This window comes from Streptomyces sp. NPDC004838 (assembly GCF_053600955.1).
In genome coordinates this window covers 1-57,671 of sequence record NZ_JBSGAW010000035.1, presented here as the reverse complement: position 1 = coordinate 57,671, position 57,671 = coordinate 1, and the positions used below count along the sequence as shown (strand labels likewise).

The 57,671-nt window shown below is 70.3% G+C and carries 44 protein-coding genes, 3 tRNA genes and 1 pseudogene (1 of these 48 running past the window's edge); 20 read left to right on the top strand and 28 right to left on the bottom strand.

All coding sequences use genetic code 11. The features are described from left to right. Nucleotides 1-502, top strand: partial view of a sensor histidine kinase gene (locus ACWEFL_RS31140; RefSeq protein ID WP_451719004.1) — the 3' portion only. It extends 1,268 nt beyond the left edge of the window; 502 of the gene's 1,770 nt are visible here — the last part of the coding sequence; its start codon lies off the left edge, out of view; its stop codon occupies nt 500-502. A gap of 472 nt (nt 503-974) precedes the next feature. Further along, nucleotides 975-1,934 (top strand): M23 family metallopeptidase, encoded by a 960-nt coding sequence (locus ACWEFL_RS31135; RefSeq protein WP_451719001.1) that lies wholly within the window; start codon nt 975-977, stop codon nt 1,932-1,934. Between the two features lie 3 nt (nt 1,935-1,937). Here the strand turns inward: ACWEFL_RS31135 and ACWEFL_RS31130 are convergent, their stop codons facing one another. The 7 genes from ACWEFL_RS31130 to ACWEFL_RS31100 all read right to left on the bottom strand — a co-directional run bounded on the left by ACWEFL_RS31130 (nt 1,938) and on the right by ACWEFL_RS31100 (nt 10,562). Next, on the bottom strand, nt 1,938-2,792 hold the full coding sequence (locus ACWEFL_RS31130) for a Cof-type HAD-IIB family hydrolase (protein WP_451718998.1): 855 nt from the start codon (nt 2,790-2,792) through the stop codon (nt 1,938-1,940). A 423-nt stretch (nt 2,793-3,215) separates the two neighbouring features. Beyond that, a complete protein-coding gene (locus ACWEFL_RS31125; protein WP_451718995.1) occupies nt 3,216-3,776 on the bottom strand; it encodes a hypothetical protein in 561 nt (186 codons plus the stop codon). Nucleotides 3,777-4,542: 766 nt separating this feature from the next. After that, entirely contained in the window at nt 4,543-5,298 is a 756-nt protein-coding gene (locus ACWEFL_RS31120; RefSeq protein ID WP_451718993.1) for a Crp/Fnr family transcriptional regulator, read from the bottom strand. Between the two features lie 194 nt (nt 5,299-5,492). Further along, complete coding sequence (locus ACWEFL_RS31115; RefSeq protein ID WP_451718990.1) at nt 5,493-6,389, bottom strand: LLM class flavin-dependent oxidoreductase; 897 nt, start codon at nt 6,387-6,389, stop codon at nt 5,493-5,495. A gap of 611 nt (nt 6,390-7,000) precedes the next feature. Further along, entirely contained in the window at nt 7,001-7,552 is a 552-nt protein-coding gene (locus tag ACWEFL_RS31110; protein ID WP_451718988.1) for an RNA 2'-phosphotransferase, read from the bottom strand. A 125-nt stretch (nt 7,553-7,677) separates the two neighbouring features. Continuing rightward, the gene (locus ACWEFL_RS31105; RefSeq protein ID WP_451718985.1) at nt 7,678-8,619 is read right to left on the bottom strand and encodes a MerR family transcriptional regulator; all 942 of its coding nucleotides are present in this window, start codon (nt 8,617-8,619) and stop codon (nt 7,678-7,680) included. Between the two features lie 122 nt (nt 8,620-8,741). Continuing rightward, nucleotides 8,742-10,562 carry an SDR family oxidoreductase gene (locus tag ACWEFL_RS31100; protein ID WP_451718982.1) on the bottom strand — a complete coding sequence of 607 codons (1,821 nt, stop codon included), beginning with the start codon at nt 10,560-10,562 and terminating at the stop codon, nt 8,742-8,744. Between the two features lie 443 nt (nt 10,563-11,005). Between ACWEFL_RS31100 and ACWEFL_RS31095 the strand changes: the two genes are divergently transcribed. From ACWEFL_RS31095 to ACWEFL_RS31080, 4 genes are read left to right on the top strand one after another with little or no spacing between them, the layout of a single operon-like run. After that, the gene (locus ACWEFL_RS31095) at nt 11,006-12,016 is read left to right on the top strand and encodes an ABC transporter ATP-binding protein (RefSeq protein ID WP_451719077.1); all 1,011 of its coding nucleotides are present in this window, start codon (nt 11,006-11,008) and stop codon (nt 12,014-12,016) included. After that, entirely contained in the window at nt 12,013-12,915 is a 903-nt protein-coding gene (locus ACWEFL_RS31090) for an ABC transporter permease (RefSeq protein ID WP_451718980.1), read from the top strand. The genes ACWEFL_RS31095 and ACWEFL_RS31090 overlap by 4 nt, the downstream gene beginning before the upstream one ends. Nucleotides 12,916-12,964: 49 nt before the next feature. After that, nucleotides 12,965-13,876, top strand: coding sequence for an ABC transporter ATP-binding protein (locus ACWEFL_RS31085; RefSeq protein ID WP_451718977.1), 912 nt, complete (start codon nt 12,965-12,967; stop codon nt 13,874-13,876). Nucleotides 13,877-13,892: 16 nt separating this feature from the next. Beyond that, nucleotides 13,893-14,612: an ABC transporter permease gene (locus ACWEFL_RS31080; protein WP_451718975.1), complete on the top strand. Its 720-nt coding sequence runs from the start codon at nt 13,893-13,895 to the stop codon at nt 14,610-14,612. Between the two features lie 506 nt (nt 14,613-15,118). Here ACWEFL_RS31080 and ACWEFL_RS31075 read toward each other — a convergent pair. From ACWEFL_RS31075 to ACWEFL_RS31035, 9 genes are all read right to left on the bottom strand, one after another. After that, a complete protein-coding gene (locus tag ACWEFL_RS31075; RefSeq protein ID WP_451718972.1) occupies nt 15,119-15,958 on the bottom strand; it encodes an HAD family hydrolase in 840 nt (279 codons plus the stop codon). Continuing rightward, complete coding sequence (gene serS, locus ACWEFL_RS31070) at nt 15,955-17,232, bottom strand: serine--tRNA ligase (protein ID WP_451718969.1); 1,278 nt, start codon at nt 17,230-17,232, stop codon at nt 15,955-15,957. Before serS ends, ACWEFL_RS31075 begins: the two co-directional genes overlap by 4 nt. A 571-nt stretch (nt 17,233-17,803) precedes the next feature. Then, nucleotides 17,804-18,739: a prephenate dehydratase gene (gene pheA / locus ACWEFL_RS31065; protein WP_451718967.1), complete on the bottom strand. Its 936-nt coding sequence runs from the start codon at nt 18,737-18,739 to the stop codon at nt 17,804-17,806. Nucleotides 18,740-19,037: 298 nt separating this feature from the next. After that, nucleotides 19,038-20,270, bottom strand: a complete 1,233-nt coding sequence (gene efeB / locus ACWEFL_RS31060; RefSeq protein WP_451718965.1) for an iron uptake transporter deferrochelatase/peroxidase subunit — start codon at nt 20,268-20,270, stop codon at nt 19,038-19,040. Nucleotides 20,271-20,304: 34 nt separating this feature from the next. Then, the gene (locus ACWEFL_RS31055; RefSeq protein WP_451718963.1) at nt 20,305-22,566 is read right to left on the bottom strand and encodes a copper resistance CopC/CopD family protein; all 2,262 of its coding nucleotides are present in this window, start codon (nt 22,564-22,566) and stop codon (nt 20,305-20,307) included. A gap of 32 nt (nt 22,567-22,598) precedes the next feature. Then, a complete protein-coding gene (locus tag ACWEFL_RS31050; protein ID WP_451719074.1) occupies nt 22,599-23,036 on the bottom strand; it encodes a copper chaperone PCu(A)C in 438 nt (145 codons plus the stop codon). Nucleotides 23,037-23,200: 164 nt separating this feature from the next. After that, nucleotides 23,201-23,860, bottom strand: coding sequence for an SCO family protein (locus ACWEFL_RS31045; RefSeq protein ID WP_451718961.1), 660 nt, complete (start codon nt 23,858-23,860; stop codon nt 23,201-23,203). A 36-nt stretch (nt 23,861-23,896) separates the two neighbouring features. Beyond that, a complete protein-coding gene (locus ACWEFL_RS31040) occupies nt 23,897-24,691 on the bottom strand; it encodes a YcnI family copper-binding membrane protein (RefSeq protein WP_451719072.1) in 795 nt (264 codons plus the stop codon). A 120-nt stretch (nt 24,692-24,811) separates the two neighbouring features. After that, nucleotides 24,812-25,627, bottom strand: a complete 816-nt coding sequence (locus ACWEFL_RS31035) for a hypothetical protein (protein WP_451718959.1) — start codon at nt 25,625-25,627, stop codon at nt 24,812-24,814. 284 nt (nt 25,628-25,911) lie between these two features. Between ACWEFL_RS31035 and ACWEFL_RS31030 the strand changes: the two genes are divergently transcribed. After that, a complete protein-coding gene (locus ACWEFL_RS31030) occupies nt 25,912-26,385 on the top strand; it encodes an ATP-binding protein (protein ID WP_451718957.1) in 474 nt (157 codons plus the stop codon). A 252-nt stretch (nt 26,386-26,637) separates the two neighbouring features. On the opposite strand, the gene ACWEFL_RS31025 is transcribed toward ACWEFL_RS31030, so the two are convergent. Continuing rightward, complete coding sequence (locus tag ACWEFL_RS31025) at nt 26,638-28,098, bottom strand: aminopeptidase P family protein (protein ID WP_451718955.1); 1,461 nt, start codon at nt 28,096-28,098, stop codon at nt 26,638-26,640. A 468-nt stretch (nt 28,099-28,566) separates the two neighbouring features. After that, nucleotides 28,567-30,258, bottom strand: coding sequence for a PP2C family protein-serine/threonine phosphatase (locus ACWEFL_RS31020; RefSeq protein WP_451718953.1), 1,692 nt, complete (start codon nt 30,256-30,258; stop codon nt 28,567-28,569). 722 nt (nt 30,259-30,980) lie between these two features. Here ACWEFL_RS31020 and ACWEFL_RS31015 point away from each other — a divergent pair. Then, a complete protein-coding gene (locus ACWEFL_RS31015) occupies nt 30,981-31,667 on the top strand; it encodes a bifunctional DNA primase/polymerase (protein ID WP_451718951.1) in 687 nt (228 codons plus the stop codon). A gap of 447 nt (nt 31,668-32,114) precedes the next feature. Then, nucleotides 32,115-32,864: a hypothetical protein gene (locus ACWEFL_RS31010; protein WP_451718949.1), complete on the top strand. Its 750-nt coding sequence runs from the start codon at nt 32,115-32,117 to the stop codon at nt 32,862-32,864. Nucleotides 32,865-33,359: 495 nt separating this feature from the next. On the opposite strand, the gene ACWEFL_RS31005 is transcribed toward ACWEFL_RS31010, so the two are convergent. From ACWEFL_RS31005 to ACWEFL_RS30995, 3 genes are all read right to left on the bottom strand, one after another. Next, the gene (locus ACWEFL_RS31005) at nt 33,360-34,355 is read right to left on the bottom strand and encodes a DUF5926 family protein (protein WP_451718947.1); all 996 of its coding nucleotides are present in this window, start codon (nt 34,353-34,355) and stop codon (nt 33,360-33,362) included. Nucleotides 34,356-34,778: 423 nt separating this feature from the next. Further along, nucleotides 34,779-35,381 carry an ATP-binding protein gene (locus ACWEFL_RS31000; RefSeq protein WP_451718944.1) on the bottom strand — a complete coding sequence of 201 codons (603 nt, stop codon included), beginning with the start codon at nt 35,379-35,381 and terminating at the stop codon, nt 34,779-34,781. Nucleotides 35,382-35,768: 387 nt separating this feature from the next. Next, nucleotides 35,769-36,578, bottom strand: coding sequence for a glycerophosphodiester phosphodiesterase (locus tag ACWEFL_RS30995; RefSeq protein WP_451718942.1), 810 nt, complete (start codon nt 36,576-36,578; stop codon nt 35,769-35,771). Nucleotides 36,579-36,817: 239 nt separating this feature from the next. Between ACWEFL_RS30995 and ACWEFL_RS30990 the strand changes: the two genes are divergently transcribed. Beyond that, nucleotides 36,818-38,434: a S1C family serine protease gene (locus ACWEFL_RS30990; RefSeq protein WP_451718940.1), complete on the top strand. Its 1,617-nt coding sequence runs from the start codon at nt 36,818-36,820 to the stop codon at nt 38,432-38,434. A 96-nt stretch (nt 38,435-38,530) separates the two neighbouring features. After that, nucleotides 38,531-38,615 (top strand) — tRNA-Ser (locus ACWEFL_RS30985). A gap of 235 nt (nt 38,616-38,850) precedes the next feature. Here ACWEFL_RS30985 and ACWEFL_RS30980 read toward each other — a convergent pair. Beyond that, nucleotides 38,851-39,747, bottom strand: coding sequence for a bifunctional DNA primase/polymerase (locus ACWEFL_RS30980; RefSeq protein WP_451718938.1), 897 nt, complete (start codon nt 39,745-39,747; stop codon nt 38,851-38,853). 323 nt (nt 39,748-40,070) lie between these two features. Here ACWEFL_RS30980 and ACWEFL_RS30975 point away from each other — a divergent pair, with 323 nt between their 5' ends. The 3 genes from ACWEFL_RS30975 (at nt 40,071) to ACWEFL_RS30965 (ending at nt 43,502) form a co-directional block, all read left to right on the top strand. Beyond that, nucleotides 40,071-40,382 (top strand): hypothetical protein, encoded by a 312-nt coding sequence (locus tag ACWEFL_RS30975; RefSeq protein WP_451718936.1) that lies wholly within the window; start codon nt 40,071-40,073, stop codon nt 40,380-40,382. A 495-nt stretch (nt 40,383-40,877) separates the two neighbouring features. Then, entirely contained in the window at nt 40,878-41,462 is a 585-nt protein-coding gene (locus ACWEFL_RS30970) for a SigE family RNA polymerase sigma factor (RefSeq protein ID WP_451718934.1), read from the top strand. A gap of 393 nt (nt 41,463-41,855) precedes the next feature. Beyond that, nucleotides 41,856-43,502 (top strand): long-chain fatty acid--CoA ligase, encoded by a 1,647-nt coding sequence (locus ACWEFL_RS30965; RefSeq protein WP_451718932.1) that lies wholly within the window; start codon nt 41,856-41,858, stop codon nt 43,500-43,502. 255 nt (nt 43,503-43,757) lie between these two features. Here ACWEFL_RS30965 and ACWEFL_RS30960 read toward each other — a convergent pair whose 3' ends face one another. Both ACWEFL_RS30960 and ACWEFL_RS30955 read right to left on the bottom strand, forming a co-directional pair. After that, nucleotides 43,758-48,080: a PAS domain-containing protein gene (locus ACWEFL_RS30960; RefSeq protein WP_451718930.1), complete on the bottom strand. Its 4,323-nt coding sequence runs from the start codon at nt 48,078-48,080 to the stop codon at nt 43,758-43,760. A 180-nt stretch (nt 48,081-48,260) separates the two neighbouring features. After that, nucleotides 48,261-48,719, bottom strand: coding sequence for an SSI family serine proteinase inhibitor (locus ACWEFL_RS30955; RefSeq protein ID WP_451718928.1), 459 nt, complete (start codon nt 48,717-48,719; stop codon nt 48,261-48,263). 295 nt (nt 48,720-49,014) lie between these two features. On the opposite strand from ACWEFL_RS30955, the gene ACWEFL_RS30950 reads away from it, so the two are divergent. Both ACWEFL_RS30950 and ACWEFL_RS30945 read left to right on the top strand, forming a co-directional pair. Further along, nucleotides 49,015-49,108: transfer RNA gene (locus ACWEFL_RS30950), tRNA-Ser, on the top strand. A gap of 315 nt (nt 49,109-49,423) precedes the next feature. Further along, nucleotides 49,424-49,496: transfer RNA gene (locus ACWEFL_RS30945), tRNA-Arg, on the top strand. A 406-nt stretch (nt 49,497-49,902) separates the two neighbouring features. On the opposite strand, the pseudogene ACWEFL_RS30940 reads toward ACWEFL_RS30945, so the two are convergent. Then, nucleotides 49,903-50,022, bottom strand: a pseudogene (locus ACWEFL_RS30940) (protein-L-isoaspartate(D-aspartate) O-methyltransferase); the annotation flags it as partial. Between the two features lie 126 nt (nt 50,023-50,148). Here ACWEFL_RS30940 and ACWEFL_RS30935 point away from each other — a divergent pair. Then, nucleotides 50,149-50,625: an SAM-dependent methyltransferase gene (locus tag ACWEFL_RS30935; RefSeq protein WP_451718926.1), complete on the top strand. Its 477-nt coding sequence runs from the start codon at nt 50,149-50,151 to the stop codon at nt 50,623-50,625. A gap of 95 nt (nt 50,626-50,720) precedes the next feature. Here ACWEFL_RS30935 and ACWEFL_RS30930 read toward each other — a convergent pair whose 3' ends face one another. The 3 genes from ACWEFL_RS30930 to ACWEFL_RS30920 form a co-directional block, all read right to left on the bottom strand. After that, nucleotides 50,721-51,851 (bottom strand): catalase family protein, encoded by a 1,131-nt coding sequence (locus tag ACWEFL_RS30930; protein ID WP_451718924.1) that lies wholly within the window; start codon nt 51,849-51,851, stop codon nt 50,721-50,723. Nucleotides 51,852-51,891: 40 nt separating this feature from the next. Beyond that, on the bottom strand, nt 51,892-53,244 hold the full coding sequence (locus tag ACWEFL_RS30925; RefSeq protein ID WP_451718921.1) for a Dyp-type peroxidase: 1,353 nt from the start codon (nt 53,242-53,244) through the stop codon (nt 51,892-51,894). A 125-nt stretch (nt 53,245-53,369) separates the two neighbouring features. Next, a complete protein-coding gene (locus ACWEFL_RS30920) occupies nt 53,370-53,897 on the bottom strand; it encodes a hypothetical protein (protein ID WP_451718918.1) in 528 nt (175 codons plus the stop codon). 519 nt (nt 53,898-54,416) lie between these two features. Here ACWEFL_RS30920 and ACWEFL_RS30915 point away from each other — a divergent pair. From ACWEFL_RS30915 to ACWEFL_RS30905, 3 genes are all read left to right on the top strand, one after another. After that, a complete protein-coding gene (locus ACWEFL_RS30915) occupies nt 54,417-55,094 on the top strand; it encodes a GAP family protein (RefSeq protein WP_451718915.1) in 678 nt (225 codons plus the stop codon). Between the two features lie 153 nt (nt 55,095-55,247). Then, on the top strand, nt 55,248-56,435 hold the full coding sequence (locus ACWEFL_RS30910; protein ID WP_451718912.1) for a DUF1152 domain-containing protein: 1,188 nt from the start codon (nt 55,248-55,250) through the stop codon (nt 56,433-56,435). 269 nt (nt 56,436-56,704) lie between these two features. Further along, nucleotides 56,705-57,580 (top strand): DUF2797 domain-containing protein, encoded by an 876-nt coding sequence (locus ACWEFL_RS30905; protein ID WP_451718909.1) that lies wholly within the window; start codon nt 56,705-56,707, stop codon nt 57,578-57,580. Nucleotides 57,581-57,671: the final 91 nt, after the last annotated feature.

Here is a 57,671-nt window from a genome sequence, read left to right as displayed (position 1 = left end):
GGACGGCGTCGGCAAGGCGGTCGATGAACTGGACGTCACGATCCAGGAGATCCGCACCGCCATCTTCGCGCTCCAGCAGGGTCCCGCGGAGGCTCCGTCCGGGCTGCGGACCCGCGTACTCCGCGAAATCAACATGGCGGCCGTGCCGCTCGGCTTCAAGCCGGGCCACCGCTTCATCGGCGCGGTCGACGCCACCGTCGGCGACCTCACCGGGAAGAACCTGATCGCGGCGCTGCGGGAGGCGCTGTCCAATGCCTTCCGGCACGCCGAGGCCGCTCATATCGAGGTCGTGGTGGACTCCACAGTCACGCTGCCCGACGGTTCCGACGGCGTACGGCTGACGGTCGCGGACGACGGGATCGGCATCCCGGAGGGCGGCCGGCGCAGCGGGTTGCGCAACCTCGCGCGGCGGGCGGAGTCGCTGGGCGGTTCGAGCGGGTGCGGGCCGGGCATCGGGGAGAACGGGCAGGGGACGACCGTGTCCTGGGAGGCCCCGCTGTAGCCGGGGGCACGGGTGCGGTGAAGGGGCTCCGGCCGCGCGGTCCCGCGCCGTGTGCGAGGGCCCTGCACGGCGCTCTCGCCCGAGGGCTGTGCCTACGGCCCGGAGCATGGCCGCACTGCTGCGACCTGCGGATTTTCCTGGGCCAGGTGGCCCCACGACACCCTGTGGGTCCCCGGATTCGAGCCCGGATCGGGTCACGATCCCGGCTATGCGCCTGAGACACCGCGACAGGACGCCGCTGCTCGCTGCGGTGTTGCTGTGCGCACTTCTGATGACTCCGCCGGCGGCGGCGTACGGGCATGTGGACGGCCCTGCTTCCGCCCTTTCCCCCACCTCGCCCGGACCGTCTGCCGCTTTCCCGCTCAGCGCGTCGCCCGGCGCGTCACACGGCGCGTCACACGGTCGGTCGTCCAGCGTGCCCGGCTTGTCACCCGGCTCGTCGCTCGGCCCGGCACACGCTCCCGACCTGGGCATGAGCGCGGAGGTGGCCCGGTTGTACGAAGAAACCGCCAAGGTCACCGCGGAGTACGAGAAGAACAGACGCGCGGCCGACACCCAGCGCACCGCGGCCGGCCGGCTCCAGAGGCGGCTCGACGGCCAGCGGCGGCAACTCACCACGATTCACGACGCCGTGGGCGCGGTCGCCCGCGCCCAGTACCGCTCCGGCGGACCGCTGGCGTTGACCGCCCGGCTGCTCCTGTCGAGGGACCCCGACGAGCTGATGCGCGGGCGGCGGTTCGCCTGGCAGGCCGAGATGACGGTGAACCAGCTGCTGGGCAGGGCCAGGTCCGCCGAGCGCCAGTTCTGGGTGGCCGAAAGACGGGCCAGGGTCGCCTGGCACGATTTCGACGCGCGCAGAGCGAAGCTCGCGGCCGTCAAGCTGAGCATCCACACCCGGCTGGAGGCCGCGCAGTGGACGCTGCAGAGGCAGGCCAACAATAGCGTCGCGGCGGGCAAGTGCGCCGGCGCCGTACGCCTCGACCAGAGCCGGCACACCGTTCCGCCGGGCGTCTCCTGGGTGACTCCGGTGGAGCGGTACCGGCTCTCCGCGGGCTTCGGCAGCGGCGGCAACCGCTGGGCCCGTCGGCACACCGGTCAGGACTTCGCGGTGGGCATCGGCGCCCCGGTGCGGTCGGTCGGCGCGGGCCGGGTGCTGTCGGTCTCCTGCGGAGGAGGCTTCGGGATCGAGATCGTCGTACAGCATCACGGCGGGTACTACACGCAGTACGCCCATCTGGCGTCGGTCGCCGTCGACCAGGGCGAGCGCGTGTCCACCGGCCGGGTGATCGGGCTGGCGGGCACGACGGGCAACTCCACGGGGCCGCACCTGCACTTCGAGGTGCGGCTCACACCGTATCTGGGGTCGGGAGTGGATCCGGCGCAGTGGCTTCGGGAGCGGGGTGTCAGGTTCGTGGAAGAACCCGCGGCCTGAAACTCACGGCAGATCCCGCAGGATCCGCTCGATGACGACCGCGACACCGTCCTCGTTGTTGGCGACCGTCCGGCCGGAGGCCGCGGCGATCACGTCCGGATGCGCGTTGCCCATCGCGTACGAGGTACCGGCCCAGCTCAGCATGTCCACATCGTTGGGCATGTCGCCGAAGGCGACGACCTCGTCCGCCGAGATGCCGCGTTCGGCGCAGCACAGCGCCAGGGTGCTGGCCTTGCTCACACCCGGACCGCTGATCTCCAGCAGGGCGCTCGCGCTGGATCGGGTGATGGAGACACGCGCGCCCACGGCGGTACGGGCCAGGGCGAGGAAGCCATCGGGCTCCAGCCCGCGGTGCTGGGCGAGCAGCTTGAGCACCGGAGCGCCGCTTCCGGCCTCCTCCTCCTGAAGGAGCTTTTCGGCGAGGGCGACGATGGTGCCCGGATCGTAGTTGAACAGCGCCGGATAGTCGGGCTCGTGCTGGAATCCCGCGGTCGTCTCCACCGCGAAGGAGGTGCCGGGGACGATGTCGCGCAGGGTGCTCACGACGTCGAGGGCGGTGGCCCGCTCCAGAGCGCGGACCTCCAGAAGCGTCCCGCCCGAGTGCAGATCCACGACGGCGGCGCCGTTGGCGCAGATGGCCAGGCCATGGCCGTGCACATGTTCACTGACCACGTCCATCCAGCGGGCGGGACGCCCGGTGACGAAGAAGACCTCGATCCCGGCCTCCTCGGCGGCGGCCAGTGCCGCCACGGTCCGGTCGGAGACGGATTTGTCGTCGCGCAGCAGGGTGCCGTCCAGGTCGGTGGCGATCAGCCGGGGTGCCGGGGACTGGATACGGGAGTTGGTTGCTGAGGTCACGCATCCATTCTTCCGTATGTATCGCACGGGCGTGCGGGGGCCCGCACATATGAGTGGACTGCTGGGTGCAGGGGAGCGTAACGCGGCGGCCGGACAGGTCGAGAGGGGCGCAGGGGGCGCGTGTCGGCAGCGCTGGGGGCGCAGCAGATCCGTGGTGCGCTGCGCCTCGGCCGCCGGGGGTACGGATATGGCTCAGGGTGCCCGGATGCGCGCGGGGACAGTCGGCTCGGCCGGTCTGCCGGGTGCACCCGATCCGTCGTGCGCCGAGTGACCTCGTCGCCAGGGAGGCCGCTGCCTCTCGGAGCCCTGCCTCTCGGAGCCCTGTCACTCGGGTCCTGTCACTCGGGTCCTGTCACTCGGGTCCTGTTACCTGGGCCCTGCTACCCGGACCCTGTCACCCGGGCCCTGCTACTCGGGGTCCCGTCACTCTGGCGGTTCCGGTGGATCGTGCGGACCGACCTCCCGCACCCGCTCCGCGAGCCGGAGGAGATCCTTGCGGTCCTTCTCCCTGCCGAGGTGAACCTTCCATGCGACGGTATCGGCCAGTGAGAGAAAGCGCAGATCACCGAAGGTCTCCGCCCTCGCGAACAGCTGCTCCACGCTGCCGAACAGACTTGCGTACCACTCATTGGTGACCTCGATCCGCCCGTCCAGCAGCCGGATGGAGAGCGCTCCCTCGAAGGGCGCCCTCAGCGCGCTTCCGAGCGTCAACGCCCGCTGCCAGGCCGCTCCACGGGCGACCACGTCGAGATCGGTGATCCGGTCCCGCAGCCCGCGTATATAGAGCGGAGCGCTACCGCAGATCATCAGATCCCCGGTCGGCAGTCCCAGTTCCCGTAGTTGACGGAACGGTTCCGTCAGCAGCCGCTCGGGCAGCAGGGGCACGCGCGACAGGTCGAGATCCTCGGCCCCGACGGCGGCGGCCCGGAGGGCGGCACTTCCCTTCCGCCCGCGCCCCGGTCCCGCGTCGGACCTGCCGTACATAACGTGCCCCTGCCGCATCGCCGTTATGCGCCGACCGCGTCTTGCGCCGCGCCCGCCGCAGGTGTCACAGGTGTCGCGGGCGTTGCGGGCGTCGCGATGACCGGTCGCCGTACGTCGACCCCGCCGGCCGGGGCGGCGACGACCGTCCCTCCGGTGCCCAAGGCCGTCCCGCTCATCGTGAACAGCCCGAACGCGACCGGCTCCAGAGCGGGCGGCACCACTGCCGCGCCGACCGCCACCACCCGCATGTCCCCTTGTCCATACCGTCTCCTTGGCATCATGAGTCGAGTTGCCGAGCCCTGCTCCGTATCCGGATCCCTGATCCGGACCCGGCCGCAAACGCCTTGGTAGGAGGCGTGGTTGAAGACCGCGGCCGGACACCTCACACGGTACGGCCGGGTGATCGGGCGATCCAGCCCCTGGGGAAGCCTCCGGCTCCGGCGAGAGACCGGCAGGAAAGTCGTGCAGATCCCATCTTTTGACGAGGTTCCGTCGATGGCGGGACGACTACGCTGGTAGCGCCGTTGCTGGGATCACTTGCCGAGCCCGCTCCGGCCATCGAAGCAGAAGGAGTTGTGGGGGTGGTAGCCCATAACTCCTGTCTGCTCTGTCCAGTTGGCGCTCGGCTTTCCGGCGTACAGGTTCTACGACGCGCGCGTACGCGCCACCCGCCCCCCCGTACGAACCGCCCCGACGCTGCCCCCGATGACCCTGCGTGGCCTTTAGCGTTGCCCCTGCCCTGGCTCAGGATTCTCAGGAGGCGCCGTCAGCCCTCGGCGATCCGGGTGAGACCCGGCAGATCGGTGATCACCAGACTTCGGTAGCCGGTGTTGATGACCCCGTCGTCCCGCAACGTCCTCAGAGCCCGATGCAGACTCACCGGGGACGATCCGATCAGGGACGCCAGATCGTCGTTGCTGAGCGGGACGCCGATCCGCACCCCTTTCTCCTGCGCTACGCCGTACGTTCCCGCCAGGGAGACGAGTGTTCTCGCCAGCCGGACCTTCAGCGAGTAGCCTCCGAGGTCGATCCGCGCCTGAGTCGCCGCTCTCAGCCTGTTGGTGACGATCCGCATCAGCACCAGCGACACCTGGGGCTCGCGTCGGCACACTTCCTTGAAGGCTTGACCGGCGATGACGGTCACCACGACATTCCTGACGGCGAAGACGGTGGCCGATCGGGGTCGGTTGTCGAGCGCCCCCAGCTCTCCGACGATGTCCCCCAGGGTGCGAATCGCCAGCAGGGTCGTGTGACCGTTCTCCGCGCTTGAGACGATCTTCACCAGGCCCTGCCGGATCACCATCACGTGGGTGGAGTCGTCGCCCTGGGTGAGCAGCCTCTCCCCGGCGGCGAACTGCCGGACGGTACCAGCCTGGAAGAGGGCTTCGCGCGCGTCGGTGGAAAGCTGCGCGACGAAGGACCCCTCCGGCCAGGGGGAGCCGCCCGGTCGGCGCGACGAGGACGCCGCCGTCGTCGATTCGGGACCGGCGGTGCCGTCGGACGTCGGCGCGTCAGCGTTCATCCGGCACCTCCCTGGCGAGGATCACGCGTCACGATCGTTCCAGATGGCCGAGCCTCTCGCAGCCTGTCGCCAGGACCCGCCTCGCGCAAGACCGCCGGGGAGCGGGCCGGAGCCGGAGGGACAGGCGCGGTGCGGGACGGGAGCGGTGTGTGGGTCGACGGCGGACGGTGGACGGTGGACGGCGGGGGCCGAGGTCAGCTCAGCTGGGCCGGCGCTTCGGTCGCGATCTTCTCGAAGACCGCCTGGTCGGCCGCGAAATCGGAGTCGGGGATGGGCGCGTGGATCACGATCTCGTCGATGCCGAGGGCGAAGTGCCTGCCCGCGAAGTCCACGAACGCGTCCAGCGACTCCAGGGGTTGCCCGCGGTCGGGAGTGAAGCCGGTGAGAAGGATCTTGTCCAGCTCGGCAGCGTCCCGCCCGATCTCGGAGCACGCACTCCCGAGCCGCTCGATCTGCCCGCGGATGGCCGCACGTGACTGCTCCGGCGTACCAGTCTCGAAGATCTTCGGGTCGCCGGTGGTCACCCAGCCCTGTCCGTGCTCCGCGGCCAGCTTCATTCCACGCGGGCCGTTGGCGGCCACCGCGAAGGGGAGGCGGGGCCGCTGCACACAGCCGGGAATGCCGCGGGCCTCATCGGCGGAGTAGTGGGTGCCCTCGTGCGTGACGGACTCCTCGGTGAGCAGCCGGTCGAGCAGCGGTACGAACTCGGCGAAACGATCCGCCCGCTCACGCGGCGTCCATGCCTCCTGGCCGAGCGCGGTGGCGTCGAAGCCGTTGCCGCCCGCGCCGATGCCGAGGGTGAACCGGCCCTCGGAGACGTCGTCCAGTGACATCAGTTCCTTCGCGAGGGTCACGGGGTGCCGGAAGTTGGGCGAGGTGACCAGGGTGCCCAGACGCAGTCGCTGGGTGGCCGTGGCGGCGGCGGTCAGGGTGGGTATCGCGCCGAACCACGGCCCGTCCCGGAAGGTGCGCCAGGTCAGGTGGTCATAGGTGTACGCGGTGTGGAAGCCCAGTTCCTCGGCGCGAGTCCACTCCTCCTCGCCTCCTTGGTGCCAGGGCCGGACGGGAAGGATCACGGTGCTCAGACGCATGATCCCGACGATACGTGGGCTTCTCACTGCCGCGGTATGCCGAGGGAGCAGATTCGGTAAGCCGCGTCGACGTCGCCATAGGAGCCGCCCGGTCGCCGCTCACCGGAGACCGCCGACGAGGTGCTCCGAAAGCTCCTGCGCAACCCCGGATCCGCCTGGAGCGAGCACGGTGAGATGCTACTCCGCCGAAGCAAGCTCTGGCACTACGAGAACGAACCCCGTCCGGGCGCCTCCGTCATTGGCGACCGCCTCAGCAGGTTCGTCGCCGACCGCCAGTAGTCGCTGCGGAGCAGCGGCGACTTAGTAGGTCATGTACTACACATGGCGAAGCTCTGCGACAACCGGGTGCGGCTCATCGCGATCTGAGTCAGGACGGTACGTGGGGCCCTCTCAGCGCCCGTTCCCGCAGATCAGGCTGCGATAGGCGAACAAGGCTCGACCGAGGTGACGAGCGTTCCCCGGCGCATTCGCCCGGTTGCCGTCGCGGCGGCGGTCAGCGTCGGCAGGGTGCCGCCGTCATCCCCGGGAGCCGTGCCGGGGTCAGGGGACGGCATCGATATCGGTATCGGTCACGGACCTCGGGGAGAGGCGGGCCGGGAACCGGCCGGTGGCTACCGCTCGGGGAAGCGCAGAAACTCCGGCGGTACGACCTCCGCGAGCCAGACGCCGTTCGCGCTCACCCGGAAGACATGGCCCGCCTGGTGCATCGCGCCGGAGTCCACGGACAGGACGACCGGGCGTCCCCGGCGTGCGCCGACGCGGGTCGCCGTCTCGCGGTCGGGCGAGAGATGCACATGGTGGCGGGCCATCGGGCGCAGGCCGTCCGTACGGATCGAGGCCAGATTGCGGGCGACCGTGCCGTGATAGAGGTACGCCGGGGGGTCGGCCGGGGGAAGTCCCAGGTCCACCTCGACGGTGTGACCCTGGTTGGCACGGATACGGCTGCCATCGATGGTGAAGCGGCGCTTGTCGTTGGCCGCGACGACATGATCCAGCTCAGCGCGGGTGAAGGGGAAGTGGTGGGCGCCGGCCGCCCGTATCAGATCGGCGATCTCCACCCAGCCGTTCTCGTCGAGGGCGATGCCGATCCGGTCGGGTTGATGCCGCAGATGTTTCGAGAGGTACTTCGACACCGTCACGGTGCGTCGTTCGTCAGGGTCCATGGAGCCAGGGTGACCGGAAGCCATCTCGGCCGCCACCGAGAAATTTTCGTCCACAGGTTTGATCCACAGCCAACTAGAGTTATCCACAGGCTAATTGGCGATTCTGTGGACAACTATCCGTCGGATCAACCTTCTTGATCAAGTTCCGCCGAACCTCCGGCTCTTGCGGTGAGGGCATCCAAAGTTCTTGCCTGTACCTCCCGTTCGGTGGCGGCGGCGATGAACGCTGCCGTGTTCTTTGGACCAACGAGGCTCTGAACGGCCCGGATTGTCTCCTGTGGCAGTGTGACGGAACGTGGCTCGGGGGCTTGTGGCGGCGAGCCCTCCGCTGTGAGGTGCTGCCGCAGACGGCGGGTGGCGAACATCCGCATGGCCCTGGCCAGTTCGGCGTCTACCGTCTGCTGTGCGAGCGGGCGAAGTCGGCGGACCATCGACGCCGCTTCGGCCGCGTCCGCGTCCGTCGGCGGCCGATGGCCGAGATAGCGGGCGAACACATGCTCGGTGGTGAACTCCAGGAAACGGGAGGCGATGTGCTCGACCTGATCGCGAAGCTCCCTGAGATGGCCGGAGATTGCCGGCAGGGCTATCCCTGCCGCGTGCAACTCGACCGCTACCGCTAGCTCTTGTGGGCTGGGTACGAGAAACTCGTCGGCCCGTCCCGCCAGGGGCTCCAGAATTCCCAGCTCCACCGCCTCCGCGACGGCCTTCTCGTTCGGCTCGCCGCCGAACTTCTCCTCCAGTTCGGCACGGGTGATCCGGATGGCCTCCTCGTCGGTCCATGGGCCCTGTACCTCCGCTACCAGACCGAGCACCCCGCCGAGCCCCCGACCCGCGTCCCACGCCTCCAGCAGTTCCTTGATCGAGGCCAGGGTGTAGCCGCGGTCGAGCAGGTCGGCGATCTGCCGCAGCCGGGCCAGATGGGCGGAGCCGTACACATTGGACCGTCCGCGCCGCTCCGGCTTCGGCAGCAGACCTCGGTCCTGATAGGCGCGGATCGTACGGACCGTGGCACCGCTGAGGTGCGCCAGGTCCTCGATCCGGTACTCGGTGACTGACTGCTCGGACAAGCCCGCTCCCTCGATGACCGACCGCCTCCCGTGATCACTGACATGCGACGGCCTCACGAGCACGGAAGAAAGCCGCTGATTCGCTCGAAGGAGGCGTCCCCCGCCGTGGATGCGTCCCCCGCTCACAGCCGTGGCTCCAGCCGGGCGATCGCCCGCGAAGTCCTGGGCGCGAAACGGGACATGAGCAGCATCACTCGTGCCTCGGGCGTGACCGGGACCACCGCCTCATTCCGTACGACCGCGCGCAGGATCGCGTCGGCCACCTTCTCCGGTGGGTAGTTGCGCAGTCCGTAGAGCCGGGCGGACCGCTTCTGCCGACGCTTCTCCTCGGCCTCGTCGACCCCGGTGAAACGCGCGGTGGAAGGGATGTTCGTGTTGACGAAGCCCGGACATATCGCGGAGACCCCGATGCCCTGGGCCGCCAGTTCCGCGCGCAGGCACTGGCTCAGCATCAGAACCGCGGCCTTGGAGGTGCTGTACGCGGGCAGCGCCATCGACGGCTGATAGGCCGCCGCGGAGGCGACGTTGACGATATGGCCGCCCTGGCCGCGCTCGGCCATCTGCCGGCCGAAGAGCCGGCAGCCGTGGATGACGCCCCACAGATTGACGTCGAGGACCTCCTTCCACTCCTGGGGGCCGGTTCGGAGGAAGGGGCCGGCGAGCCCGATGCCGGCGTTGTTGACCAGGACGTTCACCACGCCGTACTCGGCGGCGACCTTCCCTGCCAGCTTCTCCATCGCTTCCTCGTCGCTCACTTCCGCCGCTTCGCCCCAGGCGTCGGGCGCGCCGATGAGCAGCGACTGCTCGGCGGTCCTGGCCGCTCCTTCGGCGTCCCGGTCCACGGCCACGATCCGCGCCCCGGCCTCGGCGAACGCGAGAGCCGTGGCCCGCCCGATGCCGCTGGCCGCGCCCGTGACCAGGACGAGTTGTCCGCCGAAGCGCTCGGCATACGGTCTTCTGGTCCTGGCTGCCCGTGCCGTCTCCGCGATGCCCGCCGGGCCGGCGGTCCTATCTGGCTCCGCCGTTTCCGCCGCTCCCACAGGACCGTTGTCATGGGCGAGGACGAAGTCTCCGATCCAGACGGCCAGTTGATCGGGCCGGGTGCGCGGAACCCAGTGCTTCGCGGGCAGGGTCCGGCGGGTCAACTGCGGAACCCACTCGTCCAGTTCGTCATTGAGCCGTTCCGACAGAAAGGCGTCCCCGGTCGGTGTGATCAGCTGGACGGGGGCGTGGGCATACGCGTCCGGGCGCGGGCGGCGCAGCCGGGCGCGGATGTTGTCACGGTAGAGCCAGGCACCGCGCGCCGCGTCGTCCGGCAGCGAGGACGTCGGGTAGCTGCCGGTCAGCGGCTTCTCCATCCGCCGGAGGATCTTCGGCCACTGTCTGCCCAGCGGCCCGCGCCAGGCCAGCTCCGGCAGCACCGGCGTATGCAGCGCGTACACATACCAGGACTTGACGCCCTGGCCGAGAAGCTGGCCGACGCGCCGGGGCGTGGGCCGGGTCATCCGTTTCTTGATCCAGTGCCCGAAGTGGTCGAGGGACGGCCCGGACATAGAGGTGAAGGAGGCGATACGGCCCTCCGTGCGACCGACGGTGACGAACTCCCAGGACTGCACCGACCCCCAGTCGTGGCCGACGAGGTGCACCGGCCGGTCCGGGCTCACCGCGTCCGCGACCGCGAGGAAGTCGTCTGTCAGCTTCTCCAGGGTGAAACCGCCGCGCAGGGGCTTCGGCGCGGCGGAGCGGCCATGCCCCCGTACGTCGTACAACACCACATGAAAACGGTCGGCCAGTCGTCCGGCGACCTCGGACCACACCTCCTTGCTGTCCGGGTAACCGTGGACGAGTACGACCGTGGGCTGTGAGACATCGCCCAACTCGGCTACGCACAGGTCGATTCCACCCGAGCGGACCCAGCGCTCCCGCGCATCCTCGATACCCACGCCGACTCCCTCGCTCCTGCTGCCCAGTGCCGCACATGCGGCGGTTCGTCGTCCGGCCGGAACGCTCTCCGCTCCGGGCCCCTGCGGTCGGCGCCCCCGCCGAAGCCACCCGCCCCGCCCCTCCCCGCCCGCCCCTCGTCGCGCTACGCATCCGTAAGGTGACACTGACGAATGTGACAATGCTCGGCGGCTACGTCAAGTGCCGGGCGTCGCCCTGTGGAAAACTCCCGCCCGGCCCGGTCACGCCCGGACTCCGGCCCGGTCGTCACGCCCGGACTCCCGCCCGCCGCGACTCCGGCCCGGTCGCGCCCGGACTTTCGTCACCGCCCCCCGTCCACTTTGGTATCACCCCCTACGGGTACGTCCCTCTGGAGTCGGACATCGATCCAGCCGCCCAGGCTGACGCTCTCTGTGGCGTGCGCCACTATGTTCGGAACGTGACTGTGATCGTGACCGAAAGCCTGAGCAAGCGGTTCCCCAGGGTGACCGCGCTTGACCGGCTCTCCATGGACATCGGCCCCGGTGTGACCGGACTGGTGGGCGCCAATGGAGCCGGCAAGTCGACCTTGATCAAGATCCTGCTGGGTCTGTCCCCCGCCACGGAAGGCCGGGCCTCGGTGCTCGGTCTCGATGTCGCCACCCATGGCAGCGCCATCCGGGAACAGGTGGGCTACATGCCCGAGCACGACTGCCTGCCGCCCGATGTCTCGGCCACCGAACTGGTCGTCCACATGGCGCGCATGTCCGGACTCCCGCCCACGGCCGCCCGCGAACGCACCGCGGACACCCTGCGGCACGTCGGCCTCTACGAGGAGCGGTACCGCCCCATCGGCGGCTACTCCACCGGCATGAAGCAGCGGGTGAAACTCGCGCAGGCCCTTGTCCACGACCCCAAACTGGTCCTTCTGGACGAGCCGACCAACGGCCTCGACCCGGTGGGACGGGACGAGATGCTCGGCCTGATCCGCCGTGTCCACACCGACTTCGGGATCTCGGTCCTGGTCACCTCGCACCTCCTCGGTGAACTCGAACGCACCTGTGACCATGTCGTCGTCATCGACGGCGGATCGCTGCTGCGCTCCAGCTCCACCAGCGACTTCACCCAGCAGACCGCGACCCTCGCGGTCGAGGTCACCGACAGCGACGAGCACCCCGACGGCACCGCCGTACTGCGCGAACGGCTCGCCGCCGCCGGAATCACCCTCCACGCGGGCCTGGAGGAGGGGCTGCCGGGCGCGGGCCACATCCTGCTGGTCGAGGCGACCGGCGAGGAGACGTACGACGTCGTGCGCGACACCGTCGCCGGGCTCGGCCTCGGTCTCGTACGGATGGAACAGCGGCGCCACCACATCGCCGAGGTCTTCCACACGGACGCGTCGGACCGGGCGACGAGCGAGAACCGCGGCCTGGAGACGGATCAGGCGGACCAGGCGATGGAGGTGCAGTCCCGATGAGCACACAGACCCCCGGGGCGGTCCCCGAGACCGCCCGTATCCACAACATCGGCTACCGCAACTACGAGGGCGAACGGCTCGGCCGCGCCTATGCCCGACGCTCGCTGTACTCGCAGTCCCTGCGCGGTTCGTTCGGCCTCGGCCGCTCGGCCAAGTCCAAGGTGCTGCCGATGATTCTCTTCGCGGTGATGGCCCTGCCCGCGGCGATCATGGTCGCGGTCGCCGTCGCCACCAAGGCGGAGAAGCTCCCCTTGGAGTACACGTCCTACGCGATCGTCACCCAGGGCATCATCGGACTCTTCCTGGCCGCCCAGGCCCCGCAGTCCGTCTCCCGTGATCTGCGCTTCAAGACGGTGCCGCTGTACTTCTCCCGCCCGATCGAGCGGATCGACTACGTACTCGCCAAATTCGGCGCGATGGCCACGGCCATGTTCATCCTCACGGCCTCGCCGCTGCTGGTCCTCTACATCGGTTCGATGCTCGCCAAGATGGACTTCGCCGACCAGTCGAAGTGGTTCGGGCAGGGCCTGGTCTCCGTCGCGATCCTCTCCGTGCTCTACGGAGGGCTCGGCCTGGTGATGGCGGCCCTCACCCCGCGCCGCGGTTTCGGCGTCGCGGCCATCATCGGCACGCTGACCATCACCTACGGCGCCGTCTCCACCGTGCAGGCCATCGCCGTCGAGACGGACTCGGTCGCGGCGGTCAAGTGGTTCGGTCTCTTCTCACCGGCCACACTCGTCGACGGTGTGCAGACCGCGTTCCTCGGCGCCACGTCCAACTTCCCGGGGGAGGTCGGACCGGGCACCGGCGCCGGCGTGGTCTATCTGCTGGTCGTTCTCGCGCTCATCGCCGGCTCGTACGGCGTCCTGATGCGCCGCTACCGAAAGGTCGGGCTGTGACCGCCCACCCGTCGCCTACCACCGTCCTTCTAAAGAATGGGCCGCGCCCATGAGCACCCTTCACATCGAGCACGCCTCCCGGTGGTTCGGGAACGTCGTGGCCGTCAACGACGTCACCATGGCCGTCGGCCCCGGCGTCACCGGTCTCCTCGGCCCCAACGGCGCGGGCAAGTCCACACTCATCAACATGATGGGCGGATTCCTCGCCCCCTCGACGGGCAGCGTCACGCTCGACGGCCGGCAGATCTGGCGGAACGAGTCCGCCTACCGGGAGATCGGCGTCGTACCGGAGCGGGAAGCGATGTACGACTTCCTCACCGGTCGCGAGTTCGTCGTCGCCAACGCCGAATTGCACGGCCTGGGCGGGAAGGAGGCCCAGAACGCGCTCGCCACGGTCGAGATGGAGTACGCGCAGGACCGCAAGATCGCGACATACAGCAAGGGCATGCGGCAGCGCGTGAAGATGGCCTCCGCCCTTGTCCACGACCCGGCCGTACTCCTGCTGGACGAGCCCTTCAACGGCATGGACCCGCGGCAGCGGATGCAGCTCATGGAGCTTCTACGGCGTATGGGCGCCACGGGCAGGACGGTGCTCTTCTCCTCCCATATTCTGGAGGAAGTCGAGCAACTCGCCTCGCACATCGAGGTGATCGTCGCCGGACGGCACGCGGCGTCCGGCGACTTCCGCAGGATCCGCAGGCTGATGACGGACCGCCCCCACCGCTATCTCGTGCGCTCCAGCGACGACCGCGCGCTCGCCGCCGCGCTGATCGCCGATCCGTCGACGGCGGGCATCGAGGTGGATGTCACCGAGGGCGCGCTGCGCATTCAGGCGGTCGACTTCGGCAGGTTCACCGAACTGCTGCCGAGGGTCGCCCGCGACCACTCCATCCGTCTGCTCACGGTCTCGCCCTCGGACGAGTCCCTCGAATCGGTCTTCTCCTACCTCGTAGCGGCCTGAAAGGAGCTGTGACGTCATGTACAACCCCACAGTCGCCCGGCTCACCTATCGGGCCGTGCTCGGCAGGCGCAGGGCGGCGATCCTGTTCATCCTGCCCGCGCTGCTCCTGGTCATCGCGGGTGCGATCCGCGCGTTGAACGGCGCGGACGACCAGATCGCCGCCGAAGTGCTCGGTGGATTCGCCCTGGCCACCATGGTGCCGCTGATCGGGGTGATCGCGGGCACCGGCGCGATCGCGCCCGAGATCGACGACGGCTCGATCGTCTATCTGCTGGCCAAACCGGTGAAGCGGCCCACGATCATCCTCACCAAGCTGATCGTCGCGATCGGCGTGACCATGCTCTTCTCCGCGCTCCCCACGCTGATCGCGGGCTACATCCTCAACGGCAACGGGCAGCAGATCGCCGCCGCGTACACCGTGGCCGCGCTGGTGGCCTCGATCGCCTACAGCGCGCTGTTCCTGCTGCTCGGGACGGTCAGCAGGCACGCGGTCGTGATCGGGCTCGTCTACGCCATCGTCTGGGAGTCCCTGTTCGGCAGCATGGTGCCCGGCGCGCGCACTCTCAGCGTTCAGCAGTGGGCGCTCTCCCTCGCCGAGAAGATCGGAGGGGAGGGCATGATCGGCTCCGATGTGGGACTGCCGCTGGCGGTGGTGCTGCTCGCCGGTGTCACCGCGGTGGCGACCTGGTACGCGGGGCAGCGGCTGCGGGTGCTGAAGCTCGCGGGTGAGGAGTGACGGGGGAAGGCTGACCCGGCAATCCGGCAGGAGTGACCGAGCGAGAGGGACCGGGGCCGGGGTGCCCGAGTGGGGACCATGGCTCCGGTTGCCGGTTGCCGGTTGCCGGTTGCCGGTCGCCGTGTGCTGGTGGGCCGGCCCCGTCCGAGCGCCAGTGCGCGTTTTCTCGGGTGGGGCCGGCCCTCGTACGTCTTCGTCTGCCGGTGGCTCCCCCTACGGGTGGAGGAAAACCAGTGGCGCCGAACGGCCGGGCCGGGGAGAGTGGTTGGGCCGGGCGCACATCAGTGCGACCGGTGCCACCTGCCGGGAGAGGAGCGCGACGATGACCGAGTGTCCGTCCCGCTCCCCGCAGGGCATCGCCGGGCAGGCCGAGGAGTAGCCACCGAACTCCGCGAGCCGCGCGAGCCGTTGCCCGGGGAGGCGGCCGCTTCGAGCGCGCGAAAGCGCGGGCCGCCTCCTTCCCGGAGGTGGGTGCCCGGCCCGATTCCTCCGTCGTTACGCGGGGCTCAGTCCCTGGTCGACCGGGACGGACCGTGGTTCCCCAGCAGGGACTCCAGCTTGACCGCGATGCCGTCGTCCGCGTTCGAGGACGTCGACTCCGTGGCCACGGCCTTCAGATCCGGGTGGGCGTTGGCCATCGCCACGCCGTGGGCTGCCCAGGCGAACATGGGTATGTCGTTCGGCATATCGCCGAAGGCGATCGTGTCGGCGGCCCGCAGGCCCAGGCGGCGGGCGGCCAGCGAGAGGCCCGTGGCCTTGGAGAGGCCGAGGGGCAGGATCTCCACTATGCCGGGCCCGGCCATGACCACGTCCACCAGGCCGCCGATCGTCTCCTTCGCGACCTTGACCAGAGCGTCGTCGTCCAGCCGGGAGTGCTGGATGTAGACCTTGTTCAACGGGGCGGCCCACAGATCGGCCACGTCGTTGAGGGGCAGGAACGGCAGCGGGCCGTCCTGCACCTCGTAGTCCGCGCTGACCAGGACCTCGCCGTCGAGCCCGTCACGGCTCGCCGCCAGGGCCAGGGGGCCGACCTCGGCCTCAAGCTTGGCGAGAGCGATCGCCGCGATCTTGCGGTCGAGGGTGAGCGAGGTCAGCAGACGGTGCTCGCCCGCGTGGTAGACCTGTGCGCCCTGGCCGCAGACGGCGAGGCCCTCGTAGCCGAGGTCGTCGAGTATGTGCCGGGTCCACGGCACGGCACGCCCGGTGACGACGATATGCGCGGCACCCGCTTCGGTGGCCGCCGCGAGCGCCGCGCGCGTGCGAGAGGAGATCGTCTCGTCGGGGCGCAGCAGTGTGCCGTCGAGATCGGTGGCGATGAGGCGGTACGGGAACGGGGCCGGGCTCACTTCGCGATCGGCTCCAGGATCTCCCGGCCGCCGAGGTAGGGACGCAGCACTTCGGGGACCCGGACCGAACCGTCGGCCAGCTGGTGGTTCTCCAGGATCGCCACGATCGTGCGCGGCACGGCGCAGAGCGTGCCGTTCAGCGTCGACAGCGGCTGGACCTTCTTGCCGTCCCGCATGCGGATGGCGAGACGGCGGGCCTGGAAGCCGTCGCAGTTCGACGCGGAGGTCAGCTCGCGGTACTTGCCCTGCGTGGGGATCCACGCCTCGCAGTCGTACTTCCGCGCGGCGGACGAGCCGAGGTCACCCGAGGCGACATCGATGACCTGGAACGGCAGGTCGAGCGCGGTCAGCCACTGCTTCTCCCACTCCAGCAGCCGCTTGTGCTCGGCCTCCGCGTCCTGTGGAGCGACGTACGAGAACATCTCGACCTTGTCGAACTGGTGCACCCGGAAGATGCCACGGGTGTCCTTGCCGTAGGTGCCGGCCTCACGGCGGAAGCACGGCGAGAAACCCGCGTACCGCAGCGGCAGACGGTCGGCGTCGATGATCTCGTCCATGTGGTACGCGGCGAGGGGGACCTCGGAGGTGCCGACGAGGTAGTAGTCGTCCTTCTCCAGGTGGTACACGTTCTCCGCGGCCTGGCCGAGGAAACCGGTGCCCTCCATGGCGCGCGGGCGGACCAGCGCGGGGGTCAGCATCGGGATGAAGCCCGCCTCGGTGGCCTGCGCGATGGCCGCGTTGACCAGGGCCAGCTCCAGCAGGGCGCCGACGCCCGTGAGGTAGTAGAAGCGCGAGCCGGACACCTTGGCGCCGCGCTCGACGTCGATGGCGCCCAGCGCCTCGCCCAGCTCCAGATGGTCCTTGGGCGCGAAGCCCTCGGCGGCGAAGTCGCGGATGGTCCCGTGGGTCTCCAGGACGACGAAGTCCTCCTCGCCGCCCACCGGAACCTCTTCGTGGACGAGGTTGCCGAGCTTGAGGAGGAGCGCCTTGGCCTCCTCGTCGGCCTCGTCCTGCGCCGCGTCGGCCGCCCTGACGTCGGCCTTCAGCTGCTCGGCCTTCGTCAGCAGCTCGGCGCGCTCCTCGGGCGACGCCTTGGGGATGAGCCTGCCGAGAGCCTTCTGCTCGGAGCGCAGCTCGTCGAAGCGGACGCCGGAGGACCTGCGCCGCTCATCGGCGGAGAGCAGAGCGTCGACGAGCGCGACGTCCTCTCCACGGGCGCGCTGGGAGGCGCGAACACGGTCGGGGTCCTCACGGAGCAGGCGAAGGTCAATCACCCCACCAGGCTACCGGTGCGCGCTCCTCGCCCGCCCACCTGATATAGCGTTGCGCATGCTTTTATGCCTATTGGTGAGTTTTGCGAAAGTGCGGTCCGAAGCGCGCGTCGATGTCAATGAATACGGTGCCGTTCGCTGCAATGGGGCATCTCGGCCAGGCCGGAATTGACTCATATCCCTTGTGGGCTGCGGGACTTGGTTCGTGGTTGTCCACAGGGGAGGGGGTTGCCGAAAAGTTATCCACAGGCTGTGAAGGGGAACTGTGGATTGTGGAAGTGATCGTTCCTGGAGTTGAAGTCGCATCCGAGGGCTGCTTCCTTAAACCTTCCCAAGACGCTCATTCGGGTGGAAATCACCCACTCTGGAGAGTTGATCGAGGAATTTGAGGTGACGGGAAGGTGGCGGGGTGAAGTGTGGCCCTGTGGAAGGAAGCGCGGCGAGTGGGCCGATTTGTCGACCAGACCGAGGTGCGTTGTCGACTTGTCCCCAGGTCGAGACTCGAACCTGTGGATAACTCTGTGGACGGTGAAAATCGGCAGGTAGGACAGTTCCGGTCACGGCCCGGTGTTGTTCAGGCCCGGCCGTCCTGGCAGCGCGCCAGCCAGTCCGACGCGGCCGTGAACTCCATGTCCGACGTCCCCGGCCGTGGTCCCCTCACGTCCGCCGGTGCCACGCCCGCACGCGGATACGAGCCGAGGAACCGCACCTCGGGACAGATCCGCTTCAGCCCCATCAGCGCCTCACCCACCCTCCGGTCGGAGATATGGCCCTCGGCGTCGACGGCGAAGCAGTAGTTGCCAATGCCCTGTCCCGTCGGCCGGGACTGGAGCAGCATCAGGTTGACCCCGCGTACGGCGAACTCCTGGAGCAGTTCCAGCAGCGCTCCCGGATGGTCGTCGCGCTGCCAGATGACGACGGAGGTCTTGTCGGCCCCGGTCGGCGCCGCGGGCCGCGCGGGGCGGCCCACCAGGACGAAGCGGGTCTCCGCGTTGTCCGCGTCGTGGATGTCGGCCACCAGCGGCTCCAGGCCGTAGGTCGCCGCCGCGAACTCACCCGCGAAGGCCGCGTCGTACCGGCCCTCCTGCACCAGTCGTGCGCCGTCGGCGTTGGACGCGGCCGACTCCCACACGGCGTCCGGGAGGTTCGCCCGCAGCCAGTTGCGCACCTGGGGCTGGGCCACCGGGTGCCCGGTCACCGTCTTCACCTCGGACAGCACGGTGCCGGGCCGCGCCAGCAGCGCGAAGGCGATCGGCAGCACCACCTCGCGGTAGATCATCAGCGGCTCGCCGGTCGCCAGCTCGTCCAGGGTCGCGGTGACCCCGCCCTCGACCGAGTTCTCGATCGGTACGAGCGCCGCCGCGGCGTCCCCGTTCCGTACGGCGTCGAGTGCGGCGGGAACGGACACCATCGGGATGAGCTCCCGGGTGGCGGCTTCTGGCAGAGAGCGGAGGGCCGCTTCGGTGAACGTGCCCTCGGGGCCGAGGTAGGTGTACCGCATGGCTGACATACGGTCACCCTAGTCGCCCCGCGCCCTCCCCCGTGCCCGTGCGGCCCCTCCGGAACAGGCCCACCCGGCGGGCGGGGTAACAGCCGCACGCCATGGAGCGCGCCCCTTACCGGACCGCTCGAAGCACTCCCCTGCGTGACCCTCCGCGACCGACCCGCGACCCCGTCCACCCGCACCGGTGAAGCCCCGGTCCGAACCGGATCCCAGCCGCAGGACCCCAGCCCCAGGACCCCGAACCGGACCCGTGAAGCCGCTCCCGTGGCCGACTCGTGCCGATGCCCCGAGGCAGTACACCCGGCTAGGACTCCAGAAGCCGCTGGCCCACGTACTCGCCGTCCCCCGGCCCGCCCGGTGCCGCGAAGAGTCCGCTCGCCTCGTGCCGCAGGAACGGGGAGAGCGCGTCACCCCGGTCGAGCTTGCGCTGCACGGGCACGAAACCCCGCAGCGGATCGGCCTGCCAGCAGATGAAGAGCAGCCCCGCGTCCGGAGTCCCGTCCGCGCCGAACCCGTCATGGAAGGAGAACGGCCGCCGCAGCATCGCCGCGCCGCCGTTCTGCTCGGGCGCGGAGATCCGGGCATGGGCATTGGCCGGGATGACCGGCTTTCCGTCCCCGCCCAGCTCGTCGAGCGCGAGGGCGGTCGTCTCGGTGCCGCCCGTGAGCGGGGCGCCATCCGATTTGCGCCGTCCGATGACCTGCTCCTGCTGCTTGAGCGGAAGCGCCTCCCAACTGTCGAGGAGCATCCGGATACGGCGTACGACGGCGTACGAGCCGCCCGCGAGCCAGGCGTGTTCGGTGTCGGCCGGAAGGAAGACGCGCTGGGCGAAGTCCGCGTCGGACGGTTTCGGGTTGTTGGTCCCGTCGACCTGGCCCATCAGATTGCGGGTGGTCATCGGCCGGTCCGTGGCCCCCCGTGAACGGTTGAAGCCGTTCATCTGCCAGCGCACCCGTGCCGCGTCCCCCGCTCCCTTCTGGATCGCGCGCAGCGCGTGGAAGGCGACCAGCGCGTCATCCGCGCCGATCTGCACCCACAGATCGCCGTTCGAACGTTTGGGGTCCAGTTGGTCGGCGGAGAAGGCGGGCAGCGGATCCAGACCGGCCGGCCGTTGCGCGGCCAGGCCCGTACGGTCGAAGAAGGTACGGCCGAAGCCGAAGGTGACGGTCAGCGATGACGGCCCGGCGTCCAGGGCGACGCCCGTGTCACCGCCCTCCGCGGGCCAGCCCGCGGTAAGACCGGCGGCCAGCCCCGACCAGCGGCGCATCAGGGCGGCGGCCTCCTTGCGGCCCGCCCCCGGAGCCAGATCGAAGGCGATCAGATGACCGTGCGCCTGCAGGGGAGTGGTGATGCCCGCCTGGTGCTCGCCGTGGAAGGCCACGGCGGTCGAGCCGACCGCCGTCAACGCCGTCGGGGCGTCGTCGGCCGCGGCCGCGTGGGTCACGGCCCCGCCCGCCGCGCCCAGGACGAGCCCGGTGGCGCCGGCCGCGCCGACGGTGGAGACGAGCCGTCGCCGGGAGATGCCGTCGCCGCTCACGGGTTCAGTCGGATTCGAGGGATCCACGGGTCTGTCAGCCGATCTTCATGTTCTTGTCGATGGTCGTCTGGTCGATGTCCGATGTCCGTACGGTCACCTTGACCCGCCAGTCGCCGGGCATCGGTATCTGCAGCCGGCTCGAACTCCAGTGTCCGGCCGTCACCCGGTCGGGGGTGACCGGCAGTGGCCCGATCTGCTTGTCCTCCAGGGTGAAGGAGACCTTCACCTCGGGGGCGTCCAGCGGCTTTCCGTCCGCGCCGTCGACCCAGACTCGCATCTCGTTGGGGCCGGGGCGCGCAGGGTCGAAGGTGAGACGGACCGTGCCCTTGCCGTTCCGGCCGCCGGTGTCGAAGGGGAGCCTGATCTCGGCCGGACCCGAAGGAACGGTGTCGGCGGTCGGGGAGGCCGACGTCCTGCCGGCCTCCTCTTCGGTGCGGCCGGGTTCGGTGGCCGTCAGCACGGTGGTCACGGCGAGCACGACGACGGCGATCCCCGCCTCGGCCAGTACGGAGCGGCGCATTCCGGAGCGTACGGGGTCGGCGTCCCGCGCCTTCTTCTTCCGGGTGGTGGCGATGGCCGCCCGTTGTCGTGCCAGTTGGGCGGCCCGAGCGGGGTTCTCCCCGGACCCGTTCGGCGTCGGCCGGGACGGACCCGCTTCGGCTTCCGGTGACCCCGGAACCGTCACGGATTTCCCGTCCTCGGCCGCTGGGGGGTGGGCGGTGTCCGCGGCTCGGCCGGCCTCGTCGGCTCCGCCACCCGCGCCGCCCCTGCCCTCGCCGACTCCGTCGGCCTGCGTGTCGCGTGCCTCGGCCAGCTGTGCCGTCCACCGCCGGGAGATCCCGGCGACGGCGACCATCACCACCACCAGCGCGACCTTGACCAGCAGCAACTGCCCGTACTCCGTCTCGGTCAGCGCCGACCACGAGCCGAGCTGCCGCCAGGACTGGTAGATCCCGGTCGCCGCCAGCGTGACGACGCAGACGAAAGCGAGTGTGGAGAACCGCCGCACGGCCACAGGGTCGATCACAGGGGCGCGGTGGAGTGCTGTCAGCAGCGCGGCGAGGCCGCCGAGCCAGCCGGCCGCGGCCAGCAGATGCAGTACGTCGAGGGGCATCGCGAGCCCCGTCTGTATACCGGTCGACGCGTGCTCCGACAGTGCCCAGGTCGCGGCGAGCCCCGCCGAGACGACGACACCGCCGACGCTCAGCCCGAAGGCGAGGTCCTGCTCACGGCTGCCGGGCACCGGCCCCGGGCTGTCGTTCGCGGGGCCCGTGCCGACGGCTTCGGCCTCGCCCGTGCCCTCGTCATCGCCGCCGAGTGACCCGGCGCGGTCGGCTTTCTCTGTCTTCTCTGTCCTCGCGCCTGCGCCTGCGCTAGAGCCCGTGCCTGCGCTCAGGCCATCGGCTTCGCCCATGCCGTCAGCTTCGCCGGACCCCGCGCTCTGTCCTCCGTCCGGCCGTTCCCTCTTCGCGTACGCGCCGAAGAGCACCGCGATGAACAGCGCCGCCGCTCCGAGCAGCAGCAGCCGGGAGATGAGGGCCGCTCCCGTCTTGGTCTCCAGCACGTCCTGGAGACCGCCGAGGTCGAAGGCGTCCGCGAGCTTTCCGGACCCCGTGTACGGGGTCCGGAGCAGCAGCATCGCGAGTGTGGCGGCGGTCAGCGTCACCCAGCCATGGGCGACGAGCCGCTGCACCGGCCTGACCGTGGCCCCCCGGTGCCAGCACACCAGGATGAAGGCGGCGGCACCGGTCATCAGAAGGAAGCCCGCGTACGCGGCGTACCGCGCGATGTCGTAGAGGAGCCCGACGAGCCCGCCGCCGGCCTCCTCGTCGGGCAGAGCGACCTCGGTCTTGGAAGGGGCGCCGATGGAGAAGGTGAACGCACCGGAGACGGGGTGGCTGTCGGCGGAGACGGCCTGCCAGGCCACGGTGTACGTGCCGTTGGGCACCGTGGCCAGCAGATCGACGGCGTACGCGACCTTTCCGTCGGCCGATACGTCGCGGACGGTCGACCGGTCCGCGCGCTTGCCGCTGGGTTCGAGGACCCGGATCGAGTCCTTGCCCATGGCGATGGGCTCGGAGAAGGTGAGCGTCACCTCCTTCGGAGCGGTGGGGACCACCGCCCCGTCCTTCGGATTGCTCCCGGTCAGGGCGGCGTGGGCGGCCGCGGGGCTCGCGGCGGTGACCAGCGAGCCCAGGACCGTGCCCAGAAGGACGGTCGCGGCCAGCAGCAGCCGTACGAGGCGGTGGTGCGGCCTGGCCGGGGACGGGCCGAAGCGCGGGGCGGTGGCTCTCATGACGTCGTCGATGCCCTCCTGCTCAGTGGTGCTCAGTGGTGCTTCGAGGGGGTGTCCGCCGGCCGGTCGGCCGGTGTTCTCGCCGGGTCGTACGTGGGCTCCTTCACCGGGAGTTCGACCCGGATCGGATCGGACTTCTCGAAGTGCAGCTCGACGGAGACCTTCTCGCCCTGCTTCGGCCGCTGCTTGAGCTGGGCGAACATGATGTGGTTCCCCCCGCGTTCGAGAGCGAGCGAGCCGTCGGCCGGGATGTCGAACGCCTCTGCCTTCCGCATCTTCCGCTCCTTCGACTCGTGGATGGTGACGTCGTCGGAGATGGAACTGGTGACGGAGGTGAGCTTGTCGGCCCCGCCGCCGTCGTTCCGCACGGTCAGAAACCCGGCGGCCATGTCGCTGACGGGTTGTGGCATGAATTCGCCACTTACTTTCAGTGACGGTCCGCTTGCCTTACCGTTGGAGGAGCAGCCCATCAGCACCAGCCCGGTGCTGAGGGCCACGGCACCGATGAGACCCGCTTTGCAGCGGCCTTTGGCCGTCTCCCGGCCCACAGCCGTCGATCGACCGACTGCTGTCTCCCGGCCCACGGCTATCGCCCGCTGCCCAGCTGTCGCCCGGCCCGTTCCCGGGGCCTCGCTCACGGCTCCTCCCCACGGACGAGCTTGGGCAGGTCCTTGGCGTATTCGTCCGCCGTCGTGCTCTCGCCGTAGATCACATAGCCCTTGTCGGTCTCCGGGGAGAAGGCCATGACCTGCGCGCCGTGCATGGAGACGACCGAGCCGTCCTTCTCCTTCTGCGCCGGTTCGATGCCGATGCCGATCTGGCGGGCGCCCGCCTGGATCTTCGAGAAGTCGCCGCTGAGGCCCACGAAGGACGGGTCGCCCGCGCTGGGCAGCCATTTGCCCAGCTCGGCCGGGGTGTCGCGCTCCGGGTCGGTGGTGATGAAGACGACTTGGAGCTTGTCCTGGTCGGCCTGGGGCAGCTTCTTCTCGGCGATGGCGATGTTGCTCATCGTCAGGGGGCAGACGTCCGGGCAGTTGGTGTAGCCGAAGAAGATCAGTGTCGGCTTGCCCTTGGTCTGCTCGCGCAGGTCGTACGGCTTGCCCTTGGTGTCCGTCAGGACGAGGTCAGGCTTGGCGAACGGCTGGTCGAGCAGGGTTCCGGGCTTGTTGTCCTCCTGCAGGGAGACGTCCGCGACGGAGTCCTTCCCGCCGGAGTCGTCCCCGCTGGAGCAGGAGGACAGAGTGAACACGGCGGTCGCGGCGAGTGCGGCCGTCAGTGCGGTCTTGATGCGCATGGAGGAAATCCTGATGGTGGTGTGTGAAACGGAAGATCAAGGAGTGCGGCGCCGGCCGGCCAGGAGGCCGAAGGCGATTCCCCCCGCTCCGACAAGGATGCCGACGATCCCGAGGACGCGGGCGGTGGTGTCCGAGCCGCCGTCCGAGGACGCGTTCTCCGACGTGCTCGTGCCGTCGTCGCTGTCGTCGTGTCCGTTGTTTTCGGTGCCGGGGCTCGTCGCGGTTCCACCGTGACCGTCGTCCTTGGCGGCCGACAGCGTCAGGACGGGTGCCGGTGCGTCGGGCTCGGGGGCGCCTTCCTGAGACTCCTCGATCCAGCGCACGACCTCCTTGTTGTCGTACGTCTGGAGAGCCTTGAACACGAGTCGGTCGGCGTTCTCGGGAAGCTGTCCGAGAGAGAGCGGGAACTGCTGGAACTGTCCCGGCCCGATCTTGGAGCCGTCGGCGGTCCAGGTGACCTTGGAGACCGCCTCGGTGATCTGCTTGCCGTGGACCTCAAGCGGCTTGTCGAGCTTGGCCTTGGTGACCTCGACCTTCCAGCCGGGCACGGGCTGCGGCATCACCGAGGCCAGCGGGTGCTCGGTCGGCAGGCTGACCTCCAGCTTCACGGTCGAGGCGTTGTCGCGCTCGTTCGGGACCTTGAAGTTGACGGTGGCGTAACCGCCCTTCGCGGCCTCGCCCTGCGGCTGGACACTGACATGCGCGAACGCCGTCCCGGAGAGCAGCAGCACAGAGGACGCGGCGACACCGGCGGCGACCGCGACACGGGAAGCACGGAAGGGAGGGATGAGACGGAAGGCAGGGGTGTGGCGAGTGTGACCAAGCGACATACGGGAGGCGCGGGATGAAACGCTCATGACGAAGACACTCCACAGGGTGGGAGAGACGGTGGTGTGCCGGGGCACAGAGGTGCGCGGCACCACGGCCGCACTCCCGTCGAGTGGGCCGCGTCAGGCTGCGAGAGCGAAGCGCGCGGGCGGCCCGCGCCTGATCACCGTGTGCTGAAGTGCCTCACCCGCGGCCGGCGGGCGAGCGTCGTCCGAGGCCCGAGGGGGACGCCCCCCGGGGGACGGCGTGTGTACGAGGCCGGTGCTCAGCGCCCGTACGAGAGCGAGTGCGGCCCGCAGAGAGCGCAGCCGGGCGGCCTCCGTCACCGCCTGCTGCATCTCGTACGCGGACTCGGCGGAGAGCCGCATCAGCCGCAGCAGTGCCAGATCTCCCCGCCGCAGCAGCCAGCCGGTCGCGAGGGCGGCCAGCAGATGCGCGAGCAGCATGGGGAGCGACGGCAGAAGATCCGGCTGGGCTGCCGCCGTCGCGACGTCACTCGTGTGGGCGCTGTGGCCGGGCGGCGTGAGGCCCGCGGTGGTGACGATCCGGTGTGCGTCGGCCGCGCTGAGAGGCGCGGCACCCGTGCCGCACATCAGTTTCGCGGCCATCCGGATCAGTATGTCGTCGCTCGCCCGCGAGAACCTGAGCTGATGCTGGCCGAGACCGAAGAGGGCGTGCAGCGCGAGCTGCCCCGCCCCCAGCGCCACGGCGATCGACGGCAGTGAGCGCGCCCGGCCCGTGAACGGCACGACCAGGGCGAAGATCCCGGCGAGGCCCGCCAGCAGAGTCCACCACGGGACGCTCGCGCAGGAGACCACCGCGTGCCCTGTCGCGGACAGCGCGACACAGACCGCGGTGAACACCGCGGCCCTCAGCAGCCGTAGACCGGCTCCGGTGCGCGCACCGCTCGGAAGCGGCGGGGACGACAGGGACGACATGGCCGGGTCATCATCGCACCCGGCCTCCCACCGCCGTACGGCAGGTCCGGAAGGTCCCCTTTGGGGCCGTGAACAGGGAGAGCGACGGAGACGTCATCGTCAGCCGTCACCCACCCAGACCCGCCCCGGCACGTCCCGGTCCCGCCGTCACCCCTTCGGCATACACCGTCGCCACGGTGGCGCGCTTCCGCCGAATGAGGGCAATCACACCAACTGTGTGCTTACGGACCGTGTATTGGGGCAATACGTATCGGTATGTCGAGCCGCAGCCAGGAGGCTGGAGCATGAGCATCTGGTGGTCACTCCATTTGCGGCGCGAAGCTGCGAGCGTTCCGCTCGCCCGGCGGCTGCTCATCGGGACGATGGAGACGGCGGGCGTGGACCCCGAGATCTCCTTCGACCTCTCGGTCGCGCTCAGTGAGGCATGTGCGAACGCGGTGGAGCACGGGGGCGGCGAAGGTCCGGGCGATCCCCTGGGGGCGTACCAGGTCACCGCGTATCTGGACGGTGAGACGTGCCGTATCGAGGTGGCTGATTCCGGTCCCGGCTTTCCCGTTCGGAAGGCCGACGAGTGCCCTCGTACGGGACCGGGGGCCGACACGCACACACCGACCACCGCGGAGAGCGGCCGAGGGCTCTGGCTGATCGAGGAACTGGCCGACCACGTTCGCTTCAGCAACCGGCCGGGGCGCGGAGCGGTGGTCAGTTTCGACAAGACCCTGAAATGGCGGGAGGACGCGCTGCTCAGGGTCTCCTAGGCCGCTTCTGATGGATCTTGCTGGGCTCGCGTGCCCTGGCACCGCACCTCGCTGCGTTGTCGTCGGTCACCTATGGCCCCCTGGGCCTTGCGGCCCGGGAGGTACCCCCACCGCATGGACTCCCTCCTCCGCCTTGCGATGCACGGCACCAGACCCCGCTCCCTGATCCAGCCTGATCCATCAGAAACGACCTAGACCTGGGCGACTCGCCCTCCGCACCCGTTGCTCCGCTTCGGGCTCCTCACCCGCCGGTCAGGACTGCTGGACGGAGGCCATCCACGTCTCGACCTCGTCGGCCTGGCGCGGCAGCGCCGCCGACAGATTCCGGTTGCCGTCCTCGGTGACGAGGATGTCGTCCTCGATCCGTACGCCGATGCCCCGGTACTCCTCCGGCACCGTCAGATCGTCGGCCTGGAAGTACAGACCGGGCTCGACCGTCAGGCACATGCCCGGCTCCAGCGTTCCGTCGACGTACGCCTCGGTGCGCGCGGCGGCGCAGTCGTGGACGTCGAGGCCGAGCATGTGGCCGGTGCCGTGCAGCGTCCAGCGCCGCTGGAGGCCCAGCTCCAGCACGCGCTCCACCGGACCCTCGACCAGTCCCCATTCGACGAGCCGCTCGGCGAGCACCCGCTGGGCCTCGTCGTGGAAGTCGCGGTACTTCGCGCCCGGCTTCACCGCCGCGATTCCGGCCTCCTGGGCGTCGTACACCGCGTCGTAGATCTTGCGCTGGAGTTCGCTGAACCGGCCGCTGACCGGGAGAGTGCGGGTGACATCGGCGGTGTAGAGGGTCGTGGTCTCCACACCGGCGTCCAGCAGCAGCAGATCGCCGGAGCGGACCGGGCCGTCGTTGCGCACCCAGTGCAGGGTGGTCGCATGCGGGCCGGCGGCGCAGATCGAGCCGTAGCCGACGTCGTTGCCCTCGACACGGGCGCGCAGAAAGAACGTTCCCTCAATGTAGCGCTCGCTGGTCGCCTCGGCCCTGTCCAGGACCCTGACGACATCCTCGAAGCCGCGGACCGTCGAGTCGCACGCCTTCTGCAACTCGCCGATCTCGAACGAGTCCTTCACCGCGCGCGCCTCGGAGAGGTAGACGCGCAGCTCCTCGTCCCGCTCGGCGGTGACCTTGTCGGTCAGCGCGGCCTCGATGCCGGAGTCGTGCCCGCGCACGGCGCGGACCGGACCGGTCTGCTCGCGCAGCTTGTCCGCCAGCTCCCGCACATCCTCGGCCGGGATGCCCAGCAGCTGCTCGGCCTCGGCGAGGGAGTGCCTGCGGCCGACCCACAGCTCACCCTGGCCGGAGAGCCAGAACTCGCCGTTCTCCCGGTTGGAGCGCGGCAGCAGATAGACCGTGGCCCGGTGGCCGTCGGCGGTGGGCTCCAAGACGAGGACGCCGTCCTCGGTCTGGTCGCCGGTGAGGTAGACGTACTCCGTGGAGGCCCGGAAGGGGTACTCCGTGTCATTGGAGCGGGTCTTCAGCCTGCCGGAAGGGATCACCAGCCGCTCGCCGGGAAAGCGCGCGGAGAGAGCGGCGCGGCGGGCGGCCGTCTGCGACGCCTGGGCGATGGGCTCCAGATCACGCAGCTCCGTGTCCGCCCAGCCGCTCGCCATGTTCTCGGCCAGCTCGTCGGAGACTCCCGGGTAGAGGCCGTTCTTCCGCTGCTTGACCGGCTGCTCTTCTTCTTCCGGGACACTCGGGGTGAGCTCCTCGGCCACGTCTGCCTCCTCGATACATCATTGGACCGGACTCCATCGTATGTGCGACGTGAAGACGGCCTCGCGGGGTGTGAGGAGTAAGGCAAAGCAGACGTAACACCACGTGAGCAGGGTCGGCCGTTCCCTGGCAAGACCGGTCAGTCGGTCAGCAGCGAGCCGACTGCCGGCCATCGGGCGGTCCGGGCCTGCCGTCGGTCCATGGCCGGATACACACCGTCGCGGTTCGTGGCCGACCCATGGCCGACCCATGGCCACGGCCGCCAACCGGCTGATCCCCGGCTGATCCCGGCCGGTCCGTGTCCGGTCTGTGGCCGTGCCGGCGGTCGGTCGGCGGTGATGCCGACGGACCGCCCCTGGCCAGATCCGCGCTCCCCTTCCCGGACCGGCCGGGGACTGGCCGGTGTTCTCGGCCGGTGCTCTCGGCCGGGGTTCCGGCGTCCTGGGCAGGGGCTCCGGCCAGTGTTCCGGTCAGTCGAAACGGGCGGCGAGCAGAACGACGTCGTCCACGCCTTCGACGCCCTGGTCGAGCCCGTCGGGCAGCACGGTGTTCAGCACATGGTCGGCGATCGCCCCCGGATCGTCGCGCGCCGCCTTCGGCACGCCCGCGGCGGCCGAGTGAAGCCGCGCGAAGGCCCGGTCCATGGCGTCCCCGGTACGCCGGAGCAGACCGTCCGTGTAGAGGAGCACCGTTTCGCCTGCCTCGGGACGCAGCTCTACGCTCGGCGCCTCCCAGCAAGCCAGCATCCCCAACGGCGCGGACAGGGACGTCTCGACGAACTCGGTGCGCCGCTCGCCGATGATCAGCGGCGGAGTGTGCCCGGCCCCGGCCAGCACGATCTTCCCCGCCGCGGGTTCGGCGTACGCGAAGAGCGCGGTGGCGGTACGGGCCGGTTCGGTGAGCCGCAGCAGCAGTTCGAGATCGGAGAGTACGGCGACGGGGTCCTCGCCCTCCATCACGGCGTACGCCCGCAGGGACGCGCGCAGCCGACCCATCGCGGCCAGGGCGCTCGGCCCCGATCCGCTGACCGAGCCGACCGCGAGGCCGAGCGCGCCCTCCGGCAGCGGCAGCGCGTCGTACCAGTCGCCGCCACCGCGTGGACCGGTCCGGTGCCGGGCCGCGAGCTGGACCCCCGGCACGCGCGGCAGTCTGCTGGGGAGCAGTTCCTCCGCGACGGTGGCGACGGTCCGCCGGGCCTGCTCCAGTTCGAGCAGCCGGGCCAGATGGCCGGTGGCGTACCGCGCGTAGAGGCTCACGAGATCGCGCCGGCGGTCCGACGGGGTGGTCGGTTCGTCGAAGTACCAGACGGCCGCGCCCAGCGTGCCCGCCGCCTCGGAAGCGAGCGGCTGGGTGTAGCCGGCCGCGCAGCCGAGGCGGGCGGCGACCTCGCGGTGCTGGGCGTCGAGCGATTCGTCACCCAGCAGATCGGGGTGGGCGACCGGCGCCGGGAGCCCCGTCCGCCCCTCCGGCCGGCGTCGGTCCTCCAGGATGCGTCCGTGCGCGGTCATGGCGCGCGGAACGGTCTCGATCTGGCCCAGTTCGGCGTGGGTGAACCCGAATCCCCTGGTGAGGGAGGGGCCATGGTCCACACCGTAGGAGCCGGAGCACTCGGATCCGTCGGGCCGTGCGGCGCCGGGCAGGGGTTCGAGTACGACCATCCCGCGGCGGGTCCCGAGCAGAGCCGCCCCGGCGCGCAGCAGTTCAGTGAGGGCGGTGTCGAGTGAACCGGTCTCGGCAAGGCGTTCGGTCAGTTGGTGGAGGGCGGTCAGGTCCGTGACCCACCCGGCGAGCCGGTCCTGGATCACCGCCGCGGGAGACACGGTGCCTGATCCAGCCGGTCCGTTCGGTTCTTTGGAGTCGGAGGGGGCACTGGGCGGACCGGATACGTCGGAGGCGCCGGAGCCGGTGAGTTCGGGGGGCACGTCCGCATCGGTGCCGGAAGGCGCCGAGGCGGAGGCGAGGGCGGACAGACCTGCGGCATTATGCGCGAGGTTGGGAACCGGTGGGTTGATTCCAGCCACTTTCGGCAGGTGTGGGGCGCTCATGGCAGCGAGCTTTCCGGCTGGTGCGTTCTGCTCAATAGCATCGCAAACCCCCATGTCATTCTGCGCCGCTATCAATGCATCCACATGTACACGCACATGTGAGGGGATGTCCAGCATTGCACCAGTGGGATTGATGGTGTCTACGTGGCCTTGGGTAGCTTTTGAGCTGTTCTTGAACCAGTTCCCGGGCCATGCGGGACGTCTCCGCGAGCCCATCCTTCCTTGGTGTCCTGAACTTGGCTGAAAAATGCACCTGCTGGTCAACAATTGAGGTCGACTGAGGGCGTTCGGCAGCGGATCCCTCGGGGGACCTCTCCGGGGCAGAGGGCTCCGGAGGGCCTTGGAGGGAAGCGTCATGTCGAACGTGGTGGGTACGTAAAAGGTGATGGCCGGGGGCAATTGGGATCCCTGGAACCCCGTGACGGGCTTGGGCGTCTTAAACAGCCGTGGGCCGCACTGGTACCCACGGCAGATCCCCGAAGAAGAGCCAAGGCGGACCCCCGGGTGACGGGGAAATGCCGGACTGGCCCCACGCGGGGGAGCGGTCCGGATATAACGGGAAGCAAGCGCCGGGCACGTACCCCACGCCACGCGCTTAATCGAGCACGGCCCACGTTCGGCCCCCGGGCGGCGATCCTGCCGCAGGCTAAGCGGGGGGACGCCCATGCCGCCGGCATGGGGCGGTGATGCCGCCGACCAGTACGTACCAGCGCACGTGATAGCACGTAGGTACGTACACACACGCAGTGCGTACACCAGACGTATTCGTACGAACAGTGAAAAGCTGTACACAGGGTGTGATGTGGACCTCGGCGTTCAACGGAAAGGAACGAGCGCTCATGCGCGAGATCCTCGGAAGGCGACGCAGGATCCGGTTTTGGCGTAAGAAGGGGCCGGTCCAGCCTGCACAGCTCGAAGCGGCGCTCACCTGCGCCGCCGAGTGGCGATGGCCCGTACTTCCCGGCGTGGGACTGCCCGCGGCCGGTGGTGGCCGGGGGCGGCGCTGCGCCTGCCCGGACGCCGAGTGCGTCGTACCCGGCGCGCACCCCTTCGACCCCGGGCTCCTCGCGGCGACGACCGACGAGCGGATGGTGCGCTGGTGGTGGACGAACAGGCCCACCGCACCGATCCTCCTGGCCACCGGGGGGTACGCGCCCTGCGCGGTGAGCCTTCCCGCGCCGGCCGGGGCCCGTGCGCTGGCCGCGCTCGACCGGATGGACATGCGGCTCGGGCCGGTCGTGGCGACACCCACCCGGTGGTCGCTGCTGGTCGCCCCCTACACGCTCGAACAACTCGGTGAACTGCTCTTCGCCAAGGACTGCGTGCCGAGTTCGCTCCGCTTCCACGGCGAAGGCGGCTATCTGGTCCTGCCCCCGTCCGAGACGGGGACCGGCCAGGTGCGGTGGGAACGGGCGCCGCTGCCCGGGTCCCGCGCTCCATGGCTGCCGGATGTGGAGGCGGTCGTGGACGCGTTGGTCGAGGCGAGCACGAGCGCGCCGGACGGTGGAAGCCGGCTCGCGTACTGAGGCTGCCCGCGTACCGAGGCCCGCTTACTGACGCTGCTCGCGTAGCGAACCACTGTGTACCGAGCCCGGGTGTACCGAGCCCAGCTACCGAGCCTCCGCTCCGGCGACACGGGCTCGGTGGCTGGGCCGGGCGGCTCTCCCGGCCTCGTTGCCTCGTTGCCTCTTGGCCTCGTGGGCGGCTCGGCTCGGTGAGTCCGGTGAGCGCGGGTCCTTCGGTCGGTGCGGTGATTCAGGTGGCTCAGGCGAGTCCGGCGGGCCGTGACGGCCTGGTGGCCGTCACTCGTACGAGTTGGAGCGGACCGGAGTTGCGTGGAAGCGGGTGTGCGGGTCACCGTGCGCCCGGATTCCATGGATATCGTCGGCGTGCCGAGCCGAGTGCCGTGCCGGATTCAGAATCCTCACGGTGCCCGTAGCGTCCGGAATTTCCGCGCAGTGGGTAGGTGGCCCATGAATCTCCGCATGATCGGGATTTATCTGGTTGTGGTGGTCGCCGCGCTGCTGCCGCTGGCCGCGGCGGCGGGGCCGACCGATGGGCTCCGCTGGCCGGACCGTTGGGCTCCGGGCGGATCGTCCGACGGTACGCCTGCCACCGCGCGTACCGGAGCCCCGGCCGGAGCGTCCGCCGAAACCCTGGACGGAGCCCTGGACGGAGCCCTGGACGGAGCCCCGGACGGGAACCCCGCCGGCGCCTCCGGCGTGAGCGCTGCCGAGGCCCACGGCAGAGAGAAGGCCGACGAGAATGCCGTGGACACCTCCGGCGGACAACCCGGCAGAAAATCACACCAGACGTCAAGAGCACGGCACAAGGCCGAAACATCACCTGATCACGGCAGCGAAGGCACGGCGGTGACCACCGCCCGATGCGGGCCGGAACTCGCCTCTCCCGAAGGGGTCGAGGCGCAGACCTGCGTACTGGCCAATGGCCATGACACCTGGGCGCGTACGTACTACCGCAATGCCACGGGCGCGGAATTGAGTTCCGTGCTCACTTTGATGGGCCCCGACCGGCGAACCCTGCGGATCAACTGCGCGGGCGAGGTGGGCGATGAGCCGGGCGTCTGCGAGACCCCGAGGGAACGGTCCCGTAGAGGGGCGGAGTACTGGGCGTTTGCCGAGTTCGCCGCCGTGGGCGGGCCGGACGGCGGTCCGCTGCTGCTGAGATCGGGGAGCAACTCCGTTGAACCGAAGGGCCGTTGAGAGACCGTCTGGCTCCGGACATAGAGAGACCCGATCGCTGGCGACGGGGGATGCACCAGCGACCGGGCTCTTAGAACGGTAACAAGAGATCTGCCATTCGCAAATTCGATCTCGGGTATTCGGACAGCGGTTCAGTCGCGCTTTGAGTGCGTTGTGACGGGAGTCACCCGCTTTTTCGCTCGGTGTGACCCAGAACCGCCCCTGGGCACAACTCGACCTGACTCAGGGGTAGTCGGGACAGATCGCAAGGCGGGGGCGGCCGGCCCGGGAAGGAGTGAACCGCTCAGGGCCGGAGCGGGCGGTTCCTTGGTTCGAATTTCACCACTTCGGCGCTCCGGACGTCCTTTTCCCGAAACTTCTGGTTCTCCTCGGCTCCGGCCCGCCTTGGTCATGGCACTCCTCGGCTTCCGCGCACCTCATGCCGCAGTCCTCCTCGGCTTCCGCGCTCCTCATGCCGCAGCCCTCCTCCGCTTCGGCGCACCCCTGCCGGAGTGCTCAGCTCAGAGTCACCTGACGGTTGGTGAGGCCGCCGCGCGCCCGGCGTTCGTCGCCCGTCAGCGGGGCCTCCGCGGCGAGCGCTTCGACAAGCCGCTCGGCGAACTCGGCCGCCGGCTTCTCGCACTCCTCGGCGCTCATCCCGCTCGGCAGGTCCCAGACCGGAACCACCAGCCCGTGAGCACGGAACGATCCGACGAGCCGGGTCCCCTCGCCGAGCGAAGCCGACCCGGCCGCGTGCAGCCGGGCGAGCGCGTCCAGAAGGCGCTCCTCCGGGTGGGGCATGACCCAGCGCAGATGGTTCTTCTCGGGGGTCTCGCACCAGTACGCGGCGTCCGTGCCGGAGAGTTTGACCGTCGGGAGCGCCGCGGCGTTCGCCCGCTCCAGGGATGCGGCCACCTCGGGGGAGGAGTCCTCCGCCGACTCCGGGATCCAGAACTCGAAACCGGTGTGCACCACCGGCTCGAAGGGGGCCTCCGGGTCGAGAAGGTCCTGGAGCCGCGGCCCTTCGCCCGACGCGGCCCGCTCGGCGCCGACCGGATGGCCCGGCTCCGCCGCGAGCGCGCGGGTCAGCGTGTCCGCGAGATCGCGGCTGAGGTCGCCGGACGAGGTGTCGTTCTGGAGCCCGAGCAGTACGGAGCCGTCGTCGCGGCGCATCGCGGGCCACGCCATGGGCAGGACGGTCGCGAGCGTCACGGAAGGCACGCCTTCGGGTAGTCCGCCCTTGAGCGTCAGCCGCGCGGTGGCCGCGGGGACCAGCTCGCGCAGGGCGACCCAGTCGCATTCGCCGGCCAGCCCTTCGAACGGTCGCTGGACCAGTTCGGTCACGGCCTGGGCGGCGGCGCGGCCGTGGCACGCCTTGTAGCGGCGGCCCGATCCACAGGGGCAGGGCTCGCGGGCGCCCACCACGGGTACGGGCTCGTCGGCGCCCGCGGTGCGGCCCCGGTCCTTGGGCTGGGACCCGGGGGCCTTGGTCTGGGGGCGCTTCTTGGCCATGGTGCGGCTTCTCCCGATAGCGGCGTCGCTCGTACGGCGACACGTCTGCGTGCCCGAGGCGGCATCTGTGACTGGTGTGCGTGGTGGTGCACAAAGTGGTGCTGTGCGTGATGGTGGTGCCGTGTTCTCGGCGCGAGCCTAGCCGTCCGGTGCCGTCGCGGGGGCACAGCACCCGGTACTCCTGTCCGTGCGCATGTCGGCGACGGCACGCGAGAAAGGCGTACGACCCTGGTCACCGATTCCGGCAGGGCCGTACACCTCCGTCGTGCATCTCAACCGTCGTGCTCCCCCATGGTCCTGGGCGCCGGAGGGCGTCGGCCGTTCTCTGTCTCAGCCGTCGTTCGCCCGGACTTCCCCGGCCTCGGCCTCGGCCTCGGGGTGTTTCGCAGGGTGTTCCCAGGGATGCCTCGGACCTCCCTCGTCTCAGCCTTCGTACGGTTCCGCGTAATCGAAGCCGCCGGCGCCCGGGCCTGCGACGCGCGTAGCGAAATCGTCGCGAAGGTGCCCCTTGGAGACGACCACCCACACGGTGACCTCGCCCGCCGCACCGTCACGGACGCCCCACTCCTGGGCCAGCGCGGAGATGATGTTGAGCCCCCGTCCGCCTCGGGCGGTGACCGACGGAGTGGAGGGCACGGGCCGGGTGGGGCCACCGCCGTCCGTCACCTCGACCGTCAGCCGGCCGGACGGATCGACATGCCAGGCGGCGCGGACGTCTCCATCGCCCACCTCCGCGTGCCCCAGCGGCCTGCCATGGCGGCAGGCGTTGCTGAGAAGCTCGGAAAGAATCAGAATCGCATCGTCGACGACCGATTCGGGTACGCCGCCGCGCCGCAGCTGCTCCCGCATCCGGTGCCTTGCCTGGCCCACGCCCGCAGGGCCATGGGGCACGGCCATGCTCGAAGACGTGGGCACCTCCTGTGCCACCACCAACGCCACCCCCGAGACCTCCTTTGCCCCACGCCACGGTGTGAATGCCCCGATGGACTGAACCGGAAACCGGCCCGGAACGCGTCGATGACGCACTCCTGACTCCCGAGTACGTACCGAATGCGCCGGTGCACTCCCTGTAGTGGGTGTTACGGACACGAGTTCGGTATCACAGACGTCTGAGCGATTCCAAATATGGATGTAAGCCCCCATAGCGGACCATGTGTGAATGAGACGTGTGCATGGCACTGTGGCCCGTGTTACAGCCGTACATTCCGGTTCTGCCCGCTCACCGGCTCCGCAATCCTGCCTGCCGGCCCCGCGCTCGTCCCGTCCGGCCGCCCTGTGCCCGTGCCGCCGTGGCTCCCGTCGCGCCGGCCGTACGCCGGTCCGTACGCGCTGGCCGTACGCCGGTCGCGTGCGGGTCGTGCCGCTGCCGGCTCCTGGTCGTGCCGCGGCGGCGTCCCGGCCGTCCCGGCCGTCCTACAGTCGGCCCAACTGGGTGAGGACCTGCCGGGGCCGGTTGGTGATGATCGCGTCCACGCCGAGCCGGACGCACAGTTCCACATCCTCCGGTTCGTTGACCGTCCAGACGTGAACACGGTGACCGGCGCGGTGCAGCCGTGCGATGTAACCGGGGTGGTTGCGGACGATCCGGATCCCGGGACCGGCGATCCGGGAACCGGCCGGCAGCCGCCCGTCGCGCAGCCGGGGGCTCACGAACTGCATCAGATACACGGTGGGGATGGTCGGCGCCGCGGCGGCGACCCGGTGCAGCGAGCGGGCGGAGAAGCTCATGATGCGTACGGGCGACTCGTCCGCCGAGGCCGGTTCGGCGAGCCCGAACCGCTCGAGGAGCTGGAGCAGCCGCCCCTCCACCTGTCCGGCCCAGCGGGTGGGGTGCTTGGTCTCGATGGCCAGTTCGATACGGCGGCCGGAGTCCGCGACCAGTTCCAGCAGCCGCTCCAGGGTCAGTACGGAAGTGAGGGACGGGTCGCCCCAGTCGGGGCTCTCGGCGGAGTCCTCCCTTCCCTTCCAGGTCCCGAAGTCGAGCGCGGCGAGATCCGCCAGCTCCAGGGCGGAGACGGCCCCGCGGCCGTTCGAGGTGCGGTTGACACGCCGGTCGTGAACACAGACGAGATGGCCGTCGGCCGTGAGGCGTACATCGCATTCGAGGGCGTCCGCACCGTCCTCGATGGCCTTCATGTAGGCGGCGAGCGTGTGCTCCGGGGCATCCTCCGACGCGCCTCGATGGGCTACGACCTGGATGTTGTGCTGCCGTGCTTGAGTCACCGCGTCATGGTGTCACCGAGTTGGGGGAGGCGTGTGCGGGGGGCGGGGAGGCATGTTCATCCAGGTGGCCGCCACGCCTTGGAGACGCGCCCGTTTTGTCGTATGTAAAGAATTGAGGGAATACGCACAGGTCCTGCTTACAGTGGCCTGACGTGCTGTGGGAAATGCTGACCCGAGACAGTTGCAGCGCGGACTCCCGCACCGATGCGAATGATGTGGACCCCAGAGGAGAGAAAGCTGTGAGCACCGAGAACGAGGGCCACGAGGGCACTGTGCAGCCGGCAGCGCCGTCCGTGCCTCCTGTGCCGCCAGTCGCTCCCGCGGGACCGCCGGCTCCACCCGTGTCCGACGGGGGCGGGGGCGACGCGTACGGCGCGGCTCCCTACGGCGCTGCGCCTTCCGGTTCCACGGCGCCTTCGGGCTCCGCGGCCGAGCCGGGCGGGCAGGCCGGGCCGGGCGGCCCGAGCGGCCCTCCTCCGGGGGCTCACCCCACCGAGCCGGTCGCGGCTCACGGGCCGGGTCAGCCGCCCCAGGCCGAGCCGGTCACCGCGCCGCTGCCCGGACCCGTCCCGGCGGCCTCCCCCGCCGCGGCCCAGGCTCCGGGCACGGGCTGGCCGTCACAGCCGTCCGCCCTCCCCTCCTACGGCGGCGGTGACGGTACGGTCTGGGGCGCGCCGGTCCAGGTGGGCGGCAAGCCCCCGCGCAAGCGCCCGGGCGGACTGGTCGCCGCGGTCCTGGTGGCCGCCCTCGTGGCCGGCGGAGTCGGAGGCGGCATCGGCTACTGGGCCGCCGAGCGCAACGACAACGGCACCGGCTCGACCACCATCACCGCCGGTGAGATGCCGAAGGACCTCAAGCGCGAACCGGGCACGGTCGCGTCGGTCGCCTCCAAGGCCCTGCCGAGCGTGGTCACCATCGAGGCGAAGTCGGGCCCCGGCGGCACGGACAACGGGGACACGGGCGGCAGCGGCCAGTCCGAGGGCGGCACGGGCACCGGGTTCGTCTACGACCAAGAGGGCCACATTCTCACCAACAACCACGTGGTGGCCTCGGCCGCGGCCGGCGGCACCCTCTCGGTGACGTTCTCCAACGGCAAGCAGTACGACGCCGAGGTCGTCGGCCGTGCGCAGGGTTACGACGTCGCCGTACTGAAGCTGAAGAACGCACCCTCGGGCCTGGCTCCGCTCGCGATCGGCGACTCCGACAAGGTCGCCGTGGGCGACTCGACGATCGCCATCGGCGCCCCTTTCGGGCTGTCCAACACGGTCACCACGGGCATCATCAGCGCGAAGAACCGTCCGGTCGCCTCCGGTGACGGCTCCAGCGGCAAGAACTCGTACATGAGCGCCCTCCAGACGGACGCCTCCATCAACCCCGGCAACTCCGGTGGCCCCCTCCTCGACTCGCGCGGCGCCGTCATCGGCATCAACTCCGCCATCCAGTCCACCGGGGGCGGCTTCGGCCAGTCCCAGGCCGGCTCCATCGGCCTCGGTTTCGCCATCCCCATCAACCAGGCCAAGAACGTCGCCGAGCAGCTGATCAAGACCGGCAAGCCCGTCTACCCCGTGATCGGCGCCACCGTCGACATGTCCGGCAAGGGCGACGGCGCCACGATCCCCGCCCAGGGCGCGGGGGGCACCGACGCCGTGACTCCCAATGGCCCAGCCGCCAAGGCCGGCCTCAAGGCGGGCGACGTCATCACCAAGTTCAACGGCAAGCCGATCGACAGCGGCCCCACTCTGATCAGCGAGATCTGGAACCACAAGCCGGGCACCAAGGTGACACTGACGTACGAACGCGACGCCAAGGAGAACACGGTCGACGTCACCCTCGGCGAACGCACGGGCGACAGCTGACCCCCCCTCCCCACCCACCCCGAGAAACACGGCTGCACCCTCCGCCGCGGTGCCGGTACTCTGTAGGCCGCTCCGCGGCAGGTAAGGCGGGGCGTGGGTGGGTTGCCCGAGCGGCCTAAGGGAACGGTCTTGAAAACCGTCGTGGCGCGAGTCACCGTGGGTTCAAATCCCACACCCACCGCAGGTAGGTCAGAGAAGTAGCAGGTCAGAGGGCGGGCCCCGGATTCCGGGGCCCGCCCTCTGTGCTCAGCCTGTCTCGCCGGTTTCCCGCCCTTGACCAGGGCGTGTGGCCAACCTGCGGCCAGGATCGGGGACTCAGCCGCCGTTCGGGTCCCGCGTCGGTGAAGCCCTGTGTCCTCCCGAGGTGAATCCGCCTGTGTTCGGGCGGCAGGGGAACGCCGGTGGGGGAATCCCGGTCAGCGGCGGCCTCCTCCCATGGCCAGCCGGTGTGCCGAGGCGATCGTGGCGCGGGCCTCGCGTTCCGTCAGGCCGGCGCGAGTGGCGGCTTCGGTGAGCGCGTTGGCGAGGGAGTCGCCGATGCCGTTCTCGTACGCGCGACAGGCTGCCCAGAAGAGCCTGGTGTTGCGCTGGCCCTCGTGGGCGGCGAGGACGAAATGGACCAGACCCTGGCCCTGGGACGGGCGGGCGTGGGCGTGGGTGGGGTGGTGAGGGCGCGCGGGCGGTGTGACAAGGCGCAGAAGCGCGCGAGGGCAGGGCGCGGGAGACAGGCCGGCCGTGCCGGGGGCGAGACGGTACGCGCCATGGGCGGAGACGGAGCCCGGGCCGACGAGGTAGCCGCCCGATCCGCGTACGTCGATGCCGGGGGCGAGTCGGCCGGCGGAGTTCGGGACGACGACGTCCGGAGGTCCGGTCAGCCACAGATGGCGTCCGCCGCTCGGAGTGAGGACGGTGACCGTTTCCGGGATGGTGAACAGGTGCCGCAGCGCCAGATGCCGGAGCGCGGACAGCGAATCGGCCACCGAGCCGGCGGAGCCGCCGACGCCCGTCGTGTCGAGGTCGATGCCGATCAGATGGTGCGGCGGTCTGCCGCACGCGATGCCGTAGCCCGTGGCCCAGGGGGCCGCGGCGAAGAGCGCCCGTACGCCCGCCGGGTCGGTGGTGGCGTCGTGGACGCCATGGCCGGGCAGACCGCATTCGCCGCGGCACAGGACCGGCTCGGCCTCGTCCCGGTGCGGTGATCGCAGGGCCGGGAGCTTCGTGGGGGACAGGGGAATGACGGGTAGCCCACGCTCCGCGGCGGAGAGGGCGTGGGTAAGGGCCAGGGTGGCGGTCTGCCGGACGGTGATGGCCATGATTCTTATCATCGTACAGATGTTCGAAGAAGGGAAGGGGGAGTTTGGCTGGAATCGTGCCGTAACGCTTCGCCCCTTGTAGCTGCCGGGCTTTCCCGGCGTGGAAGGGGCGTGCACCGCTCTGAACTGCGGTTCTGCGGGCGTGAAGAGGGTTTATCAGCCTGTCGTCACGCTTGAGGGGGAATCGCTCCGGCTTGGGTGGTTCGCCGGGGATTCGCTGGGCAACTCTGAGGTCGCGACGTCGTGACCAAGATCCGGGCCGGTCGGCCAACCGCCTGGGAACCAGCCGTACTTCCGCAATTCCGGTTCATGGAGGAAATGACATGGCAAGCATCCGTACCGCCCGCGTCCTCGCCGCCGTCGCCGCCCTGCCCCTCACGGCTGCCCTCTTCTCGGGCGTCGCCTTGGCCGACAACGGCGCTTTCGCGGACGACGGATCGAACGCGACGGTGGCTTCGATCGTCGGCAGTGGTGTCGCTGGGGTGAATTTCGGCAATTCGACCACCAGTCAGCAGGTGGCCAGCGGTGCCGGCGCGTCCAACCAGAGCAACATCGCCAGCGTGAACGGCTCTGCCTTCACCGCCATCGACCAGGACAACGACAACACGGTCGTGAACTTCACCCACCTTTGGTGACGCCAGGCCCGAGGGGGGCGTGGACCGAGGAGTGAAGGACAGCCTGCGCTGCGGTACTCCGGTGCCCTCGCGCAGGCTGTTCCGCGTTCGTCCGCCCTGGCTTCCGTCCTCGCTTCGGTCCAGGCTGCGGCCCGTGGGCCGCCGTCGTATCCACCTGGAGTCGTACGACCCGTACGACTCACCCCACCCCCCACCCCCTGTCCGGCTACGCCCGTGCTCAGTCCGAGCCCCGCGCCCGCCCCGCGCCCGAATCCGGCGCCGCACGCGCTACCGCCCCGATTCCGCGGGTGTCCGCAGGCCGGGGGCCAGGGCTGTACGACGCCCATCCGCTCCCCGAGCCGGGGCTCGAGGCCCTGAGAGCCATGTCATCGGCTCTGAGGGTCTCCTCCACCTACAGGAGGTGGGGCTAACACCATCACTACAACCTGAGGCGGACATGGCTTCAGGACCTGTGGCCGATCCGCAGAAGCGGTACCCGCTCCTAGCGTGGACCCCATGACCACGCCAGTCTGCACAAGCGCTTCGAAGGCCGCCGTGCGGGTGCCTCCGTTGTACGGAGGCGACGCACGGTACGCGACCCATGCCCGCTACTCGTCGTTCTCGTCGTATGTACGGGCGCGGGGGCCCGTACTGCTGAGGACGGCGCGCTCGCTCACCGCGAACCCGAGCGACGCCGAGGATCTGCTGCAGACCGCGCTCACGAAGACGTATGTCGCATGGGAGCGGATCGAGGACCACCGGGCGCTGGACGGCTATGTCCGCCGTGCCCTGCTCAATACCCGTACATCGCAGTGGCGCAAGCGCAAGGTGGACGAGTTCGCCTGCGACGAACTGCCCGAGCCGGAGACCGTGCCCTCGCCCGATCCCGCCGAACAGCAGGTGCTGCACGACGCGATGTGGCGTGCCGTCATGAAACTCCCGGACCGGCAGCGGGCGATGGTGGTGCTGCGCTACTACGAGGATCTGAGCGAGGCCCAGACGGCGGAGGTGCTCGGAGTGTCCGTCGGTACGGTCAAGAGCGCGGTGTCGCGCGCGCTCGGCAAGCTCCGCGAGGACCCGGAATTGGTCCCGGTGCGCTGACGCCCTTGCGCTCGGCGCACTTCGGCGCACTGACGTACGCACGCAGCCAGCACGCAGCGCAGTCCGCGCATCCCGGCGCAGTCGGCACAGCGGGCAGTTCGGTGTGCAGTCGGCATTCCGCGCAGTCCGCGTGCATCGTGCATCGTGCGCGACGTGCATTGCGCGTGCACCGTGCATCGTGCGCGACGTGCATTCCGCTTGCACCCTGCATCGTGCGCGACGTGCAGGCCGCACCTGCACCTACCGTGCTCTCCGCGCGTGCCCGTCATTCCCGTGGCTCCCGTCCGGCCGCATCCTTTACCCAGGGGGGTAATGACACGCCTGGCGGTAGGTGAGCAGAATCTGCACACTTCTTCACTGCCACGTAGCGCTAGCGCCCAACGGGAGGACGCCGTGCTGAGCACCATGCAGGATGTACCGCTGACTGTGACCCGCATCCTGCAACACGGGATGCTGTTTCACGGTAAGTCGCGGATTACCACCTGGACCGGGGAGGCCGAACCCCATCGCCGCAGTTTCCGGGAAGTCGGCGAGCGCGCGACCCAACTGGCCAACGCCCTCCGCGACGAGCTGGGCATCGACGGTGACCAGCGTGTCGCGACGCTCATGTGGAACAACGCCGAGCACGTCGAGGCGTACCTCGCGATCCCGTCCATGGGCGCCGTCCTGCACACCCTCAACCTCCGTCTGCCGCCGGAGCAGTTGGTGTGGATCGCCAACCACGCCGACGACCGCGTCGTCCTCGTCAACGGCTCGCTGCTCCCCCTCCTCGCCCCCCTTCTGCCGCATCTGCCGACGATCGAGCACATCGTCGTGTCCGGCCCCGGCGACCGCACCCTGCTCGCCGGCGCCCAGGCGCGGGTGCACGAGTACGAGGAGCTGATCGCGGGCCGCCCCACCACCTACGACTGGCCCGAGCTGGACGAGCGTTCGGCCGCCGCGATGTGCTACACCTCGGGCACCACCGGGGACCCCAAGGGCGTGGTCTACTCCCACCGTTCGATCTATCTGCACTCGATGCAGGTCAACATGGCCGAGTCGATGGGGCTGACGGACAGGGACACCACGCTGGTGGTCGTTCCGCAGTTCCATGTCAACGCCTGGGGGCTGCCGCACGCCACGTTCATGACCGGTATCAACCTCCTTATGCCGGATCGTTTTCTCCAGCCCGGCCCGCTCGCCGAGATGATCGAGCGCGAGAAGCCCACGCACGCGGCGGCCGTGCCGACCATCTGGCAGGGCCTGCTGGCCGAGGTGAGCGCGAACCCCCGCGATCTGACCTCCATGAAGACGGTCACCATCGGTGGCTCGGCCTGTCCGCCCGCGCTCATGGAGGCGTACGACAAGCTCGGTGTACGGCTCTGTCACGCCTGGGGCATGACGGAGACGTCCCCGTGCGGCACGACGTCGAACCCGCCGGCCAGGCTGACGGCGGAGGAGGAGTGGCCGTACCGCGTCACCCAGGGTCGATTCCCGGCAGGCGTCGAGGTCCGTCTCGTCGGCCCGGCGGGTGATCTTCTGCCGTGGGACGGTCAGTCGGCCGGTGAGCTGGAGGTCCGCGGTCCCTGGATCGCGGGCGCGTACTACGGCGGCGAGAACGGGGAGAACACCCGGCCCGCCGACAGGTTCAGCGAGGACGGCTGGCTGAAGACCGGCGATGTCGGCGTCTTGAGCCCCGACGGCTATCTCACGCTCACCGACCGCGCCAAGGACGTGATCAAGTCGGGCGGGGAGTGGATCTCCAGCGTCGAGTTGGAGAACGCGCTGATGGCGCACCCGGAGGTCGCCGAGGCCGCAGTCGTCGCCGTGCCCGACGAGAAGTGGGGCGAACGCCCGCTGGCGACGGTCGTCCTGAAGGATGGCTCGACCGCGGACTACGAGACGCTGAAGGAGTTCCTCGCCGGGAAGATCGCCAAGTGGCAGCTCCCGGAGCGGTGGGCGGTCATCCCGGCGGTGCCGAAGACGAGCGTCGGCAAGTTCGACAAGAAGGTCATCCGCAGGCAGTACGCGGACGGCGAGCTGGCCGTCACCGAACTATAGGGGAGCGCGGCACCGGTACGGGGGCGGGCGTCGCACCTGGGCAGGCGTCCCGCCTCCGTGCGCGGCTCGCCTCGGTACGCGTCCCGCCCCCTGCGCCTGGCTCGCCTTCGTACGCGTCCCGCCTCGGTAGGCGTCCCGCCCACCCCGTAAGCGTTCGAGCCCCCGCCCCCGTACGCCTTCCCCGTACGCCTGCTCGGACGGCTCGGTTTCAGGGAGGGGCTCGCACGGCCCAGGCGGCTGGGACGGCCGGACGGCTCAGTTCGTGCCGATCTTCGCGAGCAGATCCACGATGCGGGACTGCACCTCGCCGCTGGTGGAGCGCTCCGCGAGGAAGAGCACCGTTTCCCCGGACGAGAGCCGAGGCAGCTCCGCCCGGTTGAGACCGGCCGAGGTGTAGACGACGAGCGGAGTGCGGTTCAACTGGCCGTTCGCCCGCAGCCAGTCGATGATCCCGGCCCGGCGGCGGCGTACCTGCATCAGGTCCATCACCACCAGGTTCGGCCGCATCTGGCTCGCGAGCGTGACGGCGTCCGAATCCGCGGCGGCACGGGCGACCTGCATGCCCCGGCGCTCCAGCGTCGCCGTCAGCGCGAGCGCGATCTCCTCGTGCTCCTCGATCAGCAGGACCCGTGAAGGATGCTGGTCGCTGTCGCGCGGGGCCAGCGCCTTGAGCAGGACCGCCGGATCGGCTCCGTACGCGGCCTCCCGAGTCGCCTGCCCGAGCCCCGCCGTCACCAGCACCGGGACCTCGGCGGCCACGGCGGCCTGCCGCAGCGACTGCAAGGCGGTACGGGTGATCGGCCCGGTCAGCGGGTCGACGAACAGCGCCGCGGGGAATGCCGCGATCTGAGCGTCGACCTCCTCGCGCGAGTGCACGACGACGGGACGGTAGCCGCGCTCGCTCAGCGCCTGCTGCGTGGAGACGTCGGGCGCGGGCCAGACCAGCAGCCGGCGTGGATTGTCCAGCGGCTCCGGCGGCAGTTCGTCGTCGATCGGCTGTGGCAGCGGCCGGTTGGCCACCTCGACCGCGCCGCCCGGACCGTCCAGCGGCTCGGGCCCCTCCGCGCCTTCGTCAGGCGCTCCTATGGCGTAGGCACGACCTTCGGCCTCACGCTCCAAGGGCAGCCGCAGGCCCGTCTGCGTCAGGTTCTGACCCTGTGTCTGACCGTGCCCTTGAACCTGCTGGGACGGCTGACTCTGATGACTCTGCTGACCTGGATGAGACTGCGGAGGCTGCTGGGCCTCTTGGGGGTGCGGCCGGGCGGACGGTTCGGTCCGTTCCGGTCGCTCAGGCCGTTCGGTTCGTTCGGTTCGTTCCGGTCGCTCGCCGTCGGGCGGAGTGGCCAGTTTGCGGCGTCGACCGGAGCCGTGGGCGGGCTGGTTTCCCTGCTCGGTGGTCTGCTGCGACAAGGGGACGCCCTGTCCGAGCGTACGCACGCTGAAGGCCCGCCCCTGCGAGGCATCGGCCGGAAGAGGCTCCTGGAGAGACTCCGGCGGGAGAGGTGGCTCCATGAGGGGGAGCGGCTGCGCGATGGACTGCGGCCCGTTCGACGACTGCGGTCCGTCCGACTGCTGTGCTCCGCTCAGTGGGTACGGCTCGTTCGACGGCTGTGCTCCGGGTACGGGCTCCGGCCCGGCTGCGGGGCCTGCGGGACCGGCCGAGGGCGACGGCATCGAGCCCGTGTCCATGACTCCGGCGGCGAATCCGGCGGCCTCGTCCTCCGCCACGGCGTGCTGACCGGTCGAGTCGTCCGTGCCGACGTGCTGACCGGTCGAGTCGTCCGTGCCGGCGTGTTCGGCTCCCGGCCCGCGCCGGGCCCGCCGACGGCCCGTCGGAGCGGGGTGCTGCTGCGGTGGGGTGAAGTGAGGATCGGTTCCCGGAACCGTGCGTACGGCCTCGTGCCGGCCCGGAAGGGAGGCGTCCGCCTCTCCGGCCGTCGGAGTGATCCGGTCCGCTTCGGCGGGCGGCAGCGCGAACGCCGTACGGGCGGCCGGTTCGGCCTCGGGAGCCTCCGCAGGAGCGGGAGCGGGAGCGAGCGCGCGCCTGGCCCGCCGCCCGGCAGGAACCATGGCGGACGCGGGCACCGGGGTCGGCACGGACACGGACGAAGCCACACCAGAAGCCTGCCCCTGCCCCTGCCCTTGCTCCTGCCTCTGAATCTGCCCCAGCCCTTGCCCGTGAGCCTGCCCCGGCCCCGAACCTTGTGTTTGCCCCTGAACCTGCTCGTGCTCCTGCCCCGGACCGGGTGCCGGGACCGGGGCGGAGGACCCGCTGGGCAGTTCGGCGAGCCCGCTGTGCCGGGCGCGGCGGCCCGTACCCGAGGCGTCGACCGGTACGCCCTGGGGCGGCACCGTCTCGCCGAGCGCGGGACGCGGGGCCGCACCCTCGGCCGCCGTGACCACGGAACCCTCCGCGGGCCGGGGAGCGCCCGCAGGCACCGCGACGCCTTCCTCGGCCGGGCTCGGCCGTCCCCGCCGCCGCCCGGTGCCACCGAGGGTGCCGCCGGGCGGACTCCCGGCCGCGCCGGCCGGGTGACCGGCCACCGCGCCGCCGGGCCTGCCGACCATGGCCACGCCTCCGCCTCCGCCGCCGTCCTGCGCGGGGATCAGTTCCTGCGGCTGGTCGTTCTGAACGGCCCTCCGGCGACCCGTCGGACCGGACTGCGGCTCCACGGGTCCGGACATCCGGCCCGCGCCCACGGAACCGGTCCGGCCAGTCGGACCCGTCGAACCCGTAGGGCCAGTGGAACCGGCTGAACCGGCTGAACCGGCTGAACCGGTTGGGCCGGCTGAACCGGTTGGGCCGGAGGAGCCCACCGCACCGGCAGGACCCACGGGCTGTCCCGGAAGCTCCGCCTCCAGAGGGCTCTCCAGGAACGCGTCCGTCGACGACCGCCGCGCCCTCCGCCGCCCGCCGCCGGACGTCTCGGGTCCGGTCGACTGCTCCGGCAGGGCCAGCGCCCCGCCCGGTTGCCCGCCGGGCGGCGGAACCGCGCCCCCGCCCTCCCCGAGCGGGACCTCCAGGACGTACGCGCTGCCGCTCATTCCCGGCACCTCGTGCGTCTGCAGCACCCCGCCGTGCGCCGTGACGATCCCCCGCACGATCGGCTCGTGCACCGGGTCACCGCCCGCGAACGGCCCCCGTACCTCGATCCGTACGACCTCGCCGCGCTGTGCCGCCGCGACCACGATCGTCGAGTCCGCGTACGTGCCGCCCGGCGTGGCCCGGGTCTGGCCGGTCGAGTCGACCCCGGCCACATCCGCGATCAGATGCGCCAGCGCCGTCGCCAGCCGGCCCCCGTCCACCTCGGCCTCGATCGGCGGAGTGTGCACCGCGAACTGCGCCCGTCCCGGCCCGATCAGCTCGACCGCGCCCTCGACCGCCGCCCCGACGACCGCGTCGAGCAGCACCTTCGACTTGTGGAGCTGTTCCGTGCCCATGCCGAGGCGCTGGAAGCCGAGGACGTTGTCGATGAGCGTGGTCATCCGGGCGTATCCGGCGGCCAGATGGTGCAGGATCTGGTTGGCCTCCGGCCACAACTGCCCCGCCGGGTCGGCGGCGAGCGTGCCCAGTTCCGTACGCAGTTCCTCCAGCGGTCCGCGCAGCGATCCCCCGAGCACCGCCGTCAACTGGTCGTGCCGCCCCGCCAGCTCCAGATAGCGCTCGTCGCGGTTCTCGATCTCGGCGGTGTACCGGTCCGCCCGGTCCGCGAGTTGGGCCGTGAACCGCTCGGTCGTCTCCTCCAGCTCCGCCCGGCGCTTCTCGTCCAGCTGCTCGAACGGACGGCGGTCGGTGAAGGTCATCACCGCGCCGACGAGCTGATCCCCGTCCCGTACCGGCGCGGTCGTCAGATCCACCGGCACCCGTGAACCGTCCTTCGCCCACAGCACCTGACCGCGCACCCGGTGCTTGCGCCCGGACCTGAGCGTGTCCGCGAGCGGCGATTCCGCGTACGGGAAGGGCTTGCCGTCCTCGCGCGAGTGCAGGATCAGCGGATGCAGCTCCTGGCCGCCGAGGTCGCTGGCCCGGAACCCGAGGATCTGCGCGGCGGCCGGATTGACCAGCACGACCCGCCCGTCGGTGTCCGTGCCCACGACACCCTCGGCCGCGGCCCGCAGGATCATCTCCGTCTGCCGCCGCGAACGCGCCAGCTCGGCTTCCGTGTCCATCGTCCCCGACAGGTCCCGTACGACGAGCATCAGCAGCTCGTCGCCGGTGAAGGCGTTGGACGAGTCGTACGCCTCCCGCCCGTCCTCAAGGCTGGCGCTCGTCACCTCGACGGGGAACTCGCTGCCGTCCGTGCGCCGCGCGGTCATCCGCGTGGGCTTGGTACGGCCGCGATCGTCCGCCGCCTCGGGGCGGCGCATGGAGCCCGGGATCAGCCGCGAGTCGAACGCGGGCAGCAGATCGAGCAGCCCGCGCCCGACGAGGGCGGTGCCAGGGGTCTCGAAGAGCTCGAGGGCGATCGTGTTGGCGTTGACGACCGTGCCGTTGCAGTTGACGAGGACGAGCCCGTCGGGGAGGGCGTCGAGTATGGCTGCGAGGCGAGCAGCGCCTCGGGATGGCCGGCTGCTCACGACGACGGTTCCTCCCTGACCTACTTCATGTGCGGACAGCCCGCCCCCATTTTGCCCCTCGGGCCTCAGCCTGTCTCTGGAGGGAAGTCTAAGCGCAGCGGCTGCGCCGGGGCGGTGGATGGGGGGCAGCTCTCATCGAAGGCTCACGACTGCTCTCATCGCGCGAAGGCCGTTGCGGCGTTATGACCTGGCACTCGGCAGTACGGGCACGAGAGAGTTCCAACGAGAGATTTCACAACCGTTCTTCCGTGTGAAGGTGGCGTCCACACGCCGTCCCTGCCAGGTCCCGGTGACGTGCGCCGTGGCCGGTCCGCCCGCCTGCTGGGTGCAGACGGCGTCCCTCGGGACCGGCTTGAACGGGTTTCCGTCCTGCCGCGCCAGCGTGTCCAGCCGAGCGCACGCCTCCTCGGCCGCCGGGTGCGTTCCGCGCGCCGGGTCGCACTCCAGCTCGTACCGTCCGTTCGTACGGACGTTCCCCGTCTTCGACACCTCCACCGTCAGCCGGTCCGGGGCCGGCGGGCCCGAGAGCAACGGCAGGGAGAACGGCAGCTCCGAAGCGCCGGCGCCGGGCGCGGCGGCGGCGAGGGCGGCGACGGAGGCGAGTGAGACGGTCGCGGCGAGGACGGTGCGGCGCAGCATGAACGCTCCTGGTGACTCGTACGGAGTGGCCCCGGTGGACCCCTGTCCCGTGCCGGGACCCCGGTCGGGTCCCGTGCCAGGGCCCCGGACGCGCGGGCGCCACGGGATCCCCACCGCTTCTAACGCTCCTCGCGCGCGTGCGTTGCGCACCGGGTGGTCCCGTATTCCGGCGGCCCCTCCCCGGTTATGTGCTTTGCCCTCCGGCCTGCACGCCTAGTACCGTGGACAGCGATTGGTGACACCCCGCGTGACTGTGTCATCATCTGCACACCGCTCGCGTCCGCGCGGGCGTGCTGGAGGCGTCGCCTAGTCCGGTCTATGGCGCCGCACTGCTAATGCGGTTTGGGTCTTAAAGCCCATCGAGGGTTCAAATCCCTCCGCCTCCGCCATACGATCACGAGAGCCCCGGTCACCTGGCCGGGGCTCTCGTGTTTCACCCCGTCCCGTCCGCCGCCGTCTCTTCTCTGCCGGCCTCGCGTCCTCCCGGCCCCCGCGCCCCCACCCGCGGGCGACGCGCCCGTACCGGCATCGCACCGCACCCGGACCACGGTCGCGACCTGCGGAATCGTGTCTGCCCGTGTACCCCGTTCCGGGGGTGTTTTCGCAGGTCGGATGTGGTGCGGCTAATGGATTTCACCTGGCGGCGCGGGTCATGTAATGTTGTTCCCGCAACGCCGACCGGGGGGAAAGCCCCGCGAGGTCGAGCACTCGTAGCTTAACGGATAGAGCATCTGACTACGGATCAGAAGGTTGCAGGTTCGAATCCTGCCGAGTGCACACAGGTCAGAGGGACCGGGAGATCTCCCGGTCCCTCTGCTTTTGGTCTGTACAGCAGCGAAGTACAGCAGCCGCGCCAGCCGCACTCAGCCGGTGGTGCCGCCCGCGGTGCTGGACAGCCGCCCGGTGGCGGCGCTGCGCCTTGAGGGCGAACAGCAGCGAGCTGCACGTGTGCCGGGTGTTCCGAAGCGGGATGGCGCGGAGACCGGCGCGACGGGCCCAGCGAAGAGGTGATCGTCACGGGCCGCGCAGTCCGCGAGGAACCGGCCGGCCTCGGCGGCCGACCAGGGCTTGATCCGGCGGCGGAGAGGCTTGGGCACCTTCGTACGTTGGCGTCCAGGTGGCTGTAGTGAGTGCCCCACGGTGCCAGGATCAGCCCACCCGCACAGGACTGCTGTACCCAGGCGTACGGGATCGATCGCATCCCGCAGGTGGCGATGATCCGGTCGTGCGGAGCCCCCGCCGCGTCCCCGAGCAGTCCGTCAGCCGTGATCACCCGCACGGGCAGCCCGAAGCGCCGCCGCATCCTCGCGCCCGTGCCGCGACCGTACGGCGACGGGGCATCCCTGCTGCCACGGCCCTGGACACCCGAGCCACCGAGTTCCGACCCCACTAGATTGACCGCGTCGCGCCAAGGGACGAGGGGAAGCGCATGACGCACTCGCTGGAGATCAAGCCCATCGGCACGGTGGTCGGCGGACGCGCCGAACCCACGGACGACCACTGGGGCGGCCCTGCGATCATCCGCCTCAACCCCGACTACCCGGCCGAGGTCGTCCAGGGCCTGGAGGAGTTCTCGCACCTGCTGGTCGTCTGGCACTTCCACAAGGCGTCACCCGACGACGTCGCCCTCCACGCCCGCAGCCCGCGCAACAACCCCAGGTGGCCCAGCACGGGCACCTTCGTCCACCGCAACCACCGCCGGCCCAACCAGCTCGCCGAATCTTTCCCGAGGCTGGTGAAGGTCGAAGGGCTGGACCTCCACGTCGCGGACCTGGACGCCATCGACGGGACACCGGTGTACGACGTGGCTCCGTACTTCCAGGAGATGGGGCCACGTGGCGAGGTACGGCAGCCGACTTGGCCGGGCGAAATGCTGGCCGACTACTGGGCGAAGGGCGCCGACTGAGTCGGTGGACCACGACGTCCGCTGTTGGCCGGGGAGACGAGATGGCTGCCCGTCAGATTCTCTGTGCGGCGAAGACCGCATGGGCATGGTCGGCTTCATTCGGTCGGGCCGAGTATCTCGTCGGCGCTGTGGGGCTCGGTGCGCGGCTGGTGGTTGAGCTGGTGGCGCGCGATGGAGGACCGTCGGTAGACCTCCTTGCGGGCTCGCATGATGTTGCCCAGGGGCGTGTGTTCGGCGGTGACCCGCCAGGGTGTGAAGGACAGTGAGTCCATCTTCTCCAGGTTTTCCGGGCCGGAGATGTCCTGCCGCGGCAGCCGCAGCTTCGCCACGGTGACGGCCGGCGAGAGCTGCTCGGGCCACTCCACGGTCGTGTCCTCCACCGGCATGCGCTCCAAGTCGGTGCAGAGCTGGACCTGGATGTCGAAGGCGTAGGGCCGCTCCTGCAACTCGGCCTGCAGGGCCGGTCGGAAGACCTCCGACGCCGAGGCCGGATCGATGTCGCGCCGGACGACGGCGGCGGCGAAGTCCGGGGCGGGGGTTATGCGCACCTTGGCGATGTAGTCCCCGTGCCGGACCGCGCCCATCGTCCAGTAGCTCGACAGCAGTACGTTCACCGGAGGGGTCTTGGACAGGCGCAGGAAGGCCAGGAACTCGTCCCACGCCCAGTCGTCCTGATCCAGCGTTCCCTTTCCGGTCACGAACTCGGTGAAGAAACGATGTGCTCCGGGGCGGCCCTGGGCGAAGTAGGCCGGCGCGTTCAGGAACAGTTCCTGGATGAAGAGGTAGTGCTCGACCGTGTTGCAGAAGAAGATCGGTCCGTTGATGTTGGCGTAGTCGAAGGTGCCCGTGTCCGGTTCGTCTTCCAGCAGGGTCGGGCCGGGGATGTCGAAGATCTTCAGTGCCAGTCCGGTGGCGGCGCCGAGCCGTGCGTCGGCTCCGGCGTGAGGCGAGCCGTTGGAGAAGCGGATGAGCGCGTCATGGGTTCCCGGAGTCGCGTAGATGCCTTGGGCGTATTCGGGGGGTAGCCCGTCCAGGATCTCCACTTCCGCTCGGACCAGCCCGTAGCCCTTGGCATGGGCGTCGCGCAGGGCCCGGCCGGTGCCACCGGCTTCGACGGAGTCGGCGATGTAGCTCTCGGTCTTGTCGATCACCGTCTGCAGGGTGCGGCCGAAGTGCGGATCGTCGTCTTCGATGTCGGGCGTGTAGCGGACGAACGGTGCTGTCATGGTGTCCAACCCTCCTCGACGACCGTGGGAGAAACCGCCCTCAGAACTCCGACTCCGCGAGCCAGCGCAAGGCGCGCAGCCCCGGCACGAAGCAGTACTCACCGCCCCGGGTGACCACGAAGCTGGGCAGGTTCCGCAGACGACGCCGGACCGGCTTCTCCGGGATGGTGACGGTGCCCGTGCCGCCGTGATGTCCGGCCACCGCGTCCTTCTCGCCGGGGTAGCCGATGAAGTTGCCGTCGTTGATCCACTCGGCCTTGATGAACTCGAACTGCCGCTCCAGATGGGCGCCGAGGAACACTCCGACCAGACCACGCTCGGCACCGTCGTCTTCCAGCACACCCTCCGGCAGCGGCGGGCCGTAGGTGGTGCCGCGGCGGATGAGACGGTGCATCCGCGCGTCGCCGACGATGGTGGAATCGCGGGGGTTGGTGCGCCGGATGTGCGCACCGGCGGGGCAGCGGAAGCCGCGATCGTCGTTCTCCCGGTACAGGAAGTCGTTGACGCGGTGTGGATCGGCGGCCAGTTCCGGATCGTCATGCTCCGGCGCCAGCGCCAGCGGTGCTCCGCTCGGCCAGCGTCCCACCATCTTCGCCGCCAGGAGTGCCTCCTGCTCGGCGTCGGAGCTGTTCGCGCGCAGATACCGGTGCCAGGCCGCCACGTTGGTGTGCACCTTGCGTACGGCCGCGTAGGTCCCGTTGCGGCCCAGCACATCGGGCGTGGGCATGGGCGGCGGGCTGCCGGTCTCGTCGGGGTAGCCGAGGATGAATTCGCCGGCTTTGACGGGGGCTTCCCGCGGGTTGGAGCCGGGCAGCCCGACGCCCTCGATGTTCGGATGGCTGATGCCGTCCCGGAAGCCGAAGGTGGTGCGCCCGGTCGGGAGCTGGCGGACCTCCTGCTGCCAGATCACCTGGACACCGGGCGTGTCCTCGAAGGCGACACGGGCCCGCTCCAGCTCCTTGCCCAGCCGCGCCGCATCGGAGGCGAGGGCGCTCAACGCGATATGAACATCGCCCGTTCCGAACGGCGCCTCCCAGTGGGCCGGGGCACTCTCGCCCACGTCGCCGATCAGCTCCGCCCGGGCGGCCATGCCCTCACGGAACGCCCGCGGAAAGCTGTCCAGCGACTCCAGGGGCACGCCCAGGGCTTTCAACCCCTGATAGGTGAACGCCAAAGCCACCCAGGCATCCTGGCTCCGGTCCGGGCCGGGCAGACCTCCCGAGGTCACCGGAAGCAGCCGCCGCAGCAGGGCGCGCCCGGCGTCGCGGTCGTCGACGCGCAGGAAGACGAACTTCCCCTCGTAGGGCACGGGCCGTGGACTCAGCGCGCCGCTCTGGACATCGTCGATCTCGATGCGCCCGTCGGTCGGGCCGCTGTCGTCCGGAGTGTTCATGGTCGCTGTGCCTCCGCAATCGGTCTCGGCATGTGCGGCCCCGCAGCGGCCGACCTGCCCCCGCCGACGGCCGACGCGGTCCGACGTCGGGTCGGTTCGAGAGTCGGTTGTGTACGGGACAGCCCTTAGGCCGCGGCTTCCTCCAGCAGCTTCTGGAAGGCGGGTGTGGCGACCAAGTCCGCGTTGGCCGGGTTGTCCAGCGCCGCCCGGAACTCGGGGGTGTCCAGCACCTCCTGGAACGCGTTGTCCACCCGCTGGTCCTTGTAGATCTGCTGAACGGTCAGATCGGGATAGGCGCTGACGAAGACGCCCGCGGGCTCCTGGTGGGCGAGGAACCAGTCCTTCGCCCCTGGATCGCTGACGCCGGGGAACCCTTCGCAGTGTGAGAAGACCCTGTCGAAGCGGGCCCCGACCACCGTCTTGGCGAAGTCGTCGATGTACGTGTCCCAGGAGCCGTCGAAGACGCTGGCGAACATGAACCTGGTGTCGTTGTCGAAGATCACATGCCGTGCATCATGCAGCGTGCCGATCTGGCGCACCGCCGCATGGACCCTCTCGTCATCCGCAGCGTCGGCGAGCGTGGCGAGATCCTCACGCAACGCATCGGCCTCGCCCGGTTTGATCTTGGCGAAAACGGTGAACTCGTTACACACCCCATCCGTCCTGCCCGGGTGCTCATGGTGAGCCGACGGGGTCGCGCCTGTCGTCGCAGCCATCGCGAGGTTCTCCTGCCACGGATCGGTGCGAGGGGCTCCCAGCGCCCCGACATGAGGCGCCATCGCCCTCACGGCTTCAATCCTCCTCGCGGCTGAGCCGCCTCGCATCTCGGCCCCTGGCCTTTGTGGTCACCCGGGGTGGCGTTTCGACGAGCCCGGTCATGGCGGGGTCGCCTGCCCGGTAAGGCAGGCCGCCGCGGGCCGCAGCAGGGGTCCTCGCGTCCCAAGAAGCTCCCGAGGACAGATCCGGCCATGCGCGTGAAGATGGAAGTCGGTGAGACGTGCCGAGTGCGCCGTCTGCACCGCTGTCGGGAAGCCACTTCCGCGTAGCCGTGAAGTCCGCGTAGCCGTGACAGTGTCGCGGCCCATCGCACACCACCCGTCGCCGCCGCCCGGGCGGTCGGGTCGCCCGCTTCCGCCGCCCCCGCTCCACTGGATCGCCACCCGGAGGCAACCATGAGCACAGTGCTCGGTGACGTTCTGGGTTTCGCGGCCGCCGTAGCGGTCAGCCCGCTCCCGATCATCGCGGTCATCCTCATACTCGCCACGCCCCGGGGACGTCTCAACGGAGTTCTCTTCACCGTCGGCTGGATCCTGGGACTCTCGGCCCTGGGCGCGGTGATGCTGGCGATCGCTTCTCCCGCGGGGGCCTCCGCCCACGGTCAGCCGGCCACTTGGGTGGGAGTCCTCAAGCTCGCCCTGGGCTTGTTCCTCGTTCTCTTCGGCACCCGGCAATGGCACCGGCGCCCGAAGGATCCCTCGCAAGCCCAACTGCCGAAGTGGATGGGCGCGATCGACCGTCTCACGCCGGTCAAGGTCTTCGCACTCGGACTGGCCCTGTCCGCGCTCAACGCCAAGAACGCCCCGCTGACCATCGCCGCGGGCGCCGCGATCGGCTCGGCCGGACTGCCGGTCGGGCAGCAGATCGCGGCGCTGGCGATCTTCGTCCTGATCGCCACCCTCGGCCTGCTGGCCCCGCTGGGGGTTTTCCTCGTCGGGGGAGCGCGAGCCAAGGCCACGCTCGGCAACTGGAAAGAGTGGGCGGCTCAGAACAGTGTCGCCGTGATGGCCGTCCTGTTCTTCGTCCTCGGCCTGAAGCTGCTCGGAGACGGCATCTCCATCCTCGCCTCCTGACGGCAACCGCGCCGGCCGCGGCTGACTGACGGCAACCGCGCCGGCCGCCGTCAGTCAGCCGGTGGGGTCTCTCCCTTCGCGTCGGAGACGCTGGTGAGGGGCCTTGGGTGGAGCGGGGGTCGTGGGCGGGTGGTCAGGTCGTAGGCTGGCCGCGTGGCGCGGTTGATCGTGGCAGCGGGCGGACGAGGCGACGTGGTAGCCGCCTCGATGGTGGCGGCGGCGCTGTACGGCCATGGGGAGCCGGCCGTGATTCTCGCGTACGCGTGGGATCGGCCGTGGGCCGATCCGGTACCGGGGCCACGGGGGCCGGACGACTTCACGGGGCTCCGGTCCGTCACGGCGAGCGTGTGCGCGATGACGGCCGCGGCGGAGCCCGTTTTGCCGACCGGTTCGGCGTTTCCGCGGCTCGCGGCGGAGCTTCCGCAGACGCTGGCGCTCATCGACGCCCGCCGTGGTGTTCAGGGGATGGCTCGTCAGCTCGATGAACTGGTCGGGCTGCTGGAGCCGTCCTCCGTGGACCTTCTCGACGTCGGCGGGGGCATCCTCGCGCGCGGGGACGAACCCGCTCTCAGCGGTCCGCTCGCCGGGGCGCTCGCGCTCGCCGCGTGCCGTCGGGGCGGTGCTCGGGTACGGCTGTTGATCGCGGGCGCGGGTCTGGACGGCCAGGTCTCGGCGGGTGAACTCCGCGGTCTGCTGGGGCGGAACGTACTGACCCTGGCACCCGAGCACGTCGAACCGGTCAGCGGTGTTCTGGAGTGGTGTCCGTCCGAGACGACCGCGATGCTGGCCGCCGCCGCCCGAGGGGTCCGGGGCCTGTGCGAGGCGCGGGAGACGGGGCCCGTGCCCCTCACCGACGAGGGCCCCACCGTTCATGAGGTCCGTCTGGACGACGCCCTGAGCCGTAACCGTCTGGCCCGTGCGGTGGAGGCCACCGCGACGCTGGACGAGGCGGAGCGGCTCAGCAGGGAAGTCTGCGGCTTCTCGGAGATCGACCGGGAGCGCGCACGAGCCGCCCGGCCCGACACCCGGCCGCCGGAGGAACTCGACCCCGGGACGGTGCTCGACCCCTGGACGGCACTCGATCCCCGGACGGTGCTCGACCCCCGGACGGTGCTTGACCGGGTCTCCCGGTACGAGCGCGAGGCCCGCGCCCGTGGAGTCAGCCATGCCACCTTCAGCCGCCTCGGCGAGGCGCTGCACCTCGACCACACCCGGATCGGGGACCTCAGAGACCTGTTGATCAGGAGCCGCCCCGAGCAGTACGCGGCCCCGCTCTGGCACCTGCCGCCCGGTCGGCGGGCTCGGACGCGTTACGACGGCCGGCGGTACGGCGAGGAGTGAGGGCCGCCCGCCCCCGCGACGGCGGAGCCGGGGCGCGGGCTCCGGCGCGCCCGCGCGGGGCGCGTCGACGCCGACGGCCGTGAGCGCCCCTGAGCCGACGGCCGGTTTCGGACAGGGGCATAGCGTGCGCGTTTCCGTCCTGGTGTGCGACTGTGAGGGCGTCGTCGAACGCCGGGAACGGCCGGATTTCGGCGTAGGAAACCGGAGATGTCAGTTTGCTCAGGTACCCTCCGCGTTTTCGGTCGGACTGGGTGCTCCCGGAGGTGCGTATGACATGGCGGTGCTCCGGGCTGGGGTGGCCCCAAGGAGCGCGGATCGCCGTGCTGCGGTGGGAGGGCGGGCGGGTCAGCCCGCTGATCACCGGCAGAGCGCTGGGATTCCGGGCCGAGGGACAGCGGCAGTGTGTCGGAGCGCGGGGGAACGCCTGCCCGCTGCGGGCGGCCGTGTCCGGGCGGGCCACGCAGGCGCGGTGCGCGGAGTGTGCGCGGCTGGACCGGGCGCACTCCGTGGCAGCCGACACCCTTCCCGATGATCCGCGGATCTACCGTGTATATCTGGCCTGGTTCGGGCCCGGCCTGGTCAAGGTCGGGATCACCGCCGAGGAGCGCGGGTCCGCGCGGCTGCTGGAGCAGGGCGCGGTCGTCTTCAGCTGGCTGGGGCGCGGGCCCCTGATGGCCGCCCGGCGGACCGAGGAGCTGCTGCGGAGCGCGCTCGGCATTCCCGACCGGATTCCGTACGCGGAGAAGCGGGCCGTCCGGTCGGAGCTGCCGGGACCGGCCGAGCGGATCGTCGAGGTGGAGGAGCTGCACCGGCGCGCCCTCGCGCTCAGCGGCTGGGCGGAGTCTCTGGAGCCGCTGGCGTTCGAGGCCGTCGACCATACGGGGGTGTTCGGGCTCGACGGGCTGACCGCCGCGGCCTCGGTCGTACGGGAACTGATCGCCGGCGGAGCCGTCGCCGGCGTCCTCGTCGCCGTCGCGGGGCCCGATCTGCATCTGCGGACCGCCGAGGACCGGCTCGTCGTCCTCGACACCCGGCTCATGACCGGCTGGTCCCTCGTCGGGGCCGACCCGGCGGCCGGTGTCTCCGTTCCCGTCGCCGACGTCAGCGCCAGCAACGGCGGGGCCGTGCAGGACGGTCTGTTCTAGGTCGTTTCTGATGGATCAGGCTGGATCAGGGAGCGGGGTCTGGTGCCGTGCATCGCAAGGCGGAGGAGGGAATCCATGCGGAGCATAGGTG

Excerpts from the sequence above, each read along its gene's own strand:
- ACWEFL_RS31135 (WP_451719001.1), top strand. The coding sequence starts at position 975 with ATGAGCGCGGAGGTGGCCCGGTTGTACGAAGAAACCGCCAAGGTCACC.
- ACWEFL_RS31125 (WP_451718995.1), bottom strand. The coding sequence starts at position 3,776 with ATGTACGGCAGGTCCGACGCGGGACCGGGGCGCGGGCGGAAGGGAAGT.
- ACWEFL_RS31120 (WP_451718993.1), bottom strand. The coding sequence starts at position 5,298 with ATGAACGCTGACGCGCCGACGTCCGACGGCACCGCCGGTCCCGAATCG.
- ACWEFL_RS31115 (WP_451718990.1), bottom strand. The coding sequence starts at position 6,389 with ATGCGTCTGAGCACCGTGATCCTTCCCGTCCGGCCCTGGCACCAAGGA.
- ACWEFL_RS31110 (WP_451718988.1), bottom strand. The coding sequence starts at position 7,552 with ATGGACCCTGACGAACGACGCACCGTGACGGTGTCGAAGTACCTCTCG.
- ACWEFL_RS31090 (WP_451718980.1), top strand. The coding sequence starts at position 12,013 with ATGAGCACACAGACCCCCGGGGCGGTCCCCGAGACCGCCCGTATCCAC.
- ACWEFL_RS31085 (WP_451718977.1), top strand. The coding sequence starts at position 12,965 with ATGAGCACCCTTCACATCGAGCACGCCTCCCGGTGGTTCGGGAACGTC.
- ACWEFL_RS31080 (WP_451718975.1), top strand. The coding sequence starts at position 13,893 with ATGTACAACCCCACAGTCGCCCGGCTCACCTATCGGGCCGTGCTCGGC.
- pheA (WP_451718967.1), bottom strand. The coding sequence starts at position 18,739 with ATGTCAGCCATGCGGTACACCTACCTCGGCCCCGAGGGCACGTTCACC.
- ACWEFL_RS31055 (WP_451718963.1), bottom strand. The coding sequence starts at position 22,566 with ATGAGAGCCACCGCCCCGCGCTTCGGCCCGTCCCCGGCCAGGCCGCAC.
- ACWEFL_RS31050 (WP_451719074.1), bottom strand. The coding sequence starts at position 23,036 with ATGGGCTGCTCCTCCAACGGTAAGGCAAGCGGACCGTCACTGAAAGTA.
- ACWEFL_RS31045 (WP_451718961.1), bottom strand. The coding sequence starts at position 23,860 with ATGCGCATCAAGACCGCACTGACGGCCGCACTCGCCGCGACCGCCGTG.
- ACWEFL_RS31040 (WP_451719072.1), bottom strand. The coding sequence starts at position 24,691 with ATGTCGCTTGGTCACACTCGCCACACCCCTGCCTTCCGTCTCATCCCT.
- ACWEFL_RS31035 (WP_451718959.1), bottom strand. The coding sequence starts at position 25,627 with ATGTCGTCCCTGTCGTCCCCGCCGCTTCCGAGCGGTGCGCGCACCGGA.
- ACWEFL_RS31030 (WP_451718957.1), top strand. The coding sequence starts at position 25,912 with ATGAGCATCTGGTGGTCACTCCATTTGCGGCGCGAAGCTGCGAGCGTT.
- ACWEFL_RS31020 (WP_451718953.1), bottom strand. The coding sequence starts at position 30,258 with ATGCTGGACATCCCCTCACATGTGCGTGTACATGTGGATGCATTGATA.
- ACWEFL_RS31015 (WP_451718951.1), top strand. The coding sequence starts at position 30,981 with ATGCGCGAGATCCTCGGAAGGCGACGCAGGATCCGGTTTTGGCGTAAG.
- ACWEFL_RS31010 (WP_451718949.1), top strand. The coding sequence starts at position 32,115 with ATGAATCTCCGCATGATCGGGATTTATCTGGTTGTGGTGGTCGCCGCG.
- ACWEFL_RS31005 (WP_451718947.1), bottom strand. The coding sequence starts at position 34,355 with ATGGCCAAGAAGCGCCCCCAGACCAAGGCCCCCGGGTCCCAGCCCAAG.
- ACWEFL_RS30980 (WP_451718938.1), bottom strand. The coding sequence starts at position 39,747 with ATGGCCATCACCGTCCGGCAGACCGCCACCCTGGCCCTTACCCACGCC.
- ACWEFL_RS30975 (WP_451718936.1), top strand. The coding sequence starts at position 40,071 with ATGGCAAGCATCCGTACCGCCCGCGTCCTCGCCGCCGTCGCCGCCCTG.
- ACWEFL_RS30970 (WP_451718934.1), top strand. The coding sequence starts at position 40,878 with ATGACCACGCCAGTCTGCACAAGCGCTTCGAAGGCCGCCGTGCGGGTG.
- ACWEFL_RS30955 (WP_451718928.1), bottom strand. The coding sequence starts at position 48,719 with ATGCTGCGCCGCACCGTCCTCGCCGCGACCGTCTCACTCGCCTCCGTC.
- ACWEFL_RS30935 (WP_451718926.1), top strand. The coding sequence starts at position 50,149 with ATGACGCACTCGCTGGAGATCAAGCCCATCGGCACGGTGGTCGGCGGA.
- ACWEFL_RS30930 (WP_451718924.1), bottom strand. The coding sequence starts at position 51,851 with ATGACAGCACCGTTCGTCCGCTACACGCCCGACATCGAAGACGACGAT.
- ACWEFL_RS30925 (WP_451718921.1), bottom strand. The coding sequence starts at position 53,244 with ATGAACACTCCGGACGACAGCGGCCCGACCGACGGGCGCATCGAGATC.
- ACWEFL_RS30915 (WP_451718915.1), top strand. The coding sequence starts at position 54,417 with ATGAGCACAGTGCTCGGTGACGTTCTGGGTTTCGCGGCCGCCGTAGCG.
- ACWEFL_RS30905 (WP_451718909.1), top strand. The coding sequence starts at position 56,705 with ATGACATGGCGGTGCTCCGGGCTGGGGTGGCCCCAAGGAGCGCGGATC.